This is a genomic window from uncultured Winogradskyella sp. (assembly GCF_963975125.1).
In the GTDB taxonomy this organism is placed as follows: domain Bacteria; phylum Bacteroidota; class Bacteroidia; order Flavobacteriales; family Flavobacteriaceae; genus Winogradskyella.
In genome coordinates this window covers 1-57,671 of sequence record NZ_CAXBGB010000005.1, presented here as the reverse complement: position 1 = coordinate 57,671, position 57,671 = coordinate 1, and the positions used below count along the sequence as shown (strand labels likewise).

Annotated in this window: 47 protein-coding genes and 2 tRNA genes (1 of these 49 running past the window's edge); 23 read left to right on the top strand and 26 right to left on the bottom strand. The window is 33.3% G+C overall.

Annotated elements, in window-relative coordinates; all coding sequences use genetic code 11:
- The 8 genes from AAC053_RS01695 to AAC053_RS01660 form a co-directional block, all read left to right on the top strand.
- Positions 1–714 carry the 3' portion of a TatD family hydrolase gene (locus tag AAC053_RS01695; RefSeq protein ID WP_339752002.1) on the top strand. Its footprint begins 54 nt before the window's first position, so the window shows 714 of its 768 coding nt (coding positions 55–768); its start codon lies beyond the left edge, outside the window; it ends in the stop codon at positions 712–714.
- Positions 715–718: 4 nt separating this feature from the next.
- A complete protein-coding gene (locus AAC053_RS01690; protein ID WP_339752001.1) occupies positions 719–1,744 on the top strand; it encodes an asparaginase in 1,026 nt (341 codons plus the stop codon).
- A gap of 75 nt (positions 1,745–1,819) precedes the next feature.
- Positions 1,820–1,907 (top strand) — tRNA-Ser (locus AAC053_RS01685).
- A 75-nt stretch (positions 1,908–1,982) separates the two neighbouring features.
- Positions 1,983–2,744 (top strand): MotA/TolQ/ExbB proton channel family protein, encoded by a 762-nt coding sequence (locus AAC053_RS01680; RefSeq protein WP_339752000.1) that lies wholly within the window; start codon positions 1,983–1,985, stop codon positions 2,742–2,744.
- Positions 2,745–2,753: 9 nt separating this feature from the next.
- On the top strand, positions 2,754–3,200 hold the full coding sequence (locus tag AAC053_RS01675) for a hypothetical protein (RefSeq protein ID WP_339751999.1): 447 nt from the start codon (positions 2,754–2,756) through the stop codon (positions 3,198–3,200).
- Between the two features lie 6 nt (positions 3,201–3,206).
- On the top strand, positions 3,207–3,842 hold the full coding sequence (locus tag AAC053_RS01670) for a biopolymer transporter ExbD (protein ID WP_339751998.1): 636 nt from the start codon (positions 3,207–3,209) through the stop codon (positions 3,840–3,842).
- Between the two features lie 11 nt (positions 3,843–3,853).
- Positions 3,854–4,318, top strand: coding sequence for a biopolymer transporter ExbD (locus tag AAC053_RS01665; protein ID WP_339751997.1), 465 nt, complete (start codon positions 3,854–3,856; stop codon positions 4,316–4,318).
- 91 nt (positions 4,319–4,409) lie between these two features.
- Positions 4,410–5,105, top strand: coding sequence for a porin family protein (locus tag AAC053_RS01660; RefSeq protein WP_339751996.1), 696 nt, complete (start codon positions 4,410–4,412; stop codon positions 5,103–5,105).
- On the opposite strand, the gene AAC053_RS01655 is transcribed toward AAC053_RS01660, so the two are convergent.
- The 17 genes from AAC053_RS01655 to polA all read right to left on the bottom strand — a co-directional run bounded on the left by AAC053_RS01655 (position 5,100) and on the right by polA (position 23,684).
- Positions 5,100–5,708 carry a hypothetical protein gene (locus AAC053_RS01655; protein ID WP_339751995.1) on the bottom strand — a complete coding sequence of 203 codons (609 nt, stop codon included), beginning with the start codon at positions 5,706–5,708 and terminating at the stop codon, positions 5,100–5,102. The genes AAC053_RS01660 and AAC053_RS01655 overlap by 6 nt on opposite strands.
- 13 nt (positions 5,709–5,721) lie before the next feature.
- Positions 5,722–7,188: an RNA polymerase factor sigma-54 gene (gene rpoN, locus AAC053_RS01650; protein ID WP_339751994.1), complete on the bottom strand. Its 1,467-nt coding sequence runs from the start codon at positions 7,186–7,188 to the stop codon at positions 5,722–5,724.
- 25 nt (positions 7,189–7,213) lie between these two features.
- Positions 7,214–8,647 carry an asparagine--tRNA ligase gene (gene asnS, locus AAC053_RS01645; protein WP_339751993.1) on the bottom strand — a complete coding sequence of 478 codons (1,434 nt, stop codon included), beginning with the start codon at positions 8,645–8,647 and terminating at the stop codon, positions 7,214–7,216.
- A gap of 20 nt (positions 8,648–8,667) precedes the next feature.
- The gene (locus AAC053_RS01640; protein WP_339751992.1) at positions 8,668–11,088 is read right to left on the bottom strand and encodes an efflux RND transporter permease subunit; all 2,421 of its coding nucleotides are present in this window, start codon (positions 11,086–11,088) and stop codon (positions 8,668–8,670) included.
- Positions 11,089–11,164: 76 nt separating this feature from the next.
- Positions 11,165–12,433, bottom strand: a complete 1,269-nt coding sequence (locus tag AAC053_RS01635) for a DUF5686 family protein (RefSeq protein ID WP_339751991.1) — start codon at positions 12,431–12,433, stop codon at positions 11,165–11,167.
- Between the two features lie 153 nt (positions 12,434–12,586).
- On the bottom strand, positions 12,587–13,141 hold the full coding sequence (frr, locus tag AAC053_RS01630) for a ribosome recycling factor (RefSeq protein ID WP_339751989.1): 555 nt from the start codon (positions 13,139–13,141) through the stop codon (positions 12,587–12,589).
- 44 nt (positions 13,142–13,185) lie between these two features.
- Complete coding sequence (gene pyrH, locus AAC053_RS01625; protein ID WP_339751986.1) at positions 13,186–13,893, bottom strand: UMP kinase; 708 nt, start codon at positions 13,891–13,893, stop codon at positions 13,186–13,188.
- Positions 13,894–14,107: 214 nt separating this feature from the next.
- Complete coding sequence (gene tsf / locus AAC053_RS01620; RefSeq protein WP_339751983.1) at positions 14,108–15,082, bottom strand: translation elongation factor Ts; 975 nt, start codon at positions 15,080–15,082, stop codon at positions 14,108–14,110.
- An 82-nt stretch (positions 15,083–15,164) separates the two neighbouring features.
- Positions 15,165–16,025, bottom strand: coding sequence for a 30S ribosomal protein S2 (gene rpsB / locus AAC053_RS01615; RefSeq protein WP_339751980.1), 861 nt, complete (start codon positions 16,023–16,025; stop codon positions 15,165–15,167).
- Positions 16,026–16,237: 212 nt separating this feature from the next.
- Positions 16,238–16,624 (bottom strand): 30S ribosomal protein S9, encoded by a 387-nt coding sequence (gene rpsI, locus AAC053_RS01610; RefSeq protein WP_339751978.1) that lies wholly within the window; start codon positions 16,622–16,624, stop codon positions 16,238–16,240.
- Positions 16,624–17,079, bottom strand: a complete 456-nt coding sequence (gene rplM, locus AAC053_RS01605) for a 50S ribosomal protein L13 (protein ID WP_339751975.1) — start codon at positions 17,077–17,079, stop codon at positions 16,624–16,626. Before rplM ends, rpsI begins: the two co-directional genes overlap by 1 nt.
- Positions 17,080–17,257: 178 nt before the next feature.
- The gene (locus tag AAC053_RS01600; RefSeq protein ID WP_339751973.1) at positions 17,258–18,166 is read right to left on the bottom strand and encodes a hypothetical protein; all 909 of its coding nucleotides are present in this window, start codon (positions 18,164–18,166) and stop codon (positions 17,258–17,260) included.
- Positions 18,167–18,210: 44 nt separating this feature from the next.
- On the bottom strand, positions 18,211–18,468 hold the full coding sequence (locus AAC053_RS01595) for a hypothetical protein (protein WP_339751971.1): 258 nt from the start codon (positions 18,466–18,468) through the stop codon (positions 18,211–18,213).
- Positions 18,469–18,543: 75 nt separating this feature from the next.
- Positions 18,544–19,110 carry a Pycsar system effector family protein gene (locus tag AAC053_RS01590; RefSeq protein ID WP_339751969.1) on the bottom strand — a complete coding sequence of 189 codons (567 nt, stop codon included), beginning with the start codon at positions 19,108–19,110 and terminating at the stop codon, positions 18,544–18,546.
- A 114-nt stretch (positions 19,111–19,224) separates the two neighbouring features.
- Positions 19,225–20,184, bottom strand: coding sequence for an L-threonylcarbamoyladenylate synthase (locus AAC053_RS01585; RefSeq protein WP_339752017.1), 960 nt, complete (start codon positions 20,182–20,184; stop codon positions 19,225–19,227).
- A 220-nt stretch (positions 20,185–20,404) separates the two neighbouring features.
- The gene (locus AAC053_RS01580; RefSeq protein ID WP_339751967.1) at positions 20,405–20,665 is read right to left on the bottom strand and encodes a hypothetical protein; all 261 of its coding nucleotides are present in this window, start codon (positions 20,663–20,665) and stop codon (positions 20,405–20,407) included.
- A gap of 166 nt (positions 20,666–20,831) precedes the next feature.
- Positions 20,832–23,684: a DNA polymerase I gene (gene polA / locus AAC053_RS01575; RefSeq protein WP_339751964.1), complete on the bottom strand. Its 2,853-nt coding sequence runs from the start codon at positions 23,682–23,684 to the stop codon at positions 20,832–20,834.
- 254 nt (positions 23,685–23,938) lie between these two features.
- Between polA and AAC053_RS01570 the strand changes: the two genes are divergently transcribed.
- On the top strand, positions 23,939–24,868 hold the full coding sequence (locus tag AAC053_RS01570; RefSeq protein WP_339751961.1) for an isoaspartyl peptidase/L-asparaginase: 930 nt from the start codon (positions 23,939–23,941) through the stop codon (positions 24,866–24,868).
- Positions 24,868–25,695, top strand: coding sequence for a GNAT family N-acetyltransferase (locus AAC053_RS01565; protein WP_339751957.1), 828 nt, complete (start codon positions 24,868–24,870; stop codon positions 25,693–25,695). The genes AAC053_RS01570 and AAC053_RS01565 overlap by 1 nt, the downstream gene beginning before the upstream one ends.
- On the opposite strand, the gene AAC053_RS01560 is transcribed toward AAC053_RS01565, so the two are convergent.
- Entirely contained in the window at positions 25,692–26,555 is an 864-nt protein-coding gene (locus AAC053_RS01560) for a cyanophycinase (RefSeq protein ID WP_339751955.1), read from the bottom strand. The genes AAC053_RS01565 and AAC053_RS01560 overlap by 4 nt on opposite strands.
- A 94-nt stretch (positions 26,556–26,649) precedes the next feature.
- Here AAC053_RS01560 and cphA point away from each other — a divergent pair, with 94 nt between their 5' ends.
- Positions 26,650–29,292 carry a cyanophycin synthetase gene (gene cphA, locus AAC053_RS01555; protein ID WP_339751953.1) on the top strand — a complete coding sequence of 881 codons (2,643 nt, stop codon included), beginning with the start codon at positions 26,650–26,652 and terminating at the stop codon, positions 29,290–29,292.
- An 88-nt stretch (positions 29,293–29,380) separates the two neighbouring features.
- Here the strand turns inward: cphA and AAC053_RS01550 are convergent, their stop codons facing one another.
- Positions 29,381–29,641 carry a hypothetical protein gene (locus AAC053_RS01550; RefSeq protein WP_339751950.1) on the bottom strand — a complete coding sequence of 87 codons (261 nt, stop codon included), beginning with the start codon at positions 29,639–29,641 and terminating at the stop codon, positions 29,381–29,383.
- A gap of 276 nt (positions 29,642–29,917) precedes the next feature.
- Here AAC053_RS01550 and AAC053_RS01545 point away from each other — a divergent pair, with 276 nt between their 5' ends.
- Positions 29,918–31,330: an aldehyde dehydrogenase family protein gene (locus AAC053_RS01545; RefSeq protein ID WP_339751947.1), complete on the top strand. Its 1,413-nt coding sequence runs from the start codon at positions 29,918–29,920 to the stop codon at positions 31,328–31,330.
- Between the two features lie 135 nt (positions 31,331–31,465).
- On the opposite strand, the gene AAC053_RS01540 is transcribed toward AAC053_RS01545, so the two are convergent.
- From AAC053_RS01540 to AAC053_RS01530, 3 genes are all read right to left on the bottom strand, one after another.
- Positions 31,466–32,476 (bottom strand): N(4)-(beta-N-acetylglucosaminyl)-L-asparaginase, encoded by a 1,011-nt coding sequence (locus AAC053_RS01540; RefSeq protein ID WP_339751944.1) that lies wholly within the window; start codon positions 32,474–32,476, stop codon positions 31,466–31,468.
- A 44-nt stretch (positions 32,477–32,520) separates the two neighbouring features.
- Entirely contained in the window at positions 32,521–34,191 is a 1,671-nt protein-coding gene (locus tag AAC053_RS01535) for an MFS transporter (protein ID WP_339751941.1), read from the bottom strand.
- 74 nt (positions 34,192–34,265) lie between these two features.
- Positions 34,266–37,199, bottom strand: coding sequence for a GH92 family glycosyl hydrolase (locus AAC053_RS01530; RefSeq protein WP_339751938.1), 2,934 nt, complete (start codon positions 37,197–37,199; stop codon positions 34,266–34,268).
- Positions 37,200–37,282: 83 nt separating this feature from the next.
- Between AAC053_RS01530 and AAC053_RS01525 the strand changes: the two genes are divergently transcribed.
- From AAC053_RS01525 to AAC053_RS01505, 5 genes are all read left to right on the top strand, one after another.
- Positions 37,283–39,511: a family 20 glycosylhydrolase gene (locus AAC053_RS01525; RefSeq protein ID WP_339751935.1), complete on the top strand. Its 2,229-nt coding sequence runs from the start codon at positions 37,283–37,285 to the stop codon at positions 39,509–39,511.
- A gap of 189 nt (positions 39,512–39,700) precedes the next feature.
- Positions 39,701–40,390 (top strand): copper homeostasis protein CutC, encoded by a 690-nt coding sequence (locus AAC053_RS01520; RefSeq protein ID WP_339751932.1) that lies wholly within the window; start codon positions 39,701–39,703, stop codon positions 40,388–40,390.
- Positions 40,380–42,848 (top strand): glycoside hydrolase family 2 protein, encoded by a 2,469-nt coding sequence (locus AAC053_RS01515; protein ID WP_339751930.1) that lies wholly within the window; start codon positions 40,380–40,382, stop codon positions 42,846–42,848. The genes AAC053_RS01520 and AAC053_RS01515 overlap by 11 nt, the downstream gene beginning before the upstream one ends.
- A 43-nt stretch (positions 42,849–42,891) precedes the next feature.
- On the top strand, positions 42,892–44,118 hold the full coding sequence (locus tag AAC053_RS01510; RefSeq protein ID WP_339751927.1) for a metallophosphoesterase: 1,227 nt from the start codon (positions 42,892–42,894) through the stop codon (positions 44,116–44,118).
- A gap of 107 nt (positions 44,119–44,225) precedes the next feature.
- Positions 44,226–44,522 carry a thioredoxin family protein gene (locus tag AAC053_RS01505; RefSeq protein ID WP_339751924.1) on the top strand — a complete coding sequence of 99 codons (297 nt, stop codon included), beginning with the start codon at positions 44,226–44,228 and terminating at the stop codon, positions 44,520–44,522.
- 102 nt (positions 44,523–44,624) lie between these two features.
- Here AAC053_RS01505 and AAC053_RS01500 read toward each other — a convergent pair whose 3' ends face one another.
- Both AAC053_RS01500 and AAC053_RS01495 read right to left on the bottom strand, forming a co-directional pair.
- Positions 44,625–45,275 carry a polysaccharide deacetylase family protein gene (locus tag AAC053_RS01500; protein WP_339751921.1) on the bottom strand — a complete coding sequence of 217 codons (651 nt, stop codon included), beginning with the start codon at positions 45,273–45,275 and terminating at the stop codon, positions 44,625–44,627.
- Positions 45,276–45,281: 6 nt separating this feature from the next.
- Positions 45,282–48,680 (bottom strand): DUF2723 domain-containing protein, encoded by a 3,399-nt coding sequence (locus AAC053_RS01495; RefSeq protein ID WP_339751919.1) that lies wholly within the window; start codon positions 48,678–48,680, stop codon positions 45,282–45,284.
- 152 nt (positions 48,681–48,832) lie between these two features.
- On the opposite strand from AAC053_RS01495, the gene AAC053_RS01490 reads away from it, so the two are divergent.
- Positions 48,833–48,905 (top strand) — tRNA-Gln (locus tag AAC053_RS01490).
- 61 nt (positions 48,906–48,966) lie between these two features.
- Here AAC053_RS01490 and AAC053_RS01485 read toward each other — a convergent pair.
- Positions 48,967–49,791 (bottom strand): universal stress protein, encoded by an 825-nt coding sequence (locus tag AAC053_RS01485; RefSeq protein ID WP_339751916.1) that lies wholly within the window; start codon positions 49,789–49,791, stop codon positions 48,967–48,969.
- 152 nt (positions 49,792–49,943) lie between these two features.
- On the opposite strand from AAC053_RS01485, the gene rimP reads away from it, so the two are divergent.
- The 4 genes from rimP (at position 49,944) to AAC053_RS01465 (ending at position 55,581) form a co-directional block, all read left to right on the top strand.
- Positions 49,944–50,408 (top strand): ribosome assembly cofactor RimP, encoded by a 465-nt coding sequence (gene rimP, locus AAC053_RS01480; protein ID WP_339751914.1) that lies wholly within the window; start codon positions 49,944–49,946, stop codon positions 50,406–50,408.
- 12 nt (positions 50,409–50,420) lie between these two features.
- Entirely contained in the window at positions 50,421–51,653 is a 1,233-nt protein-coding gene (gene nusA / locus AAC053_RS01475; protein WP_339751911.1) for a transcription termination factor NusA, read from the top strand.
- Positions 51,654–51,739: 86 nt separating this feature from the next.
- The gene (infB, locus tag AAC053_RS01470; RefSeq protein WP_339751908.1) at positions 51,740–54,511 is read left to right on the top strand and encodes a translation initiation factor IF-2; all 2,772 of its coding nucleotides are present in this window, start codon (positions 51,740–51,742) and stop codon (positions 54,509–54,511) included.
- Positions 54,512–54,591: 80 nt separating this feature from the next.
- Positions 54,592–55,581, top strand: coding sequence for a hypothetical protein (locus tag AAC053_RS01465; protein WP_339751906.1), 990 nt, complete (start codon positions 54,592–54,594; stop codon positions 55,579–55,581).
- 7 nt (positions 55,582–55,588) lie between these two features.
- Here the strand turns inward: AAC053_RS01465 and AAC053_RS01460 are convergent, their stop codons facing one another.
- Positions 55,589–55,972 (bottom strand): SPOR domain-containing protein, encoded by a 384-nt coding sequence (locus tag AAC053_RS01460; RefSeq protein ID WP_339751903.1) that lies wholly within the window; start codon positions 55,970–55,972, stop codon positions 55,589–55,591.
- Between the two features lie 210 nt (positions 55,973–56,182).
- Here AAC053_RS01460 and AAC053_RS01455 point away from each other — a divergent pair, with 210 nt between their 5' ends.
- Positions 56,183–57,469 (top strand): c-type cytochrome, encoded by a 1,287-nt coding sequence (locus AAC053_RS01455; RefSeq protein ID WP_339752015.1) that lies wholly within the window; start codon positions 56,183–56,185, stop codon positions 57,467–57,469.
- Positions 57,470–57,671 lie beyond the last annotated feature (202 nt).

Sequence of the window (57,671 nt, the reverse complement as noted above, 5' to 3'; positions counted from 1 at the left end):
AGAACAGAAATGATTAACCGAGCAATTGATGCTAATGTAAAACGGTTTTTTATTCCTGCGATAGATTCAACTTATACTGAGTCTATGTATCTGTTAGAGAAGGATTTTCCTAATAATGTATTTTTAATGATGGGATTGCACCCAACACATGTTAAAGAAAATTATAAAGACGAATTGAGGCATGTTGAAGACCAATTAGCTGAAAGAAAATTTTATGCAGTAGGAGAAATTGGGATTGACTTGTATTGGGATAAAACAACTTTAGATATTCAAATTAAAGCCTTCAGACATCAAATAAATTTAGCCAAGCAATACAATCTTCCTATTGTAATTCATTGTAGAGAAGCCTTTGATGAAATTTTTGAAGTTTTAGAACAAGAAAAGTCAGATGATCTCTATGGAATTTTCCATTGTTTTACTGGTAACCTAGAACAAGCCCAAAAAGCCATATCTTATAATATGAAATTAGGAATTGGCGGTGTGGTTACATTTAAGAATGGTAAAATAGATCAATTTATAAATCAAATAGATTTAAAACATATTGTTTTAGAAACGGACTCACCTTATTTAGCGCCAAAACCATACAGAGGAAAACGCAATGAAAGTTTATACATTAATAATGTATTGAAAAAAATATCCGAACTTTACGGAATAAGTGAAGAAAAAGTAGCAAGTATTACAACAGAAAATTCAAAAGACGTATTCGGAATTTAAAACCATGCAAAAACCTAACATCCTATTAATTTATACTGGCGGAACTATCGGAATGATAAAAGATGCAGATACAGGAGTCTTAAGAGCATTTGATTTTGATAGTATTTTAATTCGCATACCCGAGCTGCGCTTATTAGATTGCAATATTGAAACCGTTTCTTTTGACGAGCCCATTGATTCGTCTAATATGAATCCAAAATATTGGGCAGATATCGCCTTAATTATTCAATCAAATTATGATAATTTTGATGGTTTTGTTGTGCTTCATGGAAGCGATACTATGAGTTATTCTGCATCAGCACTTAGTTTTATGTTAGAAAACTTAGTTAAACCAGTCATATTTACTGGGTCGCAATTACCAATAGGTGATTTACGTACAGATGCGAAAGAAAATTTAATAACATCTATACAAATGGCATCGTTACAAGAGAACGGTTTGCCAGTAGTCAGGGAAGTTGGCTTGTATTTTGAATATAAACTCTACCGAGGTAATCGCACAACAAAAATTAATGCAGAACATTTTGAAGCCTTCGAGTCGTTAAATTATCCGCATTTAGCTAAATCTGGTGTGCATTTAAATGTAAATAACGAGTATTTATGGCGTTCAAAGTCTAATGAAAATTTAGTGGTACGTACAGCAATGGATACTAATGTAGGTATTTTAAAATTATTTCCAGGTATTTCTAGACCTATTATAGAAGCTGTTCTTAGGAGTCAGTTAATTAAAGGATTAATTATTGAAACCTATGGTTCTGGCAACGCAACAACCGAACCTTGGTTTATAGATGTGTTAAAAGAAGCCATTTCTAAAGGCTTATATATAATTAATGTTACACAATGTGCAGGAGGAAGTGTTTCTATGGGGCAATACGAAACCAGTTCGGAGTTAAAATCTATGGGTGTCATTTCTGGAAAAGACATAACAACAGAAGCTGCCATTACTAAACTGATGTATCTTTTAGGCGAAAATATAACCGCTGAAAAATTTCAATATATTTACGAAACGCCTTTACGAGGTGAAATGTCATAAAAATAACAGTATAAATTTCAGTGTTTAAAGTTTTTTTTGTTATTTGGCATACTGTAATTTTTAAATAAAGTTTACAGAGAGGTGGCCGAGTGGTCGAAGGCGCACGCCTGGAAAGTGTGTATACTCCAAAAGGGTATCGAGGGTTCGAATCCCTTCCTCTCTGCTGATATTTTTACGCTAGAGTTACATTTTTTTTTTATCTTTAACACTTTAACTAATAAAATTAAGATTAAGAACAATGAAAAGATTATTTTCTATCCTTGCCATAACATGTTTAATGGCAATCGGAACTGTTAATGCAAATGCAACAACAGCATTCGCAACAGCAACTGTAACAAGTGTAACTCAAGAAGAACCAGCTTCTGAAGATTTGAGTTTTCATCAAGAATTAAAAAAGCGTTTTATTGAAGGTGGTCCAGGCTTTATGGGTATAGTACTACTATGTTTAATTCTTGGATTAGCGATTGCTATAGAGAGAATTATCTTTTTAAACCTATCTACAACAAACTCTAAAAAATTAACTCAAGATGTAGAAGACGCATTGGCTTCTGGAGGTATCGAAGCTGCTAAAGAAGTATGTAGAAATACTAAAGGACCAGTTGCTTCTATATTCTATCAAGGTTTAGATAGAGCAGATGAAGATATAGATGCTGCTGAAAAAGCTGTTGTCGCTTATGGAGGAGTTCAAATGGGACAGTTAGAAAAGAATGTGTCTTGGATTTCTTTATTTATCGCTTTGGCACCAATGCTAGGTTTTATGGGTACGGTAATTGGTATGATACAGGCCTTTGATAAAATTGAAGCCGCTGGTGATATGCAACCTTCTTTAGTTGCAGGTGGTATTAAAGTAGCACTTTTAACAACAGTATTTGGTCTTATTGTGGCTATTATACTTCAGATTTTTTATAATTATATCATTGCCAAAATAGATAGTATTGTAAATGATATGGAAGATGCATCAATTACATTGATGGATTTATTAGTAAGACACAAAAAATAAAAATTAATTATGCATAAATTATTAAAAATAGTAGCCGCTGTTATTAGTCTTGTAGGTATTATTTCTTTAGTTAGAATAATTTCTAAAGGAGACGATGCTATAGATGCAGCTGCTCTAGCAGGTGATACTGCTATTGTCGAGCCAATGGCTTGGGCAGCATATATTATGCTTGGGTTAGTATTAGCTTTTGTGATATTCTTTGTGTTAAAGAATCTATTCACAAATACAGGAGGTCTGAAGAATACACTAATAGGTATTAGTGCTTTCTTGGTAGTATTAATTATAGCTTATTTAGTCTCAGGTGGAGACACAATGCAATATAAATTGCAAGATGGTGTCGCTACAGATGGCCAATCAACAATGGTAGGAGCGGGTTTAGTAGCCTTCTATTTGCTGTTAGCAGTAGCTGCAGCAGCCATGATAATGTCAGGAGTTAAAAAAATAATTAGTAAATAAAATAGTATGGCAAAAAGATCGGCACCAGAAGTTAACGCAGGGTCAATGGCTGACATTGCCTTCTTACTACTTATCTTTTTCTTAGTAACTACAACTATAGAAAAGGACAAAGGTTTGTTAAGAAGTTTGCCTCCTATTGATGACTCAGAAGTAGTACCGCCAATTATAAAGCAGAAAAATTTATTTACTGTACTTATAAATCGTAATAACCAATTGCTTGTGGAAGATCAGCAAATGGAATTAAAAGGTTTAAGACAAGCAGCAATTGATTTTTTAGACAATGGTGGAAGCACTAATGCAGAAGGAAAGAATTGTGATTATTGTAAAGGAGCGCGTTCGTCAAGTTCGTCCGACCATCCTGATAAAGCAATTATCTCAATGAAGCACGATAGAGAGACCACTTATGAGAAGTATATGGATGTACAGAACGAACTTGTTGCAGCTTATAATTTTTTAAGAGAAAGAGAAGCAGCACGTTTATACAAAAAGTACTATCCAGATGCTGAAAAAGTATTTAAGGCGATGTTAGAACAGAAGGAAAAGAATCAATTTAATAAGGATGAAGTACTTAATGAACGTATTAATACCATTAAGAAACTGTATCCTATGAAATTATCTGAAGCAGAACCTGATAAAAATTAAAAGTAACAATTATGTCTAAGTTTAAAAATAAAACAAAAGGTGATATGCCAGCAATTTCGACGGCATCATTACCAGATATTGTATTTATGTTGCTTTTCTTTTTTATGGTAGCAACAGTAATGCGTGACAGTTCTTTGATGATTGAAAACAGATTACCCAGTGCAGATCAGGTTGAGAAACTAAAAAAAGATAGAACAGCCTTTATTTATGCAGGTAAACCAAGTAGTCAATTCAAAAAATTTGGTAGTGAACCACGAATACAGTTTAATGATGCTTTTATTGAAGTAGAGTCTGTAGAGGCTACCGTAAGAGCGGCTCAACAATTATTAGTTGAAGAATTGCAGCCTAAATTTGTTGTTGGTTTAAAAGTAGATAAAGAAACACATGCTGGTTTAGTATCTGATATTAAGCAAGAGTTACGTAAAGCTAATACATTAAAAGTAATGTATATAGCAAATACAAAAACTGAACAATAAGATTAAAGGCTTAATTTTATAAGTGAAACGTCCTGAGGAATCAGGACGTTTTTTATTTCAAGACATCTAAAGATTTTGTAGATTTATCAACATGAAGCGTTACTTTTTTCTTTTAATAGTATTTGCGAGTTGTTTTGGTTTTTCTCAAAACGATAATGCAGACAGGGATAAGCTTTATAAAGATTATAGAGAAGACCAATTCTATGCTTCGGTAACCTACAACTTACTTAATAGTAAGCCTAATAATGTGTCTCAGAATGGTTTTTCATCGGGTTTTCATTTTGGCTTTATAAGGGATATGCCAATTAATAAGAGGCGAAATTTTGCAATTGGGTTAGGCATAGGTTTATCTACAAATTCATATAATCAAAATCTTTCTATTTTAGAAGTAAATAATGAATTAGAATACACTATTATAGTTGAGAATGAAGTAAATGTTTCTAAAAATAAGTTTACAACTTATTTAGTAGAAGTGCCGCTAGAAATTAGATGGCGTACTTCTACTGCTACAGATTATAATTTTTGGCGTATTTATTCAGGCTTTAAAGTAGGTTATTTATTGTATAATTCTACAAAATTTAAAAGTGATGGAGGTGACCAAAACTTGTCTAGTATACAGAATTTTAATAAGTTACAATATGGTTTAACTTTGAGTGCAGGTTATGGTACTTGGAATTTTCATGTGTATTATGGACTGAATTCTATTTTTGATAGTAATGCCAAATTAAATGAAGAAGTAATAGGTATGAAATCCATTAAAATTGGACTCATGTTTTATATTCTATAACCAGTAGTTTAATAATATTAATTGCGGAAATAGTCCTGTAAAAAGACCTATAATTAATTCTTGGTTTGTATGCGCTTTTAAATGCAATCTAGATGTTGCAATAGCACCAAGAATAAGCATCATAAGCGCAATAGTCCCATTAATATTAATTTGATAGTGAATACCAAGTGCAATGGCAAACATAAAAAAGCCAGATGCAGCAATCATGTGAATACTTGCTTTTATTTTAAATATAGCTAATATTAAACAGGCTAGAGTAGCACATAGAATACCCAAAAAGAAAAAGTATAATTCTACAATTTCATTAGACGTTAAAACACGAATAAGAATCAATGTAATTATAACACAATTTATAAATAGAGGTATTAAGCGTTCTCTTGTACTCTTTAAGTATATAGAATCCACTTTGTTAATTGTTTTAAGTAAGAAGAATAAAAGTATAGGTAGTATTATGGTGAGAATAACAACAGAAAAAATCTTAGCCTTCATTACAGGCTCTGGTATAAAGCGTGGAGTTTTTGAAAAATAAAAAAGCACACCTAAAAGTGGCATAATTAACGGATGAAAAACAAATGAAATACTTTTTAAAATGAAATTTTTCATCAAAGTAACAATTTTAAATTTTCTTTCTAAGTCGAGCCACAGGTATACCGAGTTGTTCTCTATATTTCGCAACCGTACGTCTTGCTATAGGATAACCTTTTTCTTTTAATATTTTAGAAAGTGCTTCGTCAGTCAAAGGTTTCTTTTTGCTCTCTTCTTCTATTACTGTTTCAAGAATTTTTTTAATTTCTCGTGTGGAGACTTCTTCTCCTTGGTCATTTGTCATTGATTCTGAAAAGAATTCTTTTATCAATTTTGTGCCATAAGGTGTGTCAACATATTTACTATTGGCTACACGAGAAATTGTAGAAACATCCATTTCTATTTCGTCGGCAATATCCTTTAAAATCATGGGACGCAGCTTACGTTCGTCACCAGATAAAAAGAATGCTTTCTGATAATGCATAATGGAACTCATAGTTACAAACAAAGTCTGTTGACGCTGTCTTACAGCATCAATAAACCATTTTGCAGCATCGAGTTTTTGCTTAATAAACATTACGGCATCCTTTTGAGCTTTAGACTTTTCTTTGGTCTCTTTGTAGCCTTTAAGCATATTATTGTATTCATGCGACACATGCAGCTCTGGAGCATTTCTGCCATTTAGAGTTAACTCTAACTCACCATCGACTATTTTTATAGCAAAGTCTGGGACAATATGCTCCACTATTTTATTATTGCCAGCATAAGAACCGCCTGGTTTAGGATTGAGGCGTTCTATTTCTTCAATAGCATCCTTAAGTTGTACTTCACTAATGCTAAATTTATTCATTAACTTTTTATAATGCTTTTTAGTAAACTGCTCAAAACCTTTATCAATAATTGCTGTGGCTAGTTCTACATTTGGCTGCTGTTGTTTTCTGTGTAGTTGAATGCTTAAACACTCTTGAAGATTGCGTGCACCAACACCAGCAGGATCTAATTGATGTACGACTTGAAGAACTTTTTCAATTTCCTCTTCAGTTGTAAACACATTCTGTGTAAATGCCAAATCGTCTGTAATATCTGATAATGAGCGACGTATATAACCACTTTCATCAACGCTACCAACTAAAAAATAGGCAATTTCTTTTTCTTCCTCAGAGAGTCTGAAGGTATTGAGCTGATTTATTAAATGTTGTGTGAATGATGTGCCAGCAGCATAAGGCACACTTTTATCCTCATCATCAGCACTGTAATTATTGGCTTGTGTGCGATATTCTGGGATTTCGTCGTCACTTAAATATTCATCTATATTAATATCGTCGGCATCTATACTTTCATTGTCATTGTAGTCATCTTCAGAATTATCAAATTCATCTATGTTGTCTTCTGAAACTTCAGATTCTTTTCCAGTATCAAGTGCAGGATTTTCTTCTAATTCCTGTTTTAAACGCTGCTCAAAAGCTTGGGTAGGCAACTGAATCAACTTCATAAGTTGAATCTGCTGAGGTGACAGCTTTTGGGATAGTTTAAATGATAAATACTGCTTTAATGACATAAAATTCGCTTAGATATAAAAGTAATTAAAACTCTGCATTTTGAGGTGTTCTTGGGTAAGGAATTACATCTCTAATATTACCCATTCCTGTGGCGAACATCACCAAACGTTCAAAACCTAGTCCAAAACCAGAATGTACAGCAGTACCATATTTGCGTAAATCTAAATACCACCATAATTCTTTTTCATCGATATCTAATGCTTTCATTTTCTCTTTCAAGACTTCCAAACGTTCTTCACGTTGAGAACCTCCAACCATTTCACCAATACCCGGAAAAAGAATATCCATTGCTCTAACCGTTTTTCCGTCTTCATTTAAACGCATATAAAACGCTTTTATGTTTGCTGGATAATCAAATAATATTACAGGGCATTTAAAGTGCTTTTCTACTAAGAAACGTTCGTGCTCCGATTGTAAATCTGCTCCCCATTCTTCAATGATATATTTAAATTTCTTCTTTTTGTTTGGTTTACAGTTTCTTAAGATATCAATAGCTTCCGTATAACTAACACGTTTAAAATTGTTATCTACAACAAACTTAATTTTTTCAATAAGGCTCATGTCGCTACGCTCAGTCTGTGGTTTTGTTTTTTCTTCGTCTAATAGACGTTTTTCTAAAAACTCTAAATCGTCTTTGTTGGTATCAAGAATATAACTAAGAACGGATTTCATAAAGTCTTCAGCCAAATCCATGTTTCCGGCCAAATCCATAAATGCAACTTCTGGCTCTATCATCCAAAACTCAGATAAGTGACGAGATGTGTTTGAGTTTTCTGCTCTAAATGTTGGCCCAAAGGTATAAACTTTCCCTAACGACATTGCGTATGTTTCAGCTTCAAGTTGACCAGATACGGTTAAGTTGGTTTCCTTTCCGAAAAAATCTTCTTTATAATTTACTTTACCATTTTCAGTTAAAGGCGGATTTTTTGAATCTAAATTGGTAACTCTAAACATTTCGCCAGCACCTTCAGCATCACTACCAGTAACTATTGGAGTGTGCATATAATAGAATCCATTCTCGTTAAAATATTTATGAACTGCAAATGATAATGATGAACGTAAACGCATTACAGCGCTAAATGTATTGGTTCTGGTTCGTAGGTGAGCATTTTCCCTAAGAAATTCAAATGAATGTTTTTTTGGCTGAATTGGGTACGTTTCTGGGTCAGAATCGCCTAGCACTTTTAAGGTTTTTACAACAATTTCTACAGATTGCCCTTTACCTTGGCTTTCTACTAACTCTCCTGTAATATGAATTGCAGCTCCTGTAGTAACGCGCTTTAAAAGTGCTTCGTCAAAATTTTCAAAATCTACAATACACTGAATGTTATTTATGGTTGAGCCATCATTCAATGCAATAAAGCGATTTGCTCTAAAGGTTCTTACCCATCCTTTTACAGTAACATCTTGCGAGGTTACATCTTGCGACAGTAATTCTGCTACGGTTTTTGTTGTCATTTTTTGATTATTTTGAAATGCTAAGATAAATTTTCTTCTTGATGTTCTATATCGTCTTCAGTATCATCTTCTGACGGAATAATATTTATTGCTGGTTTTCGCAATACCTCTTTATTTGCAATATTACGTTCTAATGACAATAGCAAAGAAGGTAATAGCAGTAAGTTAGAAAGCATAGCGAAAAGTAAGGTTATAGATACCAATGCACCTAAGGCTACAGTGCCACCAAAACTTGAAATTGTAAAGACTGAAAACCCAAAAAACAATACAATTGAAGTATAAAACATGCTTACACCTGTTTCTCTAAGTGCAGCATACACGGATTTTCTAATTTTCCAGTGGTTGGCTTGTAATTCTTGTCTGTATTTTGCTAAAAAGTGAATGGTATCATCTACAGAAATACCAAAAGCAATACTAAATACTAATATGGTAGAAGGCTTTATAGGGACGCCTAAATAACCCATTAAACCAGCCGTAACTAATAATGGTAATAAATTAGGAATTAAAGACACAATAATCATTCTAAACGAACGAAATAAATAAGCCATAAATAACGAAATAAGGAAAATGGCCAAGGTTAATGAAATGATTAAATTTCTAACCAAATATTTGGTTCCCTTCTGAAAGACTAAAGCCTTTCCTGTCATAATAACGTCGTAACGCTCCTTTGGAAATACTTTATTTATTTTATTCTGAAGATTTTCTTCAATACGTTCCATTTTGTCTGTACCAATATCTTTCATAAAAGTGGTGATACGTGCATACTGACCTGTACTATCTACAAAGTTTTTAAGTAAGTCAACATCAGAGGTTGAGTTTTTAGCATAGGACAGAATAAAACTATTTTCTTGGCTCGTTGGTAATTGATAGTACTTGGGATTACCGTTGTAATAGGCTTGCTTGCTATATTTTACCAAACTCACAACTGAGATTGGTCGCGATAATTCAGGTATTTCTTTAATAAGCTCTTCAAGCTCATTAATACGTTTTAAGGTAGCTAATTTCATAACTCCCTTTTTTCGCTTTGTATCTACCATTATTTCTAAAGGCATAATACCGTTAAATTCTTCTTCAAAAAAGCGAATGTCTTTAAAAAACTCTTTGTCTTGTGGCATGTCTTCAATAAGGCTTCCAGAAATCTTAATCTGGTTCATACCTAACATACTTCCAATAATTAATATAAGTGCAGTAACGTAAATGGTAATTTTTTTGTGCTTTACCATACGTTCGATCCAATCGACAAAGCCTCCAATCCAACGCTTGTTTAGATGTTCTAAGTGACGTTGTTTAGGGTAAGGTAAAAAAGTGTACATAATCGGAATGACTAGTAAACATAAGATAAATATAGCTAAAATACTTAGCGAAGCTACAATACCAAATTCTTTAAGTAATTTGCTCTCAGTAAGAATAAAGGTAGCAAAACCAGAAGCTGTGGTTACATTAGTCATTAAGGTGGCATTACCAACTTTGGTAATAACACGTTGTAAGGATTTTACTTTATTACCATGAGACTTTACTTCATGTTGGTATTTATTAATTAGAAAAATGCAGTTAGGAATTCCAATAACAATAATCAAAGGAGGAATTAATGCAGTAAGTACTGTAATTTCATAACCTAGAATACCAATAATCCCAAAGGTCCACATAACACCAACACAAACAACAATTAAGGAAATAAAAGTTGCCCTAAAGGATCTAAAGAATAAGAAGAAAATAAATGAGGTAACAAAAAGTGCAGCACCAATAAAAATAGGTATTTCATCTACAATATTCTGGGCATTCAAGGTACGTATGTATGGCATTCCAGAAACACGTACATCTAAACCTGTTTGTGCTTCGAACTCCTCTATTTTTACCTGAAGGTTGTTTAGTATAAAATCTTTACGAGCAGACGTATTAACAATACTTTTCTTTAGATATATAGCAGTTCTAATGGTCTTAGTATCTGCATTAAACAAGAAATTATCGTAAAATGGGTATTGATTAAATAATTCATCCTGAAGCTTATTTACCTCTTCAATGCTTGTAACGGAGTCTTTTATAAAGGGCTCTAAATCAAATTGCTCTTTTTTAGTGTTCTTTACTAATTTCTGAAGATCTTTTATCGATAATACCGTTTCAACTTCGTTGTAAGATTTAAATGATTCTGAAAGAGTATTCCAAGCATTAAGTTGCTTAACAGAAAATAAGGTTGAATCTTTTACACCCAAGACAATAAGGTTACCCTCTTCACCAAAAACTTCTAAGAAGTCGTTATAAGTGATGTTAACTTCGTGTTCATCGGGTAACATATTCGCTTCTGTATAGGTAAAACGCATATGTTTCCACTGCATACTAAAAAACACAGTTGCCAAAATAATGGCAATCAATATAAAGATTTTATTACGAAGAATGATTCTTGCAATAGCCTCCCAAAACCCTGTGGTTAAAAGTTTAAACATACATTAATAAAATGAGCGGCAAAGGTAGAAAAAACCTAAGGATTTGTATGTGAATTAACAGGAATATAATAAGGTCTTATATAGAAATATTAAAGGTAAACTTAAAAGCAATATTATCTTCTAAATTAGGAAGATGATAACCACCATAGCGATAGGCAAAGCTAAGTCCAAAACCAAAGAGAAGTTTGTTGATTTCGAAACCAGATTCTGAATATAGTTTTTCTAGGGTATTAAATTGCACGCCTTGGTGCCTTTCAATACTACTCATAGTACCAACAGCATACCTCGAAATTAAAACTAATTGTGGTTTAAATCGTTCTGAAATTTTAAAAGGTCTAAAAGAATGTTTCAATTGTAATGTTGAAAATTTATCACTAAAAAACTCATTAAAATACATGGTCTCAAAACTGTTTAAGCCTGCAACTGAAAAACGTTGAAGAATAGTTTCTTTTGTAATATTGTTGGGATAGGCATGGTACAAATGTGTTAAAGGTGTTTCTCCACCAGCTATACCAGCAACCAAGGTAAAATTAGTTACAGCGTCATTCTTGTGATTTAATTGATGTACCGTTCTAAAGTCTAATTTAGAAAAATTAAAATCACTGCCAAAGACAGATTTAAAACCTTTGGTTAATTGAAGTGTAAATTTTGGGTAACCGTCTTTAGTTTCTGTAACGCTACCATCCTCTACATCGAATCTACTAAAGGGACTCCATTGCAGGCTCAGTTTGGCTGTGCTTAAATCGAATGTATTATAAGATCTGTCACCTAAAATAAAATTGTATAAATACGTTGGGTTTATTTTGCTGGTTGCCAACTGTGTTTCGGAAAGCAGGTGATTTGAAATTTTATGCTGTAAACCAACAGACTTGGTAATATGTCTATGAAACAAATCTATATTTAATAACCGTGGTTCAAAAAAAGTAAAGAAGCGTTTATCGGTTAAAAAATTAGAACTTCCTGTTTCTTGTAAGTCATCTGTGTACGATAAATTAATCCATGTATTTGACGATTCATTAACTCTAAATCCTCCACCAACACTATATTTGTAACGCTTATCTTTAAAGCCATAAACTAAATAACTATTTATACGAAAACGTTCGGAAAAGCGATTATTTGTAATACCTCCCAAACCAGTTCTTAATCCTTCAAATTGATTGAACTTTACAAGATATCGTAAGTCTAAATTAAAGTAATTAAAGGGTAAATAACCATTACCTATATTTTTTAAGAACTCGGCTTTATTAATAGAATCTTGAGCAATTTTGGTAGAATCTTTTTCTTTTATATTAGGCTGCTGTGCAAAGCTATTTGTTGCAACAATTATAAGAAAAACAACAAACAAACAACTTCGCATTTAGGATTATGAATTGTAATTAAAAACAAAAGAATTAAAAAAATGAAATTATCAATCTAAATCTTGTTTCAGATCCTTAAATTCTAACCATATTTAGAGTCTGAACAAAATTCAGAATAACAAATTTGTTAACTTTTAGAGTTAAACTGTCATTATTTCTTTTTCTTTAACTTCTAGAATAGTATCTATACGTTTCACGTAAGAATCTGTGAGTGACTGTATATCAATTTCTGCATTTTTTTGCAAATCTTCTGAAACTTCAGAATTTTTTATATCAGAATTCGCTTCTTTACGTGCATTTCTGATGCCAATTTTCGCATCTTCTGTTTCACTTTTAGCTTGTTTTGCTAGGTCTCGTCTGCGCTCTTCTGTTAAAGGAGGAACATTAATAATAATCGTTTCACCATTGTTCATAGGATTAAAGCCAATGTTTGCAATCATAATTCCACGTTCAATTTCTTGAAGCATAGATTTTTCCCATGGTTGTACCGTTATGGTTCTCCCATCTGGTGTATTTACATTTGCGACTTGACTAAGCGGAGTTTGAGAACCATAATAATCTACCATTACACTACCCAACATTGCAGGACTGGCTTTACCAGCTCGGATATTAACTAATTGTTTTTCGAGATGCTTAATTGCAGCACTCATAGCCTCTTTTGCTGTATCTATTATAAATTTAATGTCTTCGTTCATTGTTTTAATTTTTTAATTAGAGTTATCAAAATTTAAGCCCGAAGTTAAACATTCACTTCAGTTCCTATATTTTCACCAGAAACAACTTTGAGTAAGTTTCCTCTTTTATTCATATCAAATACAATAATTGGGAGTTTATTCTCTTGGCTTAGCGTAAATGCAGTTGTATCCATAACTTTTAGACCTTTGCGCAGAACATCCTCAAAAGAAATATGATCAAATTTAACTGCTGAGCTGTCTTTTTCTGGATCTGCAGTATAGATACCATCTACACGAGTTCCTTTTAAAATGACATCTGCTTCTATTTCTATGGCGCGTAATACAGCTGCAGAATCTGTTGTGAAATAAGGATTACCTGTTCCACCACCAAAAATGACAACACGTCCTTTCCTAAGATGGCTCATTGCTTTTCGTCTTATGAAAGGTTCTGCTACTTCATTAATTTTTATAGCAGTTTGCAAGCGTGTTTTTACATCAGCATCTTCTAGTGCATTTTGTAATGCTAAACCATTAATAACTGTTGCTAACATTCCCATGTGGTCCCCTTGTACACGGTCCATACCATTCATTGCACCTGCAACACCTCTAAAAATATTTCCGCCACCAATAACAATAGCTACTTCGACACCTAAGTTGGTAATTTCTTTAATGTCTATTGCATATTCTGATAAACGCTCTGGATCTATACCATATTGACGACTTCCCATTAGGGCTTCACCAGATAATTTTAGTAGTATTCTTTTATATTTCATTAGATAGTTATCTATTTTTTTTAATGTCTAATGTAATTTGCCAAATGACTTATGAGTTAAAATTAATAAGTGATAAGGCTCATTTCATGTTGAGTTTTGAAAGTTGAACAAAGCTACATAATTATTAGCAGGTGTAAAAGTGAAAAAAACGCTAAAAAAAAGCCTCTCATAATTGAAAGGCTTTTTATATATAGTTGTGTTTAAACCGGATTAATTATCCTACGGTTGCTCTTTTAAAACCAGTTACAGCAACATCACCATAAGATGCAACATATTTTGCTACAGTTTGTTTTTCATCTTTGATAAACTTCTGATCTAACAAACATTGTTCTTGATCTAAAGTCGTATTATCAGAAATAAAACGTTCCATTTTACCTGGTAATATTCTATCCCAGATTTGTTCTGGTTTACCTTCAGCTTTTAATTCTGCTTTAGCAGCTTCTTCAGCTTCAGTTAATACTTCTGGAGTTAATTGCACCATAGAGATGTAGCTTGGTACATTCTTTAAGGTTTTTCCTAAACGACCTAATTCAATATTATCTTTTTCGATAACAGCAATACGAGCTTCAGTTTCTGAAGCAATGAAAGCTGGATCAAAATCTTTATAAGATAAAGTAGATGCTCCCATTGAAGCTACTTGCATAGCCACATCTTTAACTAAAGTTTCAACATTATCAACCTTAGCAGATAAACCTACTAAAGCAGCAATTTTGTTAATGTGAACATATTGACCTATGTAAGGTGCGTCTAACTTTTCGAAAGCTGTGATGTCTAATTTTTCACCAATAACTCCAGTTTGTTCTATTAACTTTTCAGCGACAGTCATTCCTTCAAAATCAGCAGCTAAAAATTCTTCTTTTGTATTATTGTTTATTGCAATATCTGCTAATTGGTTAGCTAAGGCTACGAAATTTTCGTTTTTTCCAACAAAATCTGTTTCACATCCTAAAACGATAGCAACACCAGATGTATTGTCTGCATTAATTTTAGCGATTGCAGCACCTTCAGAAGAATCTCTATCGGCTCTTTTTTCTGCAACCTTTTGTCCTTTTTTACGTAAAACTGCGATGGCTTTATCAAAATCACCACCAGCTTCAACTAAAGCTTTTTTACAATCCATCATACCAGCACCAGTTGCTTGTCTTAGCTTGTTTACTTCTGCTGCTGTGATTTTTACAGTATTCTCCATAGTTTTTTAAATTTAAAAAGTCATTTAATTAATTTTCAGAGTGAAAAGAACCAAATGACTTTTAATATTGTATAAATGTTATTTATTCTTCTTCTTGAGACGCTACGGGAGCTTTTTCAGCTTTTTTAGTAGCTGGTTTTACTTCCTTTTTAGCTTTAGCTTTTACTTCTGGTTTAGCTTCAGTTTTCACCTCAACTTTCTCTTCAGTTTTAGCTTCAGTTTTTTGGGCTTTACCTTCTTTTTCTGCACGTTCAGCTTTTCTTTCGTTTAAGCCATCTGCTACTGCAGAAGTTACAATAGATAATATTTTATCTACAGATTTTGAAGCATCATCATTTGCAGGAATTAAATAGTCTACTTCGCGAGGATCAGAGTTAGTATCTACCATTGCAAAGATTGGAATGTTCAATTTTTGTGCTTCTTTTATAGCAATATGCTCACGCATAATATCTACAACAAATAATGCGCCTGGTAAACGTGTCATATCAGAAATTGAACCTAAGTTCTTTTCTAATTTTGCACGTTGACGATTTACTTGTAAGCGTTCTTTTTTAGATAAAGAGTTAAAAGTTCCATCTTTCTTCATTCTGTCAATAGAAGCCATTTTCTTTACTGCTTTTCTAATAGTAACGAAGTTAGTTAACATACCACCTGGCCAACGCTCTGTAATATAAGGTTGGTTTACAGCGCCTGCTTTCTCAGCAACAATGTCTTTAGCTTGTTTTTTAGTTGCCACGAATAAGATTTTCTTTCCAGAAGCTGCTATTTTAGCTAAAGCTTCAGAGGTTTCTTTAATTTTCGCTGCTGTTTTGTATAGGTTTATAATATGGATACCGTTACGTTCCATATAAATGTAAGGAGCCATGTTTGGGTTCCATTTACGGGTAAGGTGACCAAAGTGTACACCTGCTTCAAGTAATTCTTTTACTTCTACTTTTTCCATTTTGTAATAGTTTACGTTCTGTTGATTAGCAATGATTAAGTGGTCGCTTTCGCTAGCCTTAACCATTTAGATGCTTAACTAAATCTTGACGTTTTACCGCCATAGACAACAATAACTGGTTTTTAATTTTGCTGAAATATTCAGCGATTTCAATAAAATAAGATAATTCAGAATCCGTAAAAACAGATTCTGAATTAAATGTTGTTTGGATATTAACGTTTCGAGAATTGGAATTTTTTACGCGCTTTCTTCTGTCCGAATTTCTTACGCTCTACCATTCTTGGATCTCTAGTTAATAGACCTTCTGGCTTTAATACTAGTCTGTTTTCAGGATCTAGCTCGCACATAACGCGAGATAAACCTAAACGTATTGCTTCTGCCTGGCCGGTGATACCACCTCCATATACGTTAACAGTAATATCAAAGTTGCCATCATTGTTAGTCAAGGCTAAAGGTTGGTTTACTTTATACTGCAGTGTTGCAGTAGTAAAATAATCCGCCATGTCTTTTTTGTTCACCGTGATTTTGCCTTTTCCTTTAGCAACGTACACACGAGCAACAGCCGTCTTTCTACGGCCGATTTTGTGAATTACTTCCATTAGTTAATTTCTTTTAATGTCATTGTTTTAGGTTTCTGCGCTTCGTGAGAATGTGCTGTACCTGAAACAACTGTTAAATTTCTAAAAAGAGCTGCGCCTAATTTGTTTTTAGGTAACATTCCTTTTACTGACTTCTCTACTAATCTGGTTGGGTCTTTCTCAAACATTTCAGTAGCCGTCAAACTTCTTTGACCACCTGGATAACCTGTGTGACGGATATAACTTTTATCTGTCCACTTGTTACCAGTTAAGTTGATTTTCTCGGCATTAACAACAACTACGTTGTCACCGCAATCAACGTGTGGCGTAAAATTAGGTTTGTGCTTACCTCTTAAAAGTATTGCTACTCTCGAAGCTAAGCGACCTAAAGTTTGTCCTTCAGCATCAACTAAAACCCACTCCTTATTAACGGTAGCTTTGTTAGCTGAAACTGTTTTGTAGCTTAATGTATCCACACTAATTTGATTTATTATTACGCTTCACAGCGCAAAAGATTAAACATTCCTCTCTAAAAAAAGAGTTTGCAAATTTACGATAAACTATTGGAATACCAAACGTTGTTTGAGGTTTTTTTATCTGAAAATCAGTAGGCCTAATAATGGTAGATTTTATTACGAAAAATTTTTGAATGAATTAATTAAAGGCATTATTACGGATTTTATCTAGCTCTTCAAATGAAAATATATTTTGCTCTAATAAATTCGAAAACTCATCCGTAACTGTTGCATTAAATAAAATTAAATCGTCTGTATTTATAGTTAAGTCTATGCCATAGTCATAAAGTGTTCTAATTGGGTGATTCTTTAAATCAGTAATAGCTCCTAATGCTATATTACTTGTTGGGCATAAATTTAATCTTATATTATTTTCTAGAATTAAATCCATAGTTTTTTGAGAGTTTATAGCTCTAATACCATGTTGAATTTCTTGAGGTTGCAATAACTTAATGGTGTTGTCTATACTGTGATAATCTGAAAACTCACCTATATGCACTTTGGTTTTTAAGCCAAACCCTCTAGAAATATCATAAAATTTAATAAAAGGATTTAAGTCTTTATCTGCTTCTTGGCCATAAAAGTCTATACCATTAAATACACCACTTTCTACGCATCTCACTCCATCTGAATACACTTTTTCTATGTCTAAATCTTTGTTAACTCCTATATCTGGTCTAAAATCGATTTGTGATTTATATTTTTCTATTAAGACTTTAACAGCTTCAATAACGTTATCGATAGAGTTATTAAAAAACCTTGCTAAACTTATATCTACACTAGCCTCTAGAAGTTTGACGTTATCATCAATAGCACTTTCAATGCCTATTTCCATAAAGTTAACTACATCTGTTTTGGTAAGCATTACTGCATTGAGATGATCGTAAATGAAATTGATCATTCCGTTTAAACCATTAAACGTTTTTGGAAAGTTAATATTAGCATCAGCATAGCGTTCTCTGAATCGTTCTTGTGATCCAGCGAGGTGAAGATGGCTATGCACATCTGCTTTAGATAAGTCTTTTATATGTTGTTTTAAATCTTCCAATATTTAGTTATACTAGATCCACGAAATGTATTCTATTTAGCCAATTAAAGACAGGACTTAAATGTTTTTAATAGGTCACCCTGTTTTTTAAAAGTCTTTAAGGACTGGTTAATATGTTTTAAAGCATTAACATAATCTCTATTATAATAATAAGACCTTATTCTCATGTCTTGGCTAAATCCAAGCGCATTATCGTCATTAATAGCTTCAGCGAGTGTTTTTAAGTTTTCTACTCGAACTATTGCAGAATCTGACTGAAACTTATCCTCCCATATTTCAATATATTTAGTGTGTTGAGCCATTATGTAGAATAAACAGCCAAACCATATAAGTATTGAAAAGAGGTATTTCATTAGAAAAAAAAATCGTCTTTTGAATTAAATTGAAGCAACTAAAAAATAATTTAATATAGTCATTAGTAATAATATCAATCCTATAGCCATAAAACGGAACGAGAGACTCACATATTTAAATTTCATATTTGCTATTTTTGCATTAATGAATATCTGTTCTCCAAGTTGTTTGTAACTCTCCTCTTCGTTAAGACTTGTTTTGTGAAATGTTTGAGCAAATTCTTCGATATTTCCGTATTTGGAGATAATATCTCCAAAAAAGAAAATATTAGTTGGGTACTTGTTCTCAATTTTTGGGATAAAACTTCGAATACTATAATAAATTGAAATTAAGCAACAGACAAACCATAAACCGAGAAGAATTTTTAAAGAAAGGTTATCACTAAAATATTTCCCACTCTCTTCCGTGTTTTGATACATAAAATTTAGGATGATTCCGTAAAATGACAATATAAGCCCAGCTTTAAGCTCAGAAGATTTAATTAACCCTACAAAATAATTAATACTATTCCAGTAGTGGGCAGTAAGGTCGTTCATTGGTTTATGTTTTGACCCAATGGTTTCTTTTTTTGCCTCTTTCTTTGGTTTCATTTAATAAGGATTCGACTTTTATTTTTCTAATATAAATAAAGGTCATGTTGGTTATGTTCTAAAAATAAATCAAACCAAAAGAGATTCCTAATTTTTTATGATTTTGTACGCAAATTAGCGTTTAGTTGCACGTTTTAATCTATCGTTTATAGATTTACCTAAGCCATAATCTGGAAACTCTTCTGCAATAATGATATCCAAATTTTGAAGGTCTAATTGATGTAAAGCATCATATAACTTTGAAGCGGCTTCTACCATATCTCCTTTTTTAGATAAAATAATTTGAGTGAAAACAGCGTTAGTTTCAACTTCAGAATTAAAGACTAAAAGGCCAATTAATCTGTTAGGATATTGTTTAATGGCATCTGATACATTTTTAGTTAAAACTGTTGTTGTTTTTGGAGCATAATGTCGCCCTAACATACCAGGCGCATCTGGTGCTGCCTCTTTTCTATTTTTAATTTCAATTTCACCAATAACAGTTTCTATGACTTCAATTGGTGTAGAACCGAGACGATAGATAATAGGATTATCATCTTCAAAACCAACAATAGTAGATTCGATACCACTTCTACAAGGACCACCATCTAATACCATTTTAATTTTGTCTTTAAAATAATCTTCAACATGCTTTGCTGTGGTGGGACTAATACTGCTAAATGGATTTGCGCTAGGAGCAGCTAATGGAAAAGGTAATTTTTTAAGTAGTTCTAATGTTACTGGATGATTTGGCACACGAACCGCAACAGTATCTTTGCCAGCTGTTATTATATCTGGAATTATGTTTTTCTTTTTTAAAACCAAAGTAATTGGTCCAGGCCAAAAGGCTTCAGCCAGTAGTTTTGCCTTTTCAGGAATATATTCAACAATATTAGAAAGATAATCTATTGAGGGAATATGAACAATAAGAGGATTAAAAAATGGACGTTGTTTGGTTTCAAAAATAGTCTTTATAGCTTTTGTACTATAGATATTTCCTGCTAAACCATAAACTGTTTCTGTTGGTATAGCAACTAATTCTTCTGCGGTTAAAAGTTTAACCGCTTTTGATATGTCTTTAGAAATAATAGTCATCGTCTCCATTAGATTGCAAAACTACTTCAAAAAAGGGAAGTTTTAATGCGTCACAAAACAATATCTAATATAAACTAGAAATAATAAACTTATACCTATAGAGTTTACAATTAATTGTCCGTCAAATATCTATAGAATTATTAACTTTTTAGACATAGCAGTTTGGCTATACTTAAAATTAAAGTTTAGAATCCTCTTAAAATAAAACTTGAATTACTGCCTAGGGGATAAAGTCTATAGTTTCGTAGTCTTTACCAATATAATAAAATGGATAAGGCACATTCTCATCAATTGTAATAGTGGCTTTTACAGCAAAATGTTTTGTTTCTCCTGGAGCCGGATCTTCAATACCTAATCTATTAGCAGAGATAGTAATGTCATCTCCCTTAAGTGCATTTTGTACTTCTTCTGTTACATTAACGGTGTTACTTTGATTCCCAAATAATGCTAGTTCAACATTTATTATAATATTTTTTGGCATGGTTATTCTTTTAAGATTGATAGCTTTATGAAATCAAATATAAGTAAATTAATGATAAAATAAGTTTAGAGAAAAGGTGTAACCATTATTAAGTTCTATATAAACACTCATAGAGCTTTTTTTGGTGGTTGTAGCTTCTATACTATTTTTGCAGATCAAGGAATTTTTAATGCGCTTCCAACCAATTCAAGCCAATATCCATTTCAACATCTAAAGGCACTTCGAGCTCATAGGCGTTTTCCATTTCGGTTTTAATGAGTGTTTTCATGGTTTCGAGTTCAGGTTTGTAGATGTCAAATACTAATTCATCATGGACTTGAAGCAACATTTTAGACTTATAATCTCCTTGTTCTAGTTTCTCATAGATATTAATCATGGCAACCTTAATGATATCTGCAGCACTACCTTGTATTGGTGCATTTACAGCATTTCGTTCTGCTGCACCTCTAACAATGGCATTACGAGAATTAATAGCTGCCAAATAGCGACGACGACCCAAAACGGTTTGCACATAACCATGATCTCTTGCAAAATCAACTTGTTTGCTCATATAAGCACGTAGTTTAGGATAGGTCTCATAATAAGTGTCAATCAGTTCTTTGGCTTCGCTACGAGATAAATCGGTTTGATTACTTAAGCCAAAAGCAGAAACTCCATATATAATCCCGAAATTTACAGTTTTAGCATTGCTACGTTGTTCTCTTGTCACTTCCGATAGCGGCACATTAAAAACTCTTGAAGCTGTTGAAGCATGAATATCTTCGCCATTTTTAAACGCTTCCATCATCGTTTCTTCTTCACTTAAAGCTGCAATAATCCGTAATTCAATCTGAGAATAATCGGCAGCTAGTAAGATGTAATCTTCATTTCTTGGAACAAAGGCTTTTCTAACTTGGCGGCCACGTTTGGTGCGAATGGGAATATTCTGTAAATTAGGATTGTTACTACTTAAACGACCAGTAGCTGCAACAGTTTGCATATAATCTGTATGTACACGACCTGTCAATTCTTCCACCTGAAGTGGTAAGGCATCTACATACGTGCTTTTTAATTTAGCCAATCCTCTATAATCTAATACTTGCTGAATAATAGCATGATCTTTTGCTAAATAACTTAACACATCTTCTGCTGTAGAATATTGTCCTGTTTTAGTTTTCTTAGGCTTATCAACGAGTTTCATTTTTTCAAAAAGAATCACACCCAATTGCTTTGGAGACGAAATATTGAATTCTTCTCCTGCAGCTTCGTAAATCCCTTTTTCGAGATTTAAAATATCGTTATTGAGGTCTTCTGATAATGAGTTTAGAAAATCTTTATCGAGATTAATCCCTTCTAATTCCATAGCAGCTAACACACGTAGTAGCGGAATTTCGATATCATCGAATAATTTTTGGGTATTGGCTTCGTCTAATTCTTTTTCGAAATGCTCTTTGAGTTGTAAAGTAATATCAGAATCTTCAACAGCATATTCGGTTTGTTTTTCTATAGGCACATCTCGCATTGAGAGTTGATTTTTCCCTTTTTTTCCAATTAGCTCTACAATAGAAATTGGTGTGTAGTTTAAATACGTTTCTGCCAACACTTCCATATTATGTCGCATATCTGCATTAATAAGGTAATGTGCCAACATGGTATCAAAGAGTTTGCCTTTAACGTCAATATTGTATTTGGCTAAGACTTTAATATCGTATTTTAAATTCTGACCAATTTTTTCGATGTTTTCATTTTCAAAAAACGGTCTTAGTATTTCAATTAAGTTTTGTGCCTCATTTTTACCCTCAGGAAATGGCATATAAAAACCTTTACCAACTTCCCAAGAAAATGCAATACCAACTAATTCTGCTGTTAAAGGATTTAGTCCTGTTGTTTCTGTATCAAAACAAACAGACGTCTGATTCATTAAGTTTTTGACAAACAGTTTGGTTGCCATACCAGGAGCCACACTTTGATAAAAATGTGATGTGTTTTCTGAAGTTTTACGTGTAAATTCTGAAACTGTTTCCGTTGTTGAAGGTTCTGCTCCACCAAACAATGAAAACTGACCTGCGCCTGCAGATAGTTCTTCTTTTGGAGTGGTTTTAGGTGCTTCTATTTTATCTGTTGATGGAGTTGCCTTAGAAGTCGCAGGAACAGGATTTACAGAAAAGGTTTTATTAAAATTATCAATTAAACGTCTAAACTCTAAGTTCTGAAAAATTTCTGTGACTTTAGGAACGTCTGGCTCAGACATTTCAAAATCTTTAGCATCGAATTCCACAGGAACATCTAGCATTATGGTTGCTAGTTTTTTAGAAAGCAAACCGAGCTCACCATTAGCTTCAATTTTCTCTTTCATTTTCCCCTTAAGTTCATGTGTATTGGCTAAAAGGTTTTCCATGCTTCCGTATGCAGCTAAGAATTTTTTAGCTGTCTTTTCACCAACACCAGGAAGACCAGGAATATTATCTGATGCATCTCCCATCATACCTAGAAAATCTATAACTTGTAGAGGGTCTGTGACTTCGAATTTCTTTTGCACTTCAGGAATTCCCCAAGTTTCGTAACCACCTCCAAACACTGGTCTGTACATAAAGATGTTTTCAGAAACGAGTTGCGCAAAATCCTTATCTGGTGTTACCATAAAGGTTTTATAACCTTCTTTTTCGGCTTTCTTAGCTAAGGTTCCTATAACATCATCAGCTTCGTAGCCTTCCTTCACCATGATTGGAATATGCATGGCTTTTAAAATCTCATAGATATAAGGTACAGCAGTTTTAATGCCTTCTGGTGTTGCGTCTCTGTTGGCTTTGTAAGCTTCAAACATCTCTACCCGATCAGCACTTCCGCCTTTGTCAAAACAAACGGCTAAATGATCTGGTCGTTCTCGTTTTATAACATCTAAAAGGGAGTTCATAAAACCCATGATGGCAGAAGTGTCTTCACCTTTAGAATTAATTCTTGGGTTTTTTATAAAAGCGTAATAGCCACGAAAAATAAGGGCATAAGCATCAACTAAAAAGAGACGTTTTTGGTCTGACATTTTATATCATATTTAATTTAAGTAAGCTTCGAAAAATGCCCTTTTTTCATTTCTGCTTCAAAATAAAAATGAAACGTAGCTAAGGCTATGTTTAATTTTTCTTTCTCGCATCATCTAAAAAAATCATCATTTTACGTGTAAGCTAACCTAAACAAAAAATGATATTGAGTTTTTTTTTGAAGTCTATAAAACTACGAAAACTTAAGGGTTTATTTAAAAAGCAATTCGTAATTTTCCAAAATCAAATTAAGCACATGAAAACATTCTCAATAGCCATACACGGAGGAGCAGGAACTTTAGTAAAAGGTATGATGACTCCAGAGTTAGAAGCACAATATAAATTGGCTTTAAAACAAGCGCTTGAAGCTGGTTATAAGTTTTTAGAAGCTGGGAAAACAGCTGTTGAAGCAGTTGAGGAATCTGTTCGATTATTGGAAGATTCACCACTATTTAATGCAGGAAAAGGCTCAGTGTTTACAGCAACAGAATCTCACGAAATGGACGCAAGCATAATGGATGGTAAAACATTAAATGCTGGTGCAGTGAGCTTAATCTCTGGCATTAAAAACCCAGTATCTCTAGCAAGAGATGTTATGGAAAAAAGCGAACACGTTTTTTTAGCTGGAGACGGAGCGATGCAGTTTGCTAAAGAATTAAATTATAAACTTGAAAATGATGTATATTTCTATGATGAGTTGAGGCACAATCAATGGTTAGAAATTAAAGATACAGATAACTTTCAGTTAGATCACTCAACCAAAAAAGATTCAAAATTTGGAACTGTAGGTGCTGTTGCTTGTGACCAAGATGGTAACATAGCTGCTGCAACATCTACAGGAGGCATGACTAATAAAAAATGGGGAAGAGTAGGAGATTCTCCAATGATTGGAGCTGGTAATTATGCTAATAACAAAACATGTGCTATAAGTTGTACAGGAAGTGGTGAGTTTTTTATTAGAGGTGTTGTGGCTTATGATGTGGCCTGTTTAATGGAACATAAAGGAATGAGTTTAGAGGCAGCATCAAACGAAGTCATCAATAAGCGAATTCTCGAGATTGGAGGAGATGGTGGTTTAATTGCAGTCGATACCAAAGGAAATATTGCAATGCCATTTAATACAGAAGGGATGTATCGTGCGTCTAAAACTTCCGAAGGAAAAGAAGATATTTCAATTTATAAATAATGGTAGTTAGGCATTTAGGAGATACAGATTTTAAAACCATAATGGAATGTTTTCTATCTGCATTCGAGAATTACTTCGTGAAAATGCCAACAGATCATAACTTCTATAAAGAACGTTGGAAAGCTGCTGGAGTCAATTTTAATTTGTCTTATGGCATGTTTGATAATGACCAATTAGTTGGTTTTATAATTAACGCCATTGATCAACGTCAAGGTGAATTGATTGCCTACAATTCTGGTACTGGTGTAGTTCCGGATTATAGAGGAAAACGAATTGTGAAAGCTATTTACGATTATGCAATTCCGGATTTAATTGATAATGGGATTACAAAATGCTTACTTGAGGTCATTACTGAAAATGTAAAGGCTCTTAAATCTTATGAAGGCATTGGATTTGAAATATGCAAAAAGTATAAGTGCTATGGCGGAATGATTTCAGTTGAAACTCAAAATAATTATACATTAAAAGAAGTGAGTTTTGAGGCTAATAATTGGGACGCATTACCAAATCAAAACTTATACTCATGGGATAATCAAAGTAAAAGTTTAGAAAAAGGAAATTATAAGTATGTTTATGTAATAGTAGATAATCAGGTTCATTCTTTTTTTGCTATTAATACTAATAATGGATATGTAGCCCAACTTGAAGTTTTAAATTCTACACTTTCAAGTTGGAATATTCTCTTTTCTGCAATTCAATCTATACAGAAAGAAGTAAAGATAAATAATATTGATGATAGGTTAATAGATAAAATTAAGGCTGTTGAATTTGCGGGATTAAAAAACACAGTGAATCAATATGAAATGGAATTATCATTATTACCTTAAATAAAAGGTGCTTCAATTGGAAGTACAGTAACCTTCCTATTCTTAACGCAATACTGGTCACCGTTTGAAAGCACATGAATGGTTAAATTGGCCATGGTCATAGGTGTACCTTCTTCTAATATTTTTTCATTGTTATGAGTAAGCGTATTGCCATCAAAAACAATAACCATCCCAGAACCAATAACAGTACAATCTTTACCATTTTTAATTATCACACCAGTATCTTCAGCTAACCCAAAGCCAATTAAATTTGGAAATTTAGCCACAGCTTCAGACTGTCTTCCAAAACGACCACGACGAATAAAATGAGTATCTATAATTAATTCAGGAATTAAGCTCAAACCTTTATACATATTTACAGCACCTTTTATAAAAGATTCAGATGCACTTCCGCCTGCAATCATTTCATTTGCCATTGCCATGGCACCAGCACTTGTACCTGCAATAACAAAACCTTCTTCAATTTTATAGCGTTCAGCTAAGATATTATGAATTGTAGTATTTCCAATTCTATCTGTAATTTTAGACTGATCTCCACCAGAAAACATAACACAATTTGCGTTTTTAATAAGATCGATTGCATGTTCAGTTTCAGAATCTTCTTTAGATCTAATATCTAAAATTTTTACGTTTTTACAACCTAGTGTTGAAAACGCAGTTAGATAATTTTCGCCAACTTCAACAGGAATACTAGATGCAGTAGGAATAACAACAATATTAGCTTCAATACCACCAGCTTCTTTTACGACATGATATAAGATACCTTCTTCAATAAACTCTAGCGTGTACATTTCATCTGCCTCAATACCCTTATCTTCATTTCCGCCAATAGGTATTAAAGTTCCCTTTATCTTCTGCATAAATATTATCTAAAAATATTGGGCAAAAATAAGCCAAATTTTCTATTGAAAAATGCTATATTTATAATCTTTCACTAATAAAAAACCAACCATAATGGATATAAGAAGTATTAATGCAATGCGAGGGCCAAATTACTGGTCAGTAAGAAGACATAAGTTAATTGTAATGGTTTTAGATCTTCAAGAAATGGAGGAATTCCCTTCAAATAAAATTGAGGGATTTCCAGAACGATTAAAGGCTATGTTTCCGAGTATGTATTCACATCGTTGTTCTGAAGGCTGTGAAGGAGGATTTTTTATGCGCGTAGATGAAGGGACCTGGATGGGTCATGTTATTGAACATATTGCTTTAGAAATTCAAACGCTAGCTGGTATGGATACAGGTTTTGGACGCACACGTGGTTATGGAGAAGAAGGCGTTTATAATGTTGTATTTTCATATATGGAAGAATCTGTTGGGCGCTTTGCTGCAAAGTCTGCAGTTAGAATTTGTGAAGCTTTAATTGCTGGTGAAGATTATGATTTGACTGATGATATTCAGCAAATGAGAGAACTGCGTGAATCTGATCGCTTGGGTCCTAGTACAGGATCTATAGTAGAAGAAGCAGCAAGTAGAGGAATTCCTTGGATTCGACTCAACAAATATTCGCTCGTTCAGTTAGGTTATGGTGCTAATCAAAAACGAATTCAGGCTACTGTTACTAGTGAAACCAGTAGTATTGGAGTTGAGTTGGCTTGTGATAAAGAAGATACAAAGTATTTATTAGAACAAGCAGAAGTTGAAGTCCCAAGAGGTGATATTATTCGTCGTGAACGTAGTTTAGAAGAAGCATGTAGGTATGTCGGATTTCCTTTAGTTATTAAACCTGTAGATGGAAATCATGGAAGAGGAATTACTGTAGATATACAAAATGTTGATGATGCACTTGTAGCATTTAGACATGCAAAAGAGAGTTCACGAAGTGGAGCTATTATCGTAGAAAAATTTATCACTGGTGAAGATTATAGATTGTTAGTTATTAATAATCATTTAGTAGCAGGTGCAATTAGAACTCCTGCACATGTTATAGGCGATGGAAAGTCTAGTGTACAGAAGCTTATAGATAAAGTAAATAGTGATCCACGTCGTGGTTTTGGACATGAGAATGTGTTGACACAAATTACAACAAACGAATTAACAAAAACTATTATTAAAGATGCTGGTTATACTTTAGACTCCGTTATTGCTGAAGGTGAACAATTAATTTTAAAAGATACAGCAAACCTAAGTACAGGAGGAACGGCAGAAGATATTACCGATATTATACATCCTGCTAATGTAAGTATGGCTGAACGTATTTCTAAAATTATAGATTTAGATATTTGTGGTATAGATATTATGACCACGGATATTTCTAAACCATTATCTGAAACTGGAGGCGCAGTACTAGAAGTTAATGCTGGTCCAGGATTTAGAATGCACTTAGCACCGACAACAGGACTACCTCGTAACGTCGCTGCTCCTGTAATAGATAAATTATTTCCTATTAAAGGAGATACAGGTCGTATTCCTATAATAGCGATTTCTGGTACAAATGGAAAAACGACGACAACCAGATTGATTGCACATATAGCAAAAATGAAAGGTTATCGTGTTGGATATACAACTAGTGATGGTGTATATATTCAGAATAGATTGTTAATGACCGGAGATTGTACAGGACCTGCAAGTTCAGAATTTGTCCTTAAAGATCCAACCGTTAACTTTGCTGTTTTAGAATGTGCAAGAGGTGGATTATTGCGAGCAGGTTTAGGGTTTAAAAAATGCGATGTAGCTGTCGTTACTAATGTGTCTGCAGATCATCTAGGATTAAAAGGGATTCATACAATCGAGCAGCTAGCTAAAGTAAAAGCGGTGGTTCCAGAAACGGTTTTACCTGATGGTTATGCTATTTTGAATGCAGATGATGATTTGGTATATGATATGCGACGTAATTTAGAGTGTAATGTAGCATTATTCTCTATGGATGAAAACAACCCACATGTTAAGGCCTTACAACGTATGAACGGTATTACTGCGGTTTACGAAAATGGCTATGTTACTATTTGTAGAGGAGAGTGGAAAATGCGCCTTATGAAAGCTGAAAATATTCCTTTGACTTATGGAGGAAAGGCAAAATTCATGATTCAAAATGTATTGGCTGCTGTTTTAGCGGCACATGTACAAGGAATTAGTATTGAAGATATGAAAGCAGGTTTAGAGACCTTTATTCCTTCAGCTACCCAAACGCCAGGTCGTTTAAATTTATTCGAATTTAATGACTTTACTATTCTTTTAGATTATGCGCATAATCCAGCAGGAATGAGAGCACTTCAAAAATTTGTTGAAGAACTAGATGCGACTGTTAAGGTTGGTATTATAGCAGGAATTGGTGATAGACGTGTTGAAGATAATAATGAAATGGGAGGTATTGCCGCAGAAATGTTTGATGAAATTATTATCCGACAAGATAAACGCTTACGTGGAAAGACAGAAGATGAACTTATTAAGATGCTTAATGACGGTATAAAAATGAAGGATCCTAAAAAGAAGACGACCATTATACCTTCAGAAAGTGAAGCCATTAAATTTGCAGTTAAAAATGCCGTTAAGGGATCGCTGATTATATTATGTAGTGATGTAATACCAGATGCTTTGGATTTAGTGAAAGAACTAAAAGAAAAAGAGTCTCGTGGCGAATTAAATTTAGTTGACTAGTTTCAATGAGTTCTATATATAAAAAAGCCGAAACATGAGTTTCGGCTTTTAAAAAATTTATGGTTAATAGCGTCTTATTTCGATTATTTTAACAAAGCTTCTTAGTTTTTACTTTAATCTGTAAACTTTTTCTGTAAGCTTTAATACTAATTATTTCGTTATTCTTTTTACGGTTGATTCTTAAAACCTTAGCTTTATATTTAGCAGAGATAATAGCTTTCTTAGCTTCTGGTTTTACCGCTTCTTTAGTTTCAACAAATTCAGTTTCATTGTTAACTACAACATCTTGCTGAGCAAACCCTGCTAAAGACATTGTTAAAAATAATATGATTACTAAACCTTTTTTCATAATTGTTGAAGCTATATTTGTTTTAACTTCGAGTCAAAGAAACGTTAGATATTTAGTTTGAAAGAAATTTTTAGACGAACCAATATTATAAATAGATAACCGACAATCGTTCGTAAAAAACATCGACGAACTACACGAATTAAGCTTGTAGCCCTTTAAAATAGGTAAATTGATAGATGAATTTGAAGATGTAATGGATGAATGGTAATTGAAAGTAGAAAATACCGTTGAAATACACAAAAATGGCATATAGCCCAATAAATACAATATAGTTGAATGACAGATTTTAAAGATAATCCGCATTTTCAGTTGTTTTTAAGACAGAAAAACAATCAATTTAAAGTAGGTAAAGGCACTTACAGTCAAAGAGTTAAAAGGCTAAATTTACTTCAGCGAGCGATAGAATTCACCTATAGAGAACAGATTAAAGAGGCATTATATAAAGATTTAGGTAAACCTGTTGTTGAAACTGAACTTACTGAAATTTATCAGATTATTGGTGATATTAAGCATGCAAAACAGTATTTACATAAATGGATGCGCAAGCAAAAAGTAAAAACACCATTGTCTATGCTGGGCTCAAGTTCTTACTATATATATGAGTCTAAAGGGGTGTGCTTAATTATTTCACCATGGAATTTTCCATTCAATCTTACATTTGGTCCATTAGTATCTGCAATAGCTGCTGGTAATACTGTTATTATTAAACCATCAGAGATGACACCACATTCTTCTGCATTAATGGCTAAAATTATTGAAGATGTGTTTTCAGAAGATGAAGTTGCCCTGGTACAAGGCAAGGCAGAAGTCTCAACTGAATTATTAAAATTACCATTTAATCATATTTTCTTTACAGGATCACCAAATGTAGGTAAGATAGTTATGACGGCTGCAGCTAAAAATCTTACATCAGTTACTTTAGAACTCGGAGGTAAATCTCCAACGTTTATTGATAAAACGGCTAATATTGATATGGTCGCTAAAAAAATAATGTGGGGAAAGTTTATGAATGCAGGCCAAATATGTGTCTCGCCAGATTATGTGTTGATAGATGAAAGTATAAAAGCTAAATTTATTGAAGATTGTAAAAAATGGCTGAAAAACTTTTATACTGAACAGCCAGAACATTCAGAGTCGTATGCAAGAATAGTAACTCAAAAACATTTTGAACGTTTAAAGTCGCATATTAAAAATGCGGAAAGTTTAAATGCAACTATTGAAATAGGTGGTAAGCTAGATTCAGATACAAAATATATTGAACCAACGCTAGTTTCAAATCTAAAAGAAGAAGCCTCATTATTACAAGACGAAATTTTTGGACCAATTTTACCAATATTAACTTATTCTACAATTGATGAAGCTATAGATTATGTTAATTCTAAGGAGCGACCGTTAGCATTATATGTTTACAGTAAAAATAAATCTAACACTAAAAAAATTATTGAAAATACAAGAGCAGGTGGTACATGTATAAACAACAATGTAATACATTATGCCAACCACCACTTACCTTTTGGTGGTACAAATAATAGTGGTATAGGTAAGAGCAATGGTTTCTTTGGTTTTAAAGCTTTCAGTAATGAGCGTGCAATAGTGAAACAACATACAATAGGTGTTACTGAATTATTATTTCCACCATATACAGATTTAAAAGAGAAATTAGCAAGACTTACAATTAAATGGTTCTAATATGAAAAATCACATCTGCAGCCATTTAACCGCAGCTTATTAAAATTAATAGCACTATAGAGTTATGCTAGTCCTGTTTAGAAATTAGTTTTTTAGTGAGTACCTCGTTATTTTTAGTAAGTGGAATGAAAACACTTATGCTTTATTAAAATAATCTGATTGAATTTGTTCATTAACTCCACCCTGAAATTTAGTCATGCTAAACCATTGATGTATAGAATATGAGCCAGTTTTACCTTGTTTATTAACTGCAATATAACCGACTTGAAAATTTTTATAATCACTATTTGGTTTGTTAACAATTCTACTAATAGCTTCTTCGCAAGCGTCTTGAGGCGTTTTGCCTTGACGCATCAATTCAACAACTAAAAAGCTACCAACGGTTTTTACTACTTCTTCACCCAAACCAGTTGCTACAGCAGCACCAACTTCATTATCAACAAATAACCCTGAACCAATGATTGGCGAATCGCCAACTCGACCTCCCATTTTATAAGCCAATCCACTTGTCGTACACGCACCAGAAATATCACCATTTTTATCAATAGCCAGCATACCGATGGTGTCATGATTTTCAATATTTATGATGGGTTTGTATTTGGCTTCAATTTTCCATTTTTCCCATGCTTCTTTTGAAGCTTCTGTCAGTAAATTTTCAGGTTCAAAACCTTTAGTAACGGCAAATTGCTTAGCGCCTTCACCAGCTAACATAACATGAGGCGTGTCTTCCATTACTTTTCTTGCCACGGAAATCGCATGTGTAATGTTTTGTAGATAAATAACTGAACCACAATTACCATGCTTGTCCATAATAGAAGCATCTAGGGTCACATTACCATCTCTATCTGGTAAGCCTCCTTTACCAACGGATTGTCCTTTCTCATTGGCTTCTTCAACCCTACATCCTTGCTCAACAGCATCTAAAGCATTTCCATCTGCTTGTAAAATTTCCATTGCTTTGGCAGTAGCATCAATAACGTGCCAAGTGGCAATAACTAAAGGTACAGTTGCAGTAGATTGATTTGCTATGGTTTTTTCTGCACTTTGTTCTTTCGATTTCGCTTCGTCACAGCTAACAAGAGAACTACCAACTGCTAAACCAACACCTGTTAATGAAGCTTTTTTTATAAAATGTCTTCTTTTCATCAAAAAATTATTTTTTGTTTCCGCGTAAACGGAAATCTATTTAACTAGTAAGTTACACCTTGCTTATCTAAAACGATTTTTGTTCTATATGCATAAAGCAATAAGTACGCAAAACAAGCTACAGCAATCCAATATGATGATTGAATATTAAATACATCGGCTAATTTACCTTGAACAGGTGGAATAATAGCACCTCCTAAAATCATCATGATTAAAAAAGCAGATCCTTGCGACGTGTATTTTCCTAAGCCAGCGATACTTAATGTAAAAATACAAGGCCACATAATTGAGCAGAATAAACCACCAGATAAGAACGCAAATAATGCAACATTACCTGAAGAAAATAAACCAATAAGCATTCCTAACATACCTAGAAAACTAAATATTTTTAAGGTTTTAACAGGGTTGTCTTTAGCTAAAAAGAAGCCAAAAATTTGAACTGCTATACAAACTGCAAAAAAGAGTATTTCATTTGTTGAAAAGCTATATTTTATTGAGTTCACTAAAATAATTACTCCAAAGGCTATATATGGCACAATAATAAGCAATGCTTTTTTCATGCCTTTACTTGGGTTAAACACAGTTATGGCTCCAACCCAACGACCAATCATTAATCCTCCCCAATATAATGAGATGTAAGATCCAAGTTGAGAATCATTCAGTAGTGGTAATCCAAGTGCATTTAAACCAGTATCTTCAACTCCTTGTTTTAATAGTTCTCCAAGGTTACTCCCTATAGTAACTTCTACACCCACATAGGTAAATATAGCTAGCATACCTAAAACGAGTTGCGGATATTTCATTGCACCCCAACCTTCAGGTTTTTTAGAGGCTCTCGAGTAGGCAACAAAAACAGCAGTAACTACAGAAAAAAGTGCTATAAATAAAACAAGAAGTCGTGTTTGTTCTACATTTTCAGTAGCCACTGTACCTCCTGAATATGTACTAAAAATGTATCCGAAACAACCCATTATAATTAAAGTTAAGACAATCAACAAATTCCGTGCTTTATTTGCGGGTTCAAAAGCAGTATTGGACTTTAGTGTAGGCAATTTTTTTGAAAAATAAAATAATGCTGCAGCTGCTAAAAATAATGTTCCAACACCAAGGTACAGGCCTTGAACTGTTACTAAAGTGATTTCGTTATTAGAAATCATTTGAGATAACTCATCTGTACTCCAAGAAGCAGAACCGAATATGACAAGACTTACCACAACAGGACCAATTGTTGTACCGAATGAGTTAATACCTCCAGCTAAATTTAAACGATGTGATCCTGTCTTAGGGTCACCAAGTGTAATGGCAAATGGATTGGCTGCGGTTTGTTGTAATGAGAACCCTAATCCAACAATAAATAATGCGATGAGTACTAAATAGAAAACACCAGTTTGACCCTGTTCTGCACCTGAAGTAGCAGGATACATAACAAAAGCCCCTATTGCCGATAATAACAAACCATAAATAATCCCATTTTTATAGCCCCAATTATTAAGAATATCTTTTTTCATTGTGCCAGATAATATAAATAACAGGAGTGCACCAATATAATAGGCACCATAAAAAGCAAAATCCACTAATTGAGATTGAAATTGGTCAATATTAAAGTACGTTTTACTAAATGGGATAAAGACTCCATTTGAAGCTGCTATAAATCCCCAGAAAAAGAACACTGAGACTAAGGTGGCTAAAGCTGATTTGTTGTTTTGGTTATTCATTTTATTTTTTACTAGTTAGTTTATAGTTAGTGCAGACCAGCCATGTCTATGTTTTTAAAACCTGACAGGTCTTTTTAATTAATCGAAATTTCATCCACAAAGATCCAACTTTTACCATCCAAAGGATAACCCAAATGCCATTCTGGAAGTGTACCAAGTTTCTTGGCAACAATCTTTACATATTTATATGCTAAATTATTTAAAATAAATTCTATAGTTTTAATATTAATACCACTATTTCTTTCTGAAGCATTTATCTTCTGTACAGGTAAAGCTTTAAAAGTCTTGTTGTCTTTTGAGACAAAGCATTGTACTTCTGTTGGGTAAAAAATCCAAGCACCTTGATCTCTTAAAAAGTTTACTTTTACGGATGAAATTGCTTTTTTTGAACCTAAATCAATTGTTGCGACCAAGTCCTGATCCCAATAGCCTTGCCAACTTCCTGTTCTGTAATTTTTGGTACTTCTTATACCATCAATAAGTGCATCGTTGCCACCAGCAGAATACTGATTAGCAAATTTACTTTCAAGCGTAATACTGAGATTTGGATCGATTTTAAAAAACGGGGTTGTCAATTCTGGACTCTTTAGATTTCCTTTTTTAGAATATAATTTCACTTCTGCATCTTCAGATATTGTGAATGGTTTTTTATATAATTTGAAATCATCATTATCTATAGCATAATAAATTTTTGCATCAGTTTCCGATGTGGCTAAAACAACTTCCGTAGAATTTCTAAAAGTAATATCGCCTTTAGCAATAAATGGTGATGGTAGTATAATGTGCTCTGTGATTTCTGTTTTTGGTTCTTGATCGTCTTTACTTCCCCAAATCCCAGGATTGTCTGTCATGGTAAATTCTAGAGTTCCACCAGAAACAATATCATTGTGGTTTAAGAAGGTTTTATTTAATTCAGTTCCATTCAATTTAACATACTCAATATACTTCTTCGTATCACTTACATTATTAGCAACAATAGTGAATTGCTTTCCATTTTCAAGATTTATAGTGGCTTTATCAAAAAGCGGTGTTCCAATAATATATTGATTGCTTCCTGGTGTTACCGAATAAAAACCCATGGAGCTCAACACATACCAAGCACTCATTTGTCCACAATCTTCGTTTCCAGAAACTCCATCAGGATCATTCTTGTAAAGCTCAGTTAATATTTGATGAACTTTTTCTTGAGTTTTATGTGGTTTGTTGACAAAATTATAGAGATAAGCCATGTGATGACTAGGTTCGTTTCCATGTGCATATTGTCCAATTAAACCTGTAATATCCGATTGGTCACGTCCCGATGTTTCAGTTTTTGCACTAAATAATTCATCGAGTTGTGCTTCCAATATGTCTTTCCCTCCAAGTAGATTTATAAACCCAGAAACGTCTTGAGGTACATAAAAACTGTACTGCCAAGAATTTGCTTCGGTATAATTAAAATTCACTTCGTAAGGATCAAAAGGCGCAAACCAAGTATTTCTAAAACGTCCTCTCATAAATTGAGTTTCAGGATCATATACATTTTTATAATACTGTGCACGTTGAATGTATGTTTTATAATCTTCAGATTTACCCATGGCTTTTGCCATCTGCGCAATCGTCCAATCATCATAAGCATATTCTAAAGTTTTAGAAACCGATTCGCTTTCTTCATCCACAGGAATGAATCCATATTTTTTGTAGGCTTCAAGACCAAATTTATCTCGTGTTGCAGAATGTTTCATAGCTTCAAAAGCTTTTTCAGTATCGTAACCTCTAATGCCTTTTAAATAGGCATCTGCAACTACAGGAACGGCATGGTACCCAATCATACAATCTGTATAATTACCAGCTAAATCCCACATTGGCATAATGCCACCTTCATCATATTTAGCTAAAAATGTATTTATAAAATCAGTTGTTTTATCTTGTTCAATTATGGTGTACAAAGGATGTGCAGCTCTATATGTATCCCAAAGTGAGAATACTGAGTAGTAATCAAAATCTTTAGTTTCATGAATTTTTAAGTCCATTCCTCTATAGCGTCCATCAACATCTTGGTATAATTGTGGAGCCAACATGGTATGGTACAATGCCGAATAAAAATTAGTCTTTTTATCTATGTCATCACTTTCAATCACAATCTTTTCAAGTTGTGTTTCCCAAGTGTTTTGTGCTTCAGATTTAACAGTTTCAAAATCTTTATTTAAAACTTCAGCTTCTAAGTTTTTACGTGCACCATCTATATCAACAGCAGAAATTCCGACTTTAATAATAACAGGTTCGTTATTCGGATTAATAAAACTTAAAGATGTTCTTCTAGCTCCTGGTATTTCAAAATCAGGAGGGGATTGCAACATATCATTGAAAGGGTGAGATGTTTTTATCGCAAAGAATAATCGTTGGTCTTTTGCCCAAGCTTCCGAATAGCGATAACCAACAATTTCAGTTTCAGAAATCTTTTCAATTTTTGCATCCAATACTTTATCGCGGTGAACCAAATCTAAAATTACATATTGGTTTTCTGCCGATGAGAATTGATACTTATGAATTCCACTTCGATTAGAAACGGTTAATTCTACATCAATATTTGTAGAATCTAAATGCACCTTATAATATCCTGGTTCCGCGACTTCATTGTCATGTGAAAAATGGGCACGATAGCCTTTTTTACCATCAGCTCCATTATGAAAGTTATGTTCATTAGTAGGCATTAAGAGTACATCTCCATAATCGCTAATCCCTGTTCCGCTTAAATGTGTATGAGAAAAGCCATAAATATATTCGTCGGTATAATGATAACCAGAACAACCATCCCAACCGTCTAGTCGTGTGTCTGGACTCAGTTGCATCATCCCAAAAGGCATTGTAGCACCAGGATATGTGTGTCCATGACCACCTGTACCGATAAAGGTATTTACGTAATTAATAAGCGGTTTGTCTTTTTGTGCTTCTGAAATTGATGGTGAATTATTGCAACTTAAAAATAAGGTAAGCACAATTAAAATAGGAGTTTGTTTAACGTTCATCAAAAGATTGCTAATTTTAATGCATCTAATATACTAAAATGAATTTCAGGAAAATATTTGCAATATGTGTTTTTACAAGCGTTTTGATTAATTGTAATTCGCAAACTCATGAAGCAGAGCGTTCTGTAATAATACCAACGCCTTCAAATTCAATCTCAGCAAGTTGGAATTTTATTTTAAATAAGAAAACAGGAATAGAATATGATGAACGACTTAAGATTTCTGCTAATTTTTTAAAGGAGTATATTGAAAATGGTAGTAAGTTAAAGTTGAGGAGAAATAGTAAAATTTCATTTATTGTAGATGAAACAATTGTTAATCCGGAAGGTTATAGTCTTGAAATTTTACCAGGAACTATTAAAATAAAAGCAAAAACTGATCAAGGCGCATTTTATGCTGTGCAATCTTTACGTCAATTATTACCTCCATCTTTTGAAAATGGAAGTTTTGAGGGTAAGTATCTAGAAATTAAATCGATAATAATTACTGATGCACCACAATTTTTATATCGAGGAATGCATTTAGACGTTTCTCGCCATATGTTTTCTGTCGGTTTTATAAAAAAATATATCGATGCCATGGCAATGCTAAAGATGAATACATTTCATTGGCATTTAACAGATGATCAAGGTTGGCGTATTGAGATTAAGAAATATCCAAGATTACAAGAGATTTCAGCATTTAGAGACGAAACTTTAGTTGGTCATTATAGCGATCTACCACATCAGTTTGATGGAAAAAAATACGGCGGCTATTATACACAAGAAGAGGTAAAAGACATTGTTGCCTATGCAAAACAACGCTTTGTTACTGTGATTCCAGAAATTGAAATGCCAGGTCATGCGCAAGCAGCAATTGCAGCTTATCCAGAATTAGGGTGTACAAGCGAACAAGTTGAAGTTGCTAAAAAATGGGGAGTTTTTGAAGAAATTTATTGCCCAAATCAAAAAACATTTGCCTTCTTAGAAGATGTGTTAGAGGAAGTTTTAGAACTGTTTCCAAGTGAATATATTCATATTGGAGGTGATGAAGCTCCAAAAACGCGATGGAAAAACTGTTCTCATTGCCAAGCATTAATAAAAACTGAAGGATTAAAAGATGAACACGAATTACAAAGCTATTTTATCACTAAAATGGAAAAATACCTCAATTCTAAAGGGAGACAAATTATTGGTTGGGACGAAATTTTAGAAGGTGGTTTAGCTCCAAATGCAACCGTAATGTCTTGGCGAGGAACTAGTGGTGCTGTTGAAGCTGCCAAGTCTGGTCATAATGTAGTAATGACACCAACATCGCATTGTTACTTTGATTATTACCAGTCCGTTAGTGAAGATGAGCCATTAGCCATTGGTGGTTTTTTACCACTAGAAAAAGTGTATGGTTTTAACCCAATTCCTGAAGGGTTAACTAAAGAAGAATCTAAATATGTTTTAGGAGCACAAGGCAATATTTGGACAGAATACATGCCTACAGAAAAGCAAGTAGAATATATGGTTTACCCAAGAATGTTGGCAATGAGTGAGGTGGTTTGGTCACATACAAATCGAAAAAATTATAAAGATTTTGTATTAAGATTAGAGAATTTTTATAGACGTTTAGACGCGCTAGGTATTAATTATGCCAATCATTTATATGAAATTGAAGGCAATTTAGTTTCAGAAGCAGGAAAACCTTTCTTTGAATTTAAGACCTTAACAGAAGACAAAACTATTCGATATACTTTAGATGGAAGTGAACCCAATTTGAAGTCAGAAATTTATAAGTCTAAAATTTCAATTACAAATAGCACAAAACTAAAAGCTGCTGTATTTAATACAGAAGCAAAATTAGGGAAAACCTTTAATCAAAATATCGATTTCCATAAAGCTGTTGGGAAGAAGATAACAATTGATAAAGTACCTCATAAAGCGTATTCTGGTAGCGGAGCAGAAGGATTAATAAATGGAATTAGTGGTAGTGATTCACGATATGGTGATAAAGAATGGTTAGGATTTTGGGGCGAGGATATTGAGATTACTATTGATTTTGGTGAAGAAACAGAAATTAATACTATTGAAACTCGATTTTATAACGGAAATGGACAATGGATATATGCTCCAAAAGCAGTAAAGCTTGCATTTGATGATGATGATTTTAAGTATATTTCTGTTTTTAATTTTGAAAATTCATTCACGAAATTTAATTTTGAAATCGAAGGAAAAAAGGCTAGAGTTTTAAGGTTTAAGATTCAAAATTATGGTATAATTTCAGAAGATAAACAAGGTGCTGGTAATAAAGCTTGGACGTTTATTGATGAAATAATAATTAACTGACGTCAGTTCGAGTGAAATTGCTTTTTTGCAATTTTGTATCGAGAACCAGTTGAATGCTTCTCGATACAATTTGCTCGTACCTCACAAATCACTCGAAGTGACGTAGTGATTGTTATTCCGCACTTGATGCGGAATCTACTTTGAAGTAAAATTAATAAGATTCCTGCCTGCGAAGGAATGATAGTAAATATGAAATTAGAAATCTGTGCCAATTCATATCAATCTGCTAAAAATGCTCAAGATGCAGGAGCACATCGCGTAGAATTATGCCAAGAATTATCGGTTGGTGGTATTACGCCATCTTATGGTTTACTGAAACAAGTTGTAGATAAATTATCAATTCCAATTTTTGTATTAATTAGACCTAGAGGTGGATGTTTTGTTTACTCAAATGCAGAATTTGATATTATGAAACATAATATTCAACTCTGTAAAGAGTTAGGATGTCAAGGTATTGTTTCTGGAGTGCTAAATACAAATAAAACTATTGACCTAATTAGAACAAAAGAATTAGTAGAGTTGACAAAACCATTATCCTTTACGTTCCATCGTGCTTTCGATGAGGTTGTAAACCCTAAAGAAACATTAGAGCAATTAATCGATTTAGGAGTAAGACGAGTTTTAACTTCTGGACAAGAATCTTCAGCAGAAAAAGGACTTCTATTATTAAAACAGTTGTATGAAATTTCAAAAGGTAGAATTATAATTTTAGCAGGTGGAGGCATTTCATCGGAGAATACCAAAAAGTTTAAAGAGACAGGTTTGAAAGAGATTCACGCTTCAGCTTCATCAACTTTACCTTCTGATCAATCTATGTTTTCAATACCATTAACCTATTCAGATCCACAAAAAATTAAAGCCATCTTAAATGCGTTATAGTTTATTGCTTCTCATCTTGTTAGCTTATAGATGTCAGCCAGAACACGATCTCCCAGTGACTTTTGAGTTGCATAGTAGTTGGCAACTCAAAAAAGTAACCGAATCGGTTTGGCGCTCTGCAACTGTTCCAGGTAGCGTGCATTCCGATCTGTTAGATCATAGCTTAATTGAAGACCCGTTTATTGGAGACAATGAAAAAGACTTACAATGGGTTTCTGAAACCGATTGGGAGTATAAAACGTCATTTTCATTGGATGAAGAAACACTCGAAAAAAAAAATATAGAACTTAATTTTGAAGGTTTAGACACCTATGCTTCGGTATATTTAAACGACAGTTTAATTTTAAAAGCTAATAATGCGTTTAGAGAATGGAATGTAGATATAAAATTGCTTTTAAAGTCAGAAAATGAACTCAGAATTCTATTTGAATCAACTACAAAATATGAAGCAATTGAAAAAGAAAAATTGCCATACAAACTTCCAGTAAGCAATCGTGTTTTTACTAGAAAAGCACAATTTCAATACGGTTGGGATTGGGGACCAGAATTAAATACAAATGGTATTTGGCGACCAATAAAATTGAAGGCTTGGGATGATTTTAAGATTAAAAATACTTACATAAATTATGTTGAATTGAATGACTCAATTTGCAAACTGGTCGCGCAAGTAGAATTTGATTCTAAATTAGAAAAAGATTTGGTTTATGAAGTTTATGTAAATGATAGCCTAATTAATGGAAGACAATTTAATCCTTCAAATTACAATCCAGGAATTCCTTTTCAGATTAATAACCCTAAACGTTGGTGGCCACATAATCTTGGTGAACCTTATTTATATGATATAAAAGTAGTCGTAAAAGAAGATGATAAAATCTTAGATAGCTTTTCAGTCAAAAAAGGATTAAGAACTATAGAATTAGTCACTGAAAAAGATAGTATAGGAGAATCTTTTTATTTCAAAGTTAATGATATCCCTGTTTACGGAAAAGGAGCGAATTATATTCCACAAAATAGCTTTCAAAATAAAGTTACAGATGCGCATTATGAAAAACTATTAACTGATGTCGTTGATGCTAATATGAATATGCTCAGAGTTTGGGGAGGTGGCATTTATGAAAATAATATTTTCTACGATTTGTGCGATGAAAAAGGGATACTAGTATGGCAAGATTTTATGTTTGCTTGTGCTATGTATCCTGGAGATAAAGACTTTTTAGAGAATGTAAGGAAAGAAGTTGAAGACAATGTAAAGCGACTTAGGAATCACGCTTCTATTGCATTATGGTGTGGTAATAACGAAAACTCAGAAGGTTGGCATCGTTGGGGCTGGCAAGCTAATAGGAGCGAAGAAGAAAAAGAGGAAATTTGGAGTAACTATTTAAAAGTATTTGATTCGATTTTACCAAATACTGTAAGAGGTTTAACTGATATCGAATATTGGGAAAGCTCTCCAAAATATGGAAGAGGCAATCCAAAATATAAAACTGAAGGAGATGCACACGATTGGTGGATTTGGCACGATGGATATCCTTTTAAACATCTTGAAGAAAACGTACCGCGTTTTATGAGTGAGTTTGGGTTTCAGTCGTTTCCTAGTTATGAAACCATTCGATATATCAATCAGAATGATTCAATAGAAATTACGTCTGAAGGATTTAAAAATCATCAAAAACATTCAAGAGGTTTCGAATTGATTGATGAATATATGAAGCGTGACTTTCCAGTTCCAGATAACGCAGAGGATTATGTCTATATGAGTCAAGTCTTGCAAGCCTATGGTATTACCAAAGGCATTGAAGCACAACGACGCGCTAAGCCTTACAATATGGGAACCTTGTTTTGGCAGCTTAACGATTGCTGGCCTTCAGTATCATGGTCTAGCATTGATTATTTTGGGAATTGGAAAGCATTACATTATAAGGTCAAACGTAGTTTTGAAAACGTATTGATTTCTTCAAAAATTAAAAAAGACATACTAAAGACTTGGATAGTCAATGATGGTTTAAACTCTGAAGAGGGATCACTAGATCTGAAATTAATGGATTTTAATGGAATTACGATTTGGGAAGATTCTACAACAATAAGAGTTGATTCAAATTCAAGCGTAATAAAACATGAACTATATTTAAAAAGCATCAAGTTTAATAAAAATGAAACTGTATTAATTTCGAAATTCAATAAGCACACCTCCTATTTTTACATGGTAAAACCCAAAGATTTAAAGCTTAAACAAGCTGAAATTATAAAGAAAATTACAAAAACTAAAGATGGATTTAATATAGAACTATCGAGTAAAACGCTTCAAAAAAATGTCTTTTTATTCACAGAAACAAAAGGTCATTTTTCTGATAATTTCTTTGATTTACTACCAAACGAGTCTATTACAGTTCATTTTAAAACAGCATCGAAAACCTTTACTAATTTAGGGTTAAAAACCTTTAACACTTTCATAAGATAAGTCGATATGCATATCCTTAAATTTGTCACATTAAATTTCACTCATGATTCGTTGGATTATCTTTATTATAATATATGTTTTATTTACCATTTATGGCTTTCAAGCTATTAAAACAGTTACAAAGCAAACATGGATACATTATTTATTTATAGCTATAGCTTTAATTGTTGTTGGTAATTTTATTTTTCAATTTACCACATCAGCAGAAGGTCGTGTATTGAGCCCTATTAAAAGTTATGCCTTTGGGTTTCTATTGGTCTTTATGTCTTTAAATATAGTTTTGTTACCTATTCTTTTAGGAGAAGATATCATTAGAGGTGTTTTAGGATTGTATGACAAATTAGCCACTAAAGAAGCTTTTTATATACCATCTCGGCGAAAGTTTGTTAGTCAGATAGCGCTAGGTATTGCGGCTATTCCTTTTACGTCATTGCTTTATGGCATGTATAAAGGGAAATACAATTTTAGAGTGTTAAATTATACGCTACATTTTGAGGACTTGCCAGAAGCTTTCGATGGTTATAGAATTACACAGATTAGTGATATACATTCAGGTAGTTTTGATAATAAAGAAAAGATTGAATATGCGGTTGATTTGGTAAATGAACAAAAATCTGATGTTTTATTGTTTACAGGAGATATGGTAAATAATAAAGCCTCGGAAATGGTGCCTTGGAAATCTACTTTTGAAAGATTAGAAGCTAAAGATGGCAAGTTCTCAGTTTTAGGAAACCATGATTATGGAGACTATGTAGATTGGGACACACCAAAAAAAAAGGCTCAAAATCTAGAGGATTTAAAAGCAATACAGAAGGAAATTGGGTTTGATTTATTGTTAAATGAAAGTAGGTATTTAGAAAAAAACGGAGAGCGTTTAGCTTTAATTGGTGTTGAAAATTGGGGAAAAGGAGGCTTTAAAAAAGCTGGTGATTTAAGGAAAGCATCAGAACAAATTAAACCAGACGATTTTAAAATTTTAATGAGTCACGACCCAAGCCATTGGGATGCGGAGGTTGTTAATGATGATTACCACTATCATCTTACATTAAGTGGACATACACACGGTATGCAATTTGGAATTGAAATACCAGGTTGGATAAAGTGGAGTCCTGTAAAATGGAGATACAAACAATGGGCAGGTATTTATGAATCTTTAGGTCAATACATTAATGTAAATAGAGGTTTTGGTTATCTTGGATATCCAGGAAGAGTTGGTATATGGCCAGAAATTACCGTAATTGAGCTCAAAAAGGGAGCAAAAGAGGCATAATTGTTTAGAATTGTTTATTTTTATATCACTAGTACTGAACTTGCTAAGGTTTTCTATTAAAATTTTATGTAGGTTTGTATAACATGTTTGACTAAAAACGATAAAGTATGTCAAAATTTGGGGAATTAATAGATATTGAGATACCTGTTCTATTAGACTTCTACACAGAATGGAACGACCAATCCATTGCAATGCATCCTGTACTAAGAGATGTAGCTGCGGCTTTAGGTGATAAGGCTAAAGTCATTAAAATTGATGTTGATAAAAATAAGGATCTAGCGGAGGCACTCCGAGTTAAAGGTTTACCTACGTTAATTATTTACAAAAATGGCGAAATGAAGTGGCGTCATAGCGGAGAACAAGATGCGAATACCTTAATTGGGATTATTCAAGAGTACGTCTAATATTTCTGCGCAGGCAGGAATCTCATTTTATAGTTGATAGAGTTTTATATTTTCCTAAATCTTTTTACTCTAATGTTTAGATTATGAAGAATCTTGTAGGTATTAATGCAAACTTTTAAACTCAAAACCTCTTTCACTATAATATTCTAAAACTTTAGGTAACACATATTTTAGATTTCGTGATGCTTTTACACTATCATGAAACACAATAATACTGCCCTCTTTTACTGCTGATACAACATTGTTAAAACAATTTTCCTTACTTACAGAACTATCCCAATCATAAGATAAAACGTCCCACAATACAATTCGATAGTCTAATTCAAGCAATTTTTTGCTTTGTTTATTTTTAAACTTGCCGTAAGGAGGTCTAAAGAGTTTTTCTGTTGGGGAATTATCATTTACGATCTCAGAATTTATTAAATTCTGTGTATATAATACATCCTTAATATAGTCCTTTGTTTTATGTTTCCACCCTTTTAGATGGTTGAAAGTGTGATTACCAATAGAATGACCTTCTGTAATTATATTTCGAAAAATTTCTGGGTGCTTTTCAATATTGTTACCAATACAAAAAAATGCCGCTTTTGCGTTGTATTGTTTTAAAATTTTCAGAACCCAATCCGTGATTTCAGGTGTTGGTCCATCATCAAATGTAAGGTAAAGCTCTTTTTTATCAGTAACGATACTCCATACAAAATTCGGAAATAATGTTTTTACAAATCCAGGGGTTTTTGCTGGAATTATCTGCATACTAATTTAGTCTTCTGGTGATATATTCTTAATTGTATCTTTAACAGATGTTTGTTTATCGATACCCTCAGGTACTTCTGGTAATTCGTCAGTATTATAACTATTCATTAATTCGTCAAAAAGGCCTAAGTAGCTATTAAATGTCTTAGTTTCTTCTAAAGCAAAATCTTTATCATTATAAACAACTAAAATATCTACTAAAGCTCTGTAACGTTGGATATCTAGATAGATGTCTTCACCAACTTTTCGTTCTTGGTTTTTAAGAGATAAATTGCTATAGTAAACAAGGTTTTCTTGATATTTCTTAGCAACATCTTTAAAAAGCGCTCGGCCTTTTTCTACATTTCCTATTTCAAAATAAGCACTAATGTAAGGCTCTAGTAGGGAGTAGAAACCGAATTTATCCACAGGCATTTTTTCCATGGCAATATCTGCTACCTCTTCAGCTTTATCTAATTTATCTTCGTTGATGAGTTGTTCGATCAGTCGGGCTAAATTACCTCTAAAGGTAATTCCGTTTCGTCTAGTTTCAATATCATGATAGATGTCTTCTCCGCTTCCTCCCCAATTCCATGTTTTAACCATGTCATACATCAAATCGGCATCCACACGACCCATGTCATAAGGATTAGCTCTATCAACAGCTGTTTTTATAGGTACTAGTTTATAGCACATGCCATCGAGTTGCAAATAGTCTTTTAGCCATATATAATCTTCGTCACCAAATGCTCCACCAGTAAAATAAATTGGGCGTTCCCAATTATTGTTAGCGATAATATCTAACATTAAGAGGCGGTTCTTATAAATATAGCTACCACTAATCTCAGTATAAAGATTATCCTCTATCCTGTCTCCATCTTTAGGCTTTACAATGCCGTTTTTAAGAACCATTTCCTTATTTACAGGAATGCTTATGTACTTGGTAGGAAAATAATTTGAATTCAATAAATGTGACGGATATTGCCCTGGGTCTTCACCTTGTTTTTCAACAACATATCTAAATTTAGTACTGGGCTTTTCACTAGAGACAAAATCCATAAAACTTTTGATGGGCAAAGTATCTTTAGTTATTTCTCTTCTAATAATTACATCTCTTGTACCATCACGATATTGTTTGTGAGTGAGTTGTGACGGAATAGGGTCGCTTTCATAAGCTTTACGTTTCATTTGGTCAATATACCATGCTGTTTGAAATAAACTCGTATTAACCACGCGTACATCTGTACGTACACCTTCAATTTCTTGCAGATACCACAGTGGAAAAGAATCATTATCTCCTATGGTAAAGAGTATGGAGTTAGGTGCGCAAGATTCTAAATATTTACGAGCCATAGCATTGGCAGTATATTTACCAGAACGATCATGATCATCCCAATTATTAGCTGCTAAAACACCAGGCACAATAATGAGGCAAGCCAATGTAATTGTTGGTGCTAAAAGCTTTGTTTTAAAGCTAGATTTTAAAAGGTCATATATAGCATAGACTCCAAAACCAATCCAAATGGCGAATACATAAAATGAACCTACAACAGAATAGTCACGTTCTCTAGGTTCAAAAGGTCTTACATTGGTGTAAAATTGTATAGCTAAACCAGTTAATAAAAAGAATACTAATAAAACCCAAAATCGTTTAAGGTCTGAATATAGTAAAAAGAAGAACCCAACTAGTCCAAGTAATAATGGTAAAAAGTAATACGTGTTTCGGGCTTTGTTTTCTTTAACATCACTTGGTAGATTGTCTTGAGATAGCCCAATATGCCATTGGTCAATTAGATCTATTCCAGAAATCCAATTACCATTAAAATCATCATATTTTCCTTGAATATCATTTTGCCGTCCAGTAAAATTCCACATAAAATACCTCCAATACATATAACCAAATTGATATTGAAACATGTACATGGTATTATCCATAAACGAAGGTTTTTCAATCACCAAATACTGTTGTCCGTAACGTCTCAAAAACTGATCGTAATCTTCATAATCTATTTCGCCTTGAGCGATTCGCATTCTAAAATCATTAATAATCTGGTCGAACCGTCGCTTTTCTTGTACGGAGTACTGACCTGCTTGCTCTTCTGTATAACCAGCATTAAGTGCTTCGTTATAGGCACGAGTTTGTAAACTTGGATTAACTTTGAAGTCAATTAAACCCGTAAACATCATATAATTTTCGGCGTGCTCACTACTCCACATTCTTGGAAGAATTGAAGCATGCTCGTGGTTATAGTTTTGCTTGCTTCCTTCCCAATCGTTTATAATTACATACTCACCTTTTTCTTCATCCTTTTCATAATTCTTTTTATCATCTACAAAAGGTTGATCTTCATCTGCTCCAGAATATATTTCAGTAAACTGAGGACCATAAAACAAATGTGTTTCAGGATATTGCTCTAAATTATAATATGCTAAAAGTTCTCGTGCATCAGAAGGGTCATTTTCATTAATTATAACATGTGCATTAGCTCTAATTGGGAGCATCATCCACGATGAAAAGCCAATAAAAATAAACATTAAACTCAGCACTAATGTATTAGCGTGTATCAGACCTTTTTTCTTGGTGTAATTCAGACCAAAATAAAAGAAGGCTAGAACTATTAATCCCGTAATAATCGTACCAGAATTAAAAGGTAGTCCAATTGAATTTACAAAAAACACTTCTAAGTAACCAAAAAGCTTTAATGCAGAAGGTAGAAGTAACTTAAATATAAAAAGTAGAATTGCAGCAGAAGCGATATTGGCAATTATAAAATTCTTAACCGTAATGGTTTTGTAATTCTTAAAATAGTAGATAAGACCAATTGCCGGAATAGTTAATAATCCCATAAAGTGAACACCAAAAGATAAACCAATTACAAAAGCAATAAGAATAAGCCAACGGTTACCTCTTGGTTTGTGCATGTCTTGTTCCCAGCGCAATGCTAAATAAAACATAGCAGCCATTATGAGTGTAGCCATTGCATACACCTCTGTTTCAACTGCATTAAACCAAAATGAATCTGTAAAAGTAAACGCTAAGCTACCCACTAAAGCACTTCCTAAAATTGCATGTCCTTTGCTAGTGCTATCATCTTTTTTATACTTAACCAATTTGACAAGAAGTATACTTATGGTCCAAAACATGAAAAGTATCGTAAAAGCACTAGCAACAGCACTCATAAGATTCATTATCATACCTATTTGAGAAGGTTCTAAGGCAAATATCGAGAAAAACGCACCCAACATTTGAAATAATGGTGCTCCTGGTGGATGCCCAACCTGTAATTTTGATGAGGTTAAAATATACTCACCAGCGTCCCAAAAACTAACGGTTGGCTCAATGGTTAGTGCATATACCGCAAATGCTACGGCAAAAACAAACCATCCTAATATTGTATTCCACTTTTTAAAGTTAAAATCTGTCATGAAAAAGGTACTTAGTAATGCTGGCGAATTTACTAATTATTATAGTAATGCCTAAGTTTTTAAGTTAACGTTAAGTAATTTCAATTATTTTTATAGATTTGTTTTGTACAAGTGAAACTTTGTTATAAATTTGCACCCTCATTTTGAGAGATTGGCCTATGGTGTAACTGGCAACACATTGGTTTTTGGTACCAAAGAGTCTAGGTTCGATCCCTAGTGGGCCAACGAAAAAAAATCCTAATCAGTTTTGATTAGGATTTTTCATTTTTTATACTTTTTAGTAATGCTATATCTTAAACGTTATCACGGGTCGATTAGCATGGTTCACTAGATCTTCACTGATACTACCATTTAAAAAGTGTGCAATTCCTTGTCTCCCATGTGTGCTTATACCTATAAGATCTGCATCAACAGTCTTAGAAAAATTTAAGATACCTTGTTCCACACTTGTATCATTATGTATGGTAATGGTGTAATTTTCAAACGCTTGTCCAGAAATAAAATCACCGACACGAGTATTTGCATCATTTGTTGTAATAAAATTATTAGCTGTATTTACCATCAATAAATGAATTTTTGCGCCAACAGCTTTTGCAAATTTCACTGCCAGTTTATAAGTGTCTTTATTGTCATTTTTAAAGTCCGAAGCAAATACAAAATTCGAAATTTCGAATGTAGTGTGTTCATTTTTAATTACCAAAACAGGGACATCAGATGTGCGAACCACTTTTTCTGCATTAGAACCGATAAACATTTCCTTTAAGCCTGAAGCACCATGAGAACCCATAACAATGAGATCAATTTCATCTTCTTTGCAAGCGTCTTTAATTTCGTTAAAAGTAATATCAGCCTTGACAGTTTCGTGTATAGTTAAGCCCTCTAAATAATCACTTTCTAATAAATCTTCAAATTTTTTATGAGCCAATTTCATAAAAAATAAGGCTTCAGGAATATCACTTTTGACAGCCCCAGGATCTATTTGTTGCATTGGAATTTCCATCATATGCAATAAATAGATTTCGGCATCATGTTTCTTTGCTAGTAATGCAGCTACTTTTAAGGCGTTTTCTGCTTGCTCAGAAAAATCAGTAGGTACTAATATTTTGTTCATTTATTTCGATTTTTGTTAGTCTCATAAATTTATGAAAATAATTCCACATTATGAAGCTTTGAAAAATCAATATAAATGTCGTATATTTGCACCGTTGTTTACGAAAATGAATACACGAGAGGACGAAAAGTCCTCTCTTTTTATATCAAGAAATGTTCAAGAAAACGGTAGAAGACTTATTGCAAGGTGCTTTAGCAGAGAGACAAGACTTATTCTTAATAGAATTTAGTTTATCTGGTGATAAGGCAATTAAAATTGTAGTAGATGGCGATAACGGAGTCTTGGTAGAAGATTGTATGTTCATCAGTAGAGCCATTGAACATAATATGGATAGAGATGAGTACGATTTCTCTCTAGAAGTATTGTCATCTGGTGCCGCAACACCATTGGTTTTGCCAAGACAATATAAAAAGCATGTAGGTAGAAACTTAGAAGTTAAAACTTTAGACAGTCAATACTTTGAAGGCGAGCTTATCGACGTAAACGATAAAGGAGTGGTTTTAACTTGGAAAACGAGAGAACCCAAACCTGTAGGAAAAGGAAAAGTAACAGTAACCAAAGAGGCTAATGTTGCTTTCTCTAATATTAGAGAAGCAATAGTTAAAATAAAATTTTAATTCATATCAATTATGGAAAATGTAGCGTTAATTGAATCATTTTCAGAATTTAAAGACGATAAATTAATAGACAGAGTTACGCTGATGGCGATTCTTGAAGATGTATTACGTAATGCATTGAAGAAGAAATATGGGGATGATGATAACTTTGACATTATTATAAACCCAGATAAAGGGGATTTAGAAATTTGGAGAAATCGTATTGTTGTTGCAAATGGTGATGTAGAAGAGCCAAATCAGGAAATTGAACTGTCTGAAGCTCAGAAAATAGAGCCAGATTTTGAAGTTGGTGAAGACGTTGCAGAAGAAGTTAAATTGATTGATCTTGGTAGACGTTCTATCTTGGCATTAAGACAGAACTTGATTTCTAAAATTCACGAACACGACAATACAAATATATATAAGCACTTTAAAGAATTAGAAGGTGAGATATATACAGCAGAGGTTCATCACATTAGACATAGAGCAATCATTTTGTTAGATGACGATGGTAACGAAATTATTCTTCCAAAAGACAAACAAATTCCTTCAGATTTTTTCAGAAAAGGTGAGAATGTTAGAGGGATTATTGAAAGTGTCGAATTAAAAGGAAGTAAGCCAGCTATTGTAATGTCTAGAACATCACCAATGTTTTTAGAAAAATTATTTGAGCAAGAGATACCAGAAGTTTTCGATGGTTTAATCACGGTTAAAAGAGTGGTTCGTATTCCAGGTGAAAAAGCCAAAGTTGCAGTAGATTCTTATGATGATAGAATTGATCCTGTTGGAGCTTGTGTTGGTATGAAAGGTTCAAGAATTCACGGTATTGTACGTGAGTTAGGAAATGAAAATATTGATGTAATCAACTACACAAATAACATTCAACTTTTTGTAACAAGAGCATTAAGCCCAGCAAGAGTAACCTCTTTAAAATTAGACGAAGAGACGATGCGTGCTGAGGTGTTGTTAAAACCTGAAGAGGTATCTAAAGCCATTGGAAGAGGTGGTCATAACATTCGTTTGGCTGGTCAGTTAACAGGTTATGAGATTGATGTGTTTAGAGAGGGCGCAGAAGAAGATGTAGAATTAAAAGAATTCTCTGATGAAATTGAAGGGTGGGTTATCGCTGAATTTAGCAAAGCAGGTTTAGATACTGCTAAAAGCATCTTAGAACAAGATGTTGTTGACTTGGTAAAACGCACAGATTTAGAAGAAGAAACTATAGTAGAAGTTATTAGAATTCTACGAGAAGAATTTGAAGAATAATACCGTCTTAAATTTTTAAAATGTTATAATGACATTTTGAAGTTGAATAGGTATAGTATATATATAAGTTATATTACAGGCAATTTATGGCTCAAACAAGATTAAATAAGGTATTAAGGGAGTTAAACATCTCTATTGATCGTGCTGTGGATTTTTTAGAATCCAAAGGCATAGAAGTTGAGAAAAGTCCTAATACCAAAATTTCGCAAGAAGTTTATGATACGCTTTCTGATGAATTTCAGACAGATGCATCTAAGCGCGAAAAGGCTCAAGAGGTTAGCGAAGCAAAACTCAAAGAAAAAGAGGAGCTTCGCGAACAACGTGAACGCGAAATTGAAGAAAAGCAAAAGCAACAAGCTATTAGGGAATCTGTAGTTAAGGCCAAAGCAGATTTAAGTGGGCCGAAACAGGTTGGTAAAATAGACCTAGATAAGCCTAAATTAGAGAAAAAAGAAGCACCTAAAAAGATTGGTGCTAAAGAAACTCCGAAAGCAATCGTTGAGGTTGAAGAAACTAAAAAATCTGAAAAGGTAGAGAAAAAAGCAGAAAAGCCTAAATTAGAAAAACCTAAAGTAGGAAAGCCCAAAGCAGAAGTTAAAAAAGAAGAAAAAGTTGAGTTGAAAGCTAAAGAGACTTCTAAAGAAGAAGTATCAACAGAAACAACTGAAGCTGAAGAGCCAGCTGAAGAAACGCTGAAGACACAATATAAAAAGCTTTCAGGCCCAACAACTACAGGAAAGAAAATTGACCTTTCTCAGTTCAATAAACCAAAAAAGAAAAGAGAAGTTAAGCCAGCTGCAGCTGGATCTGCGGATGCCAGTAAACGTAAAAGACGTAGAATTAGTAAAAGTGGAAATGAATCTGGAGGAAAACCGAATTTCGATAATAGAAGAGGTGGCCCAAAAGGAAGAGGGGGAAATGCTGCAAGACCAAAAGTGGTTAAGGAAGAGCCTACTGAAGAAGATGTTAAGAAACAAATTAGAGAAACACTTGAGAAATTACAAGGTAAATCTAATAAAGGAAAAGGCGCTAAATATAGAAGAGATAAGAGAGATCAACACAGAGAACAAACTGAAATTGATCAAGAAATTGCAGCAGCAGAAAGTAAAACTATAAAAGTTACTGAGTTTGTAACCGTTAGTGAGATAGCTACAATGATGGAAGTTGGAGTAACACAAGTTATTTCGGCATGTATGTCTTTAGGTATGATGGTTACTATGAACCAGAGACTAGACGCGGAAACACTAACGATTGTTGCTGAAGAGTTTGGATTTGGTGTAGAATTCATCACAGCAGATATTGAAGAGTCTATCGAAGACGTAGTAGATGATCCAAAAGATTTACTTCCTCGTGCTCCAATCGTAACAGTAATGGGTCATGTAGATCATGGTAAAACATCTTTATTAGATTACATACGTGAAGAAAATGTTATTGCGGGAGAATCTGGTGGAATTACACAACACATTGGTGCGTATGGAGTTGAGTTAGAGGGTGGTCAAAAAATCGCATTTCTTGACACACCTGGTCACGAAGCTTTTACAGCCATGCGTGCGCGTGGTGCGCAAGTTACTGATATAGCTATTATAGTGGTTGCAGCAGATGATGCTATTATGCCACAGACAAAAGAAGCGATTTCTCATGCCCAAGCTGCAGGAGTTCCTATAGTATTTGCGATTAACAAAATAGATAAACCAGATGCAAATCCTGAAAAAGTAAAAGAAGGATTGGCACAAATGAATCTTTTAGTAGAAGATTGGGGAGGGAAAATTCAATCTCACGATATTTCTGCTAAAGTAGGAACTGGTGTCAAAGAATTATTAGAAAAAGTATTACTTGAAGCTGAACTATTAGAGCTAAAAGCAAACCCAAATAAAGCTGCAATTGGCACAGTAGTTGAAGCCTATTTAGATAAAGGTAGAGGATATGTGTCAACAATTTTAGTACAAGCAGGAACATTAAAAGTTGGTGATTATGTATTAGCTGGTAAGAATAGTGGTAAAGTAAAAGCCATGCAAGATGAACGTGGACATGATGTTGCTGAGGCTGGCCCTGCAACTCCAGTATCTATTCTTGGTCTAGATGGAGCACCACAAGCAGGTGATAAGTTCAATGTATTTGAAGACGAACGTGAAGCGAAACAGATTGCAACAAAACGTACGCAATTACAACGCGAGCAATCGGTTAGAACCCAACGACATATCACACTTGATGAAATAGGAAGACGTATTGCGCTTGGTGATTTCCAAGAGTTAAATATAATCCTTAAAGGTGATGTAGATGGTTCTGTTGAAGCCTTAACAGATTCATTCCAAAAATTATCTACTGAAGAAATTCAAGTTAATATTATACATAAAGGTGTTGGTGCCATTACAGAAAGTGATGTGTTATTAGCAACAGCTTCAGACGCTATTATTGTCGGATTTAATGTTCGACCTGTAGGCAATGCAAGAACAATTGCAGATAAGGAAGAAATTGATATTAGAACATATTCTATTATCTATGCAGCCATTAACGACCTTAAAGATGCGATGGAAGGTATGTTGTCTCCAGAGGTTAAAGAAGAAGTTACAGGTACAGCAGAAATTAGAGAAATATTTAAAGTCTCTAAAGTAGGAAATATCGCAGGTTGTATGGTTATGAATGGTAAAATCTTTAGAAATTCTGGAATCCGTATTATTAGAGATGGTGTAGTTGTTTATACAGGTGTACTTGAAGCTTTAAAACGATTTAAGGATGATGCTAAAGAAGTTGCTAAAGGCTACGATTGTGGTATGCAAATCAAAGGCTATAATGACATTGTCGAAGGTGATGTTATAGAAGCTTTCCAAGAAGTAGAAGTTAAGAAAAAGTTGAAATAACAACTTATAGAATTATAAAAAAGCGACCAATTGGTCGCTTTTTTTATTAGATTTAAAACTTAATAATTGAAAGTTTATCAATGAAATATCTCTATTATAAAGCATCTAAAAAATATGGTGAAGGTTTATTAGACCGAAGATCTTGCTTATTGATTTTGTTGGCTGAAGCGAAATTGAGTAATAGAATAGCAGTTATCCCAAAATTTCAATTAGGTTCTCAGCACAATAATGGGAAACCTCTAGAAAGTTATTTGATTGATGCGTATCTCAGTATAGATAAAATAGATGTTGAATTTATGCTTGAACATCACTTTTTAGAAATAGAAAAAGGCATAGAATCTAATGCTATTTTGAATATTGAAGATAAACCATTTGATTATAATTCTACTCAAACTTTAGTAGTTAGAAATTTAAAAGATGATAATTTCTGGAATTTAAAAAAGACATACAAAGCCTTTAGTTTGGCTAAATTATATCATGGTGTTGGTGTAAAGTTTGTAGTGCCTTTGGTTTCAGCTCCGCAACATATCAAAGACATAGGTGATCAAATATTAAATAGATTAGAAAAACCTGTCATAGGATTGCATCTAAGACGAGGTGATCGTTTGAATAAAAAATTGAACGACAGCATGAATGAAGAAGTCATGCTAAAAAAATTAAGTAGTTTCAATTACAACTCAGTTTTTTATTGCACTAACGATAGAAATTATAAAATTAGTAATTCTAAGTTTCATTCAAAAACAAAGTACCCAGAACTACTAGGTGATATAAAAGACAACTATTTGCTATTCTCCATAGAAATGTATATCGTCGATAGTTGTGATATTTCAGTAAGAACCTTTAATGATTCTTCCCCCTTTTTCAATATCCAAAATAAAGACAATAAAAATTACGCTATTTGCAATTATAGCATGCATGGTTCTAATAATAGCTTTACCAATGTCCCTAAGGAATTAGTGACATGTAATTATGAAGATTACAATAAAGATAAAAGAAAAATTTTTGTAAAACGAAGACCTTTTATTCCTCGACTTATAAATACAGTAAGAAGAAAATTAAAAACACCTTAAAAAGCAATCAATTTTTATCCAACTTTGGTTGAAAAATAATAGCATACATATATTTCTTTTTAATTTTCGCCCAAGCACGATCAGCTTCTAATCGTGTTGCAAAATTACCTACCCAAACTTTATAATTTGGAGTGTTCCAAACTATTTCTACAGGCCATTGACCAAAAGCATTTAAAAAATTAGCTTTCTCTCTTTGTGCCTTATCAGGATCTGTACTATCAAATACTTGGATTTTATAAACCTTTGTGGTTTTAATATCCTTCTTATATTCTAATAATTTATCAATATCACTGTCTTGACTAACATTAACCTTGCCTTGCTGTGCATTACCTGTAAGGGAAATCGAGATAAGTAATATTACTATACTTAAATAGTTGGTTTTAAATGTCATAATTCTGTATTTAAATGTAAAGATATTTATATTCAACGTAAGTCGCTAAAAAATGTTATTTAGAATTACTATAAATTAAGCATTAACAGTTCGCTAACATTTCGAAAATCGACTTTAAATATTACTTTTGCATGAGTTTTTATAAACATGTTTTTTCTTTATTGAATGAAAAAAGCGTACCAAAGTTTAGAAGATAATTCAACCAACAATATGAAACAGGTGATCTACCGTAATATAACCTCAAAGATTCTTCATCTCGGTTTTATTTTATTACTTACGTTTTCAACCTCACTTAATGCTCAAGAAGGTGACCCTGTTAATGGGAAATCCTTATACAATGTTAACTGTGCTGCTTGTCATAAATTAGATAAGGCAATGACTGGTCCTGCTTTACGTAATGTAGAGGCAAGACTAGCAGAAGAGCAAGGTTTAGATAGGGAATGGCTTAAGTCTTGGATGCGTAACAGTTCTGCTTTAATTAAAGCAGGTGATGCTTATGCTAATAAAATCTATAATGAGTATAACGGAACTCCAATGACGCCTTATCCAGGTTTTTCGGATCAAGATATTTCAGATATTTTAGCCTACACTGCTCAGCCTAAACCCGAGCCAATAGTACCAGTTGCTGGTTCCGAAGCACAGGCTCAAACATCTGGAGGTGTTTCAAATAATTTAATACTTGGAGCATTAGCTGTGTTATTTGCTTTATTGGCTATGGCTTTGGTTTTAGTAAAACGCACATTAAATCGTTTTGCGGAAGCTAAAGGTATTGATGTGGCAATCAGCGAAAAACGTATTCCTATCTGGAGGGTATTTGTTCAAAATCAATTCTTAGTGCTAGTAGCTGTAATATTCTTTTTGCTCGCAAGTGGTTATTTTGTATATGGTTATTTTATGCAAATTGGTATAGACCAAGGTTATGAGCCAGTGCAACCCATACATTTCTCTCATAAAATTCATGCAGGAGATAACGCAATTGATTGTAAATTTTGTCATTCTTCCGCGAGAGCTAGTAAAACATCTGGCATTCCTTCATTAAATATTTGTATGAATTGCCATAAATCTATTTATGAATACAGTGGCGAAACAACAGCAGAATACAGTAAAGAGTTTTATGACGAGGAAATTAAAAAATTATATGCGGCTTCTGGGTGGAGTGACGACGAACAGGCTTATACAGGAGATTCACAACCTGTAAAGTGGGTGAGAATCCATAATTTACCTGATTTTGCTTATTTTAATCACTCACAACACGTTATAGTTGGAGGGGTTGAATGTCAAACCTGTCATGGTCCTGTAGAGGAAATGGAAATAATGCACCAACACGCACCACTAACAATGGGATGGTGTGTTAGCTGCCATAGAGAAACAAATATAAAAGTTAAAGACAACGCATACTATACTAAAATTCATAAAGAACTATCAAAGAAGTATGGAGTTGATCAGTTAACTGTGGCACAGATGGGCGGATTAGAATGTGGTAAGTGTCATTACTAAAACGAGAGTTTTAGTAATTCCCGAGAAATCGGGAATCTCTGATAAGGAGAAAAATAAATTAAAAATTACTGTCACACTGAGCGTAGTCAAAGTGTAACAGAAAAAATAATAAGAAGTAATTCAGAATTATATGTCATCAAACAAGAAATACTGGAAAAGTGTTGAAGAGCTAAACGAAAATAGCTCTATTGTTGAGACGCTA

What these genes read in the sequence shown, in the direction of transcription:
- AAC053_RS01670 (WP_339751998.1), top strand. Translation starts at nt 3,207, where the DNA reads ATGGCAAAAAGATCGGCACCAGAAGTTAACGCAGGGTCAATGGCTGAC.
- AAC053_RS01535 (WP_339751941.1), bottom strand. Translation starts at nt 34,191, where the DNA reads ATGAATAACCAAAACAACAAATCAGCTTTAGCCACCTTAGTCTCAGTG.
- AAC053_RS01515 (WP_339751930.1), top strand. Translation starts at nt 40,380, where the DNA reads ATGCGTTATAGTTTATTGCTTCTCATCTTGTTAGCTTATAGATGTCAG.
- AAC053_RS01565 (WP_339751957.1), top strand. Translation starts at nt 24,868, where the DNA reads ATGGTAGTTAGGCATTTAGGAGATACAGATTTTAAAACCATAATGGAA.
- AAC053_RS01455 (WP_339752015.1), top strand. Translation starts at nt 56,183, where the DNA reads ATGAAACAGGTGATCTACCGTAATATAACCTCAAAGATTCTTCATCTC.
- AAC053_RS01540 (WP_339751944.1), bottom strand. Translation starts at nt 32,476, where the DNA reads ATGAAAAGAAGACATTTTATAAAAAAAGCTTCATTAACAGGTGTTGGT.
- AAC053_RS01510 (WP_339751927.1), top strand. Translation starts at nt 42,892, where the DNA reads ATGATTCGTTGGATTATCTTTATTATAATATATGTTTTATTTACCATT.
- polA (WP_339751964.1), bottom strand. Translation starts at nt 23,684, where the DNA reads ATGTCAGACCAAAAACGTCTCTTTTTAGTTGATGCTTATGCCCTTATT.
- AAC053_RS01520 (WP_339751932.1), top strand. Translation starts at nt 39,701, where the DNA reads ATGAAATTAGAAATCTGTGCCAATTCATATCAATCTGCTAAAAATGCT.
- AAC053_RS01640 (WP_339751992.1), bottom strand. Translation starts at nt 11,088, where the DNA reads ATGTTTAAACTTTTAACCACAGGGTTTTGGGAGGCTATTGCAAGAATC.
- AAC053_RS01545 (WP_339751947.1), top strand. Translation starts at nt 29,918, where the DNA reads ATGACAGATTTTAAAGATAATCCGCATTTTCAGTTGTTTTTAAGACAG.
- AAC053_RS01655 (WP_339751995.1), bottom strand. Translation starts at nt 5,708, where the DNA reads ATGAAAAATTTCATTTTAAAAAGTATTTCATTTGTTTTTCATCCGTTA.
- AAC053_RS01585 (WP_339752017.1), bottom strand. Translation starts at nt 20,184, where the DNA reads ATGACTATTATTTCTAAAGACATATCAAAAGCGGTTAAACTTTTAACC.
- pyrH (WP_339751986.1), bottom strand. Translation starts at nt 13,893, where the DNA reads ATGAAATATAAAAGAATACTACTAAAATTATCTGGTGAAGCCCTAATG.
- AAC053_RS01500 (WP_339751921.1), bottom strand. Translation starts at nt 45,275, where the DNA reads ATGCAGATAATTCCAGCAAAAACCCCTGGATTTGTAAAAACATTATTT.
- nusA (WP_339751911.1), top strand. Translation starts at nt 50,421, where the DNA reads ATGGAAAATGTAGCGTTAATTGAATCATTTTCAGAATTTAAAGACGAT.
- AAC053_RS01590 (WP_339751969.1), bottom strand. Translation starts at nt 19,110, where the DNA reads ATGAAACCAAAGAAAGAGGCAAAAAAAGAAACCATTGGGTCAAAACAT.
- AAC053_RS01505 (WP_339751924.1), top strand. Translation starts at nt 44,226, where the DNA reads ATGTCAAAATTTGGGGAATTAATAGATATTGAGATACCTGTTCTATTA.
- AAC053_RS01680 (WP_339752000.1), top strand. Translation starts at nt 1,983, where the DNA reads ATGAAAAGATTATTTTCTATCCTTGCCATAACATGTTTAATGGCAATC.
- AAC053_RS01690 (WP_339752001.1), top strand. Translation starts at nt 719, where the DNA reads ATGCAAAAACCTAACATCCTATTAATTTATACTGGCGGAACTATCGGA.
- AAC053_RS01495 (WP_339751919.1), bottom strand. Translation starts at nt 48,680, where the DNA reads ATGACAGATTTTAACTTTAAAAAGTGGAATACAATATTAGGATGGTTT.
- AAC053_RS01660 (WP_339751996.1), top strand. Translation starts at nt 4,410, where the DNA reads ATGAAGCGTTACTTTTTTCTTTTAATAGTATTTGCGAGTTGTTTTGGT.
- AAC053_RS01665 (WP_339751997.1), top strand. Translation starts at nt 3,854, where the DNA reads ATGTCTAAGTTTAAAAATAAAACAAAAGGTGATATGCCAGCAATTTCG.
- AAC053_RS01560 (WP_339751955.1), bottom strand. Translation starts at nt 26,555, where the DNA reads ATGCAGAAGATAAAGGGAACTTTAATACCTATTGGCGGAAATGAAGAT.
- AAC053_RS01580 (WP_339751967.1), bottom strand. Translation starts at nt 20,665, where the DNA reads ATGCCAAAAAATATTATAATAAATGTTGAACTAGCATTATTTGGGAAT.
- AAC053_RS01460 (WP_339751903.1), bottom strand. Translation starts at nt 55,972, where the DNA reads ATGACATTTAAAACCAACTATTTAAGTATAGTAATATTACTTATCTCG.
- AAC053_RS01485 (WP_339751916.1), bottom strand. Translation starts at nt 49,791, where the DNA reads ATGAACAAAATATTAGTACCTACTGATTTTTCTGAGCAAGCAGAAAAC.
- rpsB (WP_339751980.1), bottom strand. Translation starts at nt 16,025, where the DNA reads ATGGAAAAAGTAGAAGTAAAAGAATTACTTGAAGCAGGTGTACACTTT.
- rpoN (WP_339751994.1), bottom strand. Translation starts at nt 7,188, where the DNA reads ATGTCATTAAAGCAGTATTTATCATTTAAACTATCCCAAAAGCTGTCA.
- infB (WP_339751908.1), top strand. Translation starts at nt 51,740, where the DNA reads ATGGCTCAAACAAGATTAAATAAGGTATTAAGGGAGTTAAACATCTCT.
- rpsI (WP_339751978.1), bottom strand. Translation starts at nt 16,624, where the DNA reads ATGGAAGTAATTCACAAAATCGGCCGTAGAAAGACGGCTGTTGCTCGT.
- AAC053_RS01595 (WP_339751971.1), bottom strand. Translation starts at nt 18,468, where the DNA reads ATGGCTCAACACACTAAATATATTGAAATATGGGAGGATAAGTTTCAG.
- AAC053_RS01465 (WP_339751906.1), top strand. Translation starts at nt 54,592, where the DNA reads ATGAAATATCTCTATTATAAAGCATCTAAAAAATATGGTGAAGGTTTA.
- asnS (WP_339751993.1), bottom strand. Translation starts at nt 8,647, where the DNA reads ATGACAACAAAAACCGTAGCAGAATTACTGTCGCAAGATGTAACCTCG.
- cphA (WP_339751953.1), top strand. Translation starts at nt 26,650, where the DNA reads ATGGATATAAGAAGTATTAATGCAATGCGAGGGCCAAATTACTGGTCA.
- frr (WP_339751989.1), bottom strand. Translation starts at nt 13,141, where the DNA reads ATGAACGAAGACATTAAATTTATAATAGATACAGCAAAAGAGGCTATG.
- tsf (WP_339751983.1), bottom strand. Translation starts at nt 15,082, where the DNA reads ATGGAGAATACTGTAAAAATCACAGCAGCAGAAGTAAACAAGCTAAGA.
- AAC053_RS01675 (WP_339751999.1), top strand. Translation starts at nt 2,754, where the DNA reads ATGCATAAATTATTAAAAATAGTAGCCGCTGTTATTAGTCTTGTAGGT.
- AAC053_RS01550 (WP_339751950.1), bottom strand. Translation starts at nt 29,641, where the DNA reads ATGAAAAAAGGTTTAGTAATCATATTATTTTTAACAATGTCTTTAGCA.
- AAC053_RS01570 (WP_339751961.1), top strand. Translation starts at nt 23,939, where the DNA reads ATGAAAACATTCTCAATAGCCATACACGGAGGAGCAGGAACTTTAGTA.
- rimP (WP_339751914.1), top strand. Translation starts at nt 49,944, where the DNA reads ATGTTCAAGAAAACGGTAGAAGACTTATTGCAAGGTGCTTTAGCAGAG.
- AAC053_RS01530 (WP_339751938.1), bottom strand. Translation starts at nt 37,199, where the DNA reads ATGAACGTTAAACAAACTCCTATTTTAATTGTGCTTACCTTATTTTTA.